Source organism: Pseudoalteromonas shioyasakiensis, assembly GCF_024518675.1.
Lineage (GTDB): Bacteria > Pseudomonadota > Gammaproteobacteria > Enterobacterales > Alteromonadaceae > Pseudoalteromonas > Pseudoalteromonas shioyasakiensis_B.
The window spans coordinates 115,343-173,013 of sequence record NZ_JANIGL010000006.1 but is presented as its reverse complement, the minus strand read 5'-3'; the positions used below and the strand labels follow the sequence as shown (position 1 = coordinate 173,013).

Here is a 57,671-nt window from a genome sequence, read left to right as displayed (position 1 = left end):
CAGAGACGATTACTCTTAAATGTTCTTTATCTTTTTCTATTAATGGTTGATCACGAGTAATACGTTGGAAGGTATTATCTGATACCTGACGAACCATTTTGTATGGGTCTTTTAAATCCACTGACTGAGCATTTACATTGGTTGCGATAAAGGTAAATGCAACTAAAGCTAAAAATTTCTTAAACATAATAATTACTCGCCACCTTGATTGAATAAAAATTGCCCGATCAACTCTTCAAGCACTAAAGCAGATTTAGTATCTGTAATAAAATCACCATCATTTAACGCCTTGCTTTCAACACCAAATAACTCGTCCAAGCCTAAGTCTTGATCATTGCTAGTTACTTCAAGACCTAAACATGCTTGTTCTGCTGATTTAGGAGCGATAACAGGATTAATACCTAGGTACTGCTCACCCAAAATGCCCGAAGTTAAAATCGAGACTGAGCTAGTATCCGAGAAACGACATTGATATTGCGCATCAATGGTCATATCAACGACTGGTAAAAACTCTTGCGGGTGGATTGAGATAGCCTCAACACGGCCAACTACAACACCACCTACTTTGATAGGAGCACGTGCTTTTAATGAGCCAATGTTTTCAAATTTAGCTTTTAATAAATACGTTTCGCCACTGCCGCTGATACCTGCATTCGCTACTTTTAATGCCAGCATAGCAAACGCTGCAATGCCAAGCGCGACAAAAAAGCCAACTAAAATTTCTAATTTCCGTGAATTCATTATCTATACCTTTTTTAGCTGGTAAACATTACCGCTGTCAAAATAAAATCAAACCCTAAAACAGCTAAAGATGAGTGTACAACTGTCTCTGTCGTTGCCTTACTGATCCCTTCTGAAGTTGGTACACAATCGTAGCCTTTATAAAGCGCTATCCAAGTTACAACGATGGCAAATACAAAGCTTTTTATCATGCCATTTAAAATATCTTGTTGGAACGATACCTGTGATTGCATGATTGACCAGAAACTACCAGTATCTACACCTAACCAGTCAACACCGACTAAATGAGCACCGATAATAGCAACCGCAGAAAAAATCAGCGCCAGTAAAGGCATACTAATAAAACCGGCCCAAAAACGAGGAGCAATAATACGCTTAAGTGGATCTATAGCCATCATTTCAAGGCTCGATAACTGCTCAGTGGCTTTCATTAAACCAATTTCAGCAGTCAATGCGCTCCCCGCCCGACCTGAAAATAATAACGCCGTAACCACAGGCCCTAACTCGCGTAATAAACTCAAGGCAACTAATGGTCCTAAACTATCCTCAGCGCCATAACCAACCAATACGGTATAGCCTTGCAGCGCGAGCACCATACCAATAAATAAGCCAGATACCATGATTATAAGCAGAGATTGCGACCCGACCATATAAAGTTGGCGGATAAGTAACGGCGTGCCTTTTCTGAAATTTGGTAAATTCCACAAAGCACCAATTAGCATTTGCGTCGAACGACCCAAAGCAGCAAAACGACCTAACGTTTTATGGCCTAGCTTTTGTAACACATCAAACATCAGCTACGCCCTCCTAGTAGTTCGTCATTATAAGACTGCGCAGGAAAATGAAATGGTACTGGCCCATCTGAAAGGCCTTTTAAAAACTGCTGTACCAATGGTGATTCATGATTAAGCATTTGCTCTGGCGAGCCACTACCAATAACACCCTGATCCGCTATGATGATGACATGATCAGCTATACTCATCACTTCTGTCACATCATGAGTAACAATAAGTGATGAAAGCCCTAACACTTGGTTCAAAGACTTAATAAGCTTAACTAACACGCCCATCGAGATAGGGTCTTGTCCGGCAAATGGCTCATCATACATGATAAGCTCAGGATCCAGTGCGATAGCACGAGCAAGCGCAGCACGACGAGCCATACCACCAGAAAGCTCTGACGGCATCAAATCTTGCGCACCGCGTAAACCAACGGCCTGTAATTTCATTAACACTACAAGGCGAATTAAGTCTTCACTCAGGCGGGTATGCTCTCGCAGCGGAAACGCGATATTGTCAAATACAGACATATCGGTAAATAATGCGCCGCTTTGAAACAACATGCTCATTTTGGTTCGCGCAGCATAAAGTTCCTTGCGCGTCATTGTCGGAATATTGTTACCTTCGAACAATATTGTGCCGCTATCGGGTTTTAATTGACCACCAATTAAACGCAGCATGGTCGTTTTACCAATCCCGCTGGGCCCCATAATGGCAGTGATTTTGCCTTGCGGAACGCTAAAGCTCATATTTTTATATATGCTTCTATCGCCCCGTGAAAAGCTCACATCCTTGACTTCTACTATTGGTTGCGACAAGTCGCTCTCCATTTCTATTTTCACTACTACCCCTATTTTAAGGCTTTTTACGCAAAGATGGAAAAAACAAATCGTAAAATTTTGTAATATTCTATGTAATAACAGCCTAAGCCTTACTAAAGCTGACTTAACCTAAGCTTAAATAGTTTTTTTTAAGCTAAAAATAACAACTTACTAAACAATAGACCTGATTCTTTTATTTATACTTTCAGGTTGGCTTTTGTTACTATTTACCGCAATCTGATATTGAATAATTGGCGTAACGTAATGGTGACTTCTTTTGTCATTTTAATTCTTGGATTTGCTGGACTAGTTTGGAGCGCAGATCGCTTTGTTTATGGTGCTGCGGCACTGGCAAAAAATTTTGGTGTCCCCACTTTAATTGTTGGTTTAACTGTTGTTGCTATGGGCTCATCGGCACCTGAAATGATGGTCTCTGCATCAGCAGCGCTTGCTGGCAAAACCGATACAGCAGTAGGTAATGCGGTAGGTTCTAATATTACTAATATCTTGTTAGTACTCGGTATCACTGCTTTATTGCGTCCACTTTCAGTCTCTTCAACCACCTTAAAGCGTGAAATGCCGCTGGTTTTATTTGTTTCTATCGCCGCCTGGTATGTATTTTCCGATAACTACTTTTCATTTGCTGAAGGTATCGCATTACTGATTGCCTTTATTGTTTTTATTGCTGGTCTTATCATTATTTCAATACGCGCAAAAAACCAAGCTGATGACCCATTTGTCAATGAGGCATGTGAAGATGTGCCAGACAACGTACCAACCAAGTCGGCACTGTTTTGGCTAGTTGTAGGCATGATAGTGCTGCCATTAAGCTCTCACTTTTTAGTCGGCTCGGCTGTAGATATCGCCAAATACTTTGGTTTAAGCGACCTTGTAATCGGCTTAACAATTATTGCTATTGGTACTAGCCTACCTGAGCTTGCAGCCTGTATTGCTGGGGTACTAAAAAACGAAGACGATTTAGCCCTCGGCAATATTGTAGGCTCTAATATCTTCAATTTATTAGCCGTTTTACCCTTAGCGGGTATTATCAATCCTTCAATTATAGACCCATCTGCGGCAAACCGTGATGCGCTTATAATGATAGGTGCAACCATTGCTTTAATTGCTATGTCTTTGAGTTTTCGTGGTGCACGACGGATTAATAGAGTTGAAGGTGGCTTATTATTAGCTGCATTTATTGCATATCAAGGTTATATTTTTAGCCAACTAGCTTAGTACCGAATAAAATGGATAACACAATGACGCAGTTAAACTTTATTGAACAAGGAAAACGAGTACTTGATATTGAACGCCAAGCATTGGTTGATATTACTCAATACCTTGATGAAAATTTTAACCTCGCTTGTCAGCTTATCTACCAATGCAAAGGCAGGACCATTGTAGTTGGAATGGGTAAATCCGGGCATATAGGCAATAAAATTGCTGCCACATTAGCCAGTACCGGTACGCCGGCATTTTTTGTTCACCCAGGCGAAGCAAGCCATGGTGACTTGGGTATGATCACCAAAGATGATGTGGTCATGCTTATTTCAAATTCTGGCGAAACCAGTGAAGTACTTAATATAATCCCAGTTATAAAACGAATTGGTGCAAAAATGATTGCTATGACAGGCAATCCTACCTCATCAATGGCCAACTGGGCAGACGCACATGTATGTATAAAAGTCTCCAAAGAAGCTTGCCCCCTTGGTTTGGCCCCTACAGCCAGTACCACGGCAACACTTGCCATGGGAGATGCGATAGCCGTAGCCCTACTTGAAACCCGAGGCTTTACCGCCGATGACTTTGCCCTTTCGCATCCAGGTGGCAGTTTAGGTAAACGCTTATTACTCTGCTTAAAAGATTTAATGCATGATGGCGGGGCAACTCCTATTATCAAAGACACGCAATGTATTAAAGATGCCTTGATTGAAATGTCTGCCAAAGGTTTAGGCATGACCGCGGTAGTCAATAACCAAGGCCAACTGAATGGTTTATTTACTGATGGTGATTTACGCCGTATCTTAGAGCAACGTATCGATATCCATAACACGCTTATCAGTGAAGTCATGACGCGCTCGTGTACCACTGCAACCGCAGATATGCTTGCTGCCGAAGCACTTAATATTATGGAACGTAAACGAATTAATGGTCTTATTGTTATTGACGAAAATCAGCACCCAATTGGGGCACTCAATATGCAAGACTTGCTAAAAGCAGGAGTGTTATAAATGCAGTTTGCCGACTTATACCAACCACTGAGTTTAGATGCGCAAAACCGAGCAAAAAAAATCAAATTACTTATTTGTGATATTGACGGGGTTTTTTCTGATGGCCGAATTTACTTAGGTAACCAAGGTGAAGAGTTAAAAGCATTTAATACCAAAGACGGCTTTGGCATTAAAGCGCTTATTAGCTGTGGTTTCGATGTTGCTGTGATCACAGGGCGTCATTCACAGATAGTTCAGCAGCGTATGACTAGCCTAACAGTGCAGCATATATATCAAGGTCAAGAAAATAAGCTACAAGCCTATCAAGAACTAAAAGATAAGCTGAGCTTCACCGATGAGCAAATCGCCTATATTGGCGATGATGGCCCCGATCTGCCAGTCATGGAGCAAGTCGGCTTTGCTGTTGCAGTGAACGATGCACACCCATTAATCAAACGGGTAGCGCATTATACTACTATGCTACCGGGTGGATTTGGCGCAGTACGTGAATTGACTGACTTACTCATGCTAGAAAATGGCAAATCGCTGACTAGCGAAGGAACGAGCTCATGAATAGTGCGCGTTTCATATTAAGCGTATTATTTATAGCTTGCATGGTGTGGCTTTGGTATCCGTATTTTAACCAAACAAACACTGAGCAAGCAGTTGTAGAAGATGTCATTGCCAAGCCAGATTACACAGCCGTTGCATTAAAACAAACGGCCTTTGACGAACAAGGGAAAATCAGCCATAAAGTGACTGCAGCGAAAATGGAACTGTACCAACAGTTAGGGTTTACTTACTTTGAAAAACCTATTTTCACTTTATACAATCAACAGCAAACGTGGCAGATAAATGCGGTTGAAGCAACCTTATATGAGAATAACCAGCTGATTTTAGAAGGCAATGTGACGGCTAAAAACCTCACTGATAATGCAATGATTAAACACATTAATGCCGACAATATTCAAGTTGATATTGAGCTACAAACCATGATCTCCGAACAACCTGTAGTGTTGAGCGGCCCAGATTTAAAAATTACCGGACGTGGCTTACAAGCCGATTTAAAAGCCGACGTAATAGAACTAATTAACCATACGCGAACCATATATTATGACCAATAAATTTGCTCACCTGCTTGTTATACCAAGCTTATTCATGGCCTTTTCAAGTTTTGCTGAGGAAACCTCACCACCGGCAGATCAGGTTTCAATCAGCGCAGAGAAACAACTAGTCCAAGTCAAAGATAATATTGGTATTTTTGAAAACAACGTTGAAATTATCCATGGCAACCGCCAAATTAGAGCTGATCGTCTCGAAGTCCATAAGCGAGAAGACCTAGGTGATAACAAACAACTACTGGTCGCTACAGGCGAGCCTGCTTACTTTGAAGAAAAGCTAACTGACGGCACGATTATGAGCGCCAGTGCGAATGAAGTTCGTTACGATGTAGAACAGCGGTTGCTAACTTTAATTGGTCATGCTCAAGTAACGCAAGATGGACAAAAAATTAATGCTAAAAGTATTACTTACGATATGGATCAACAATTAATTAGTGCCGAGAGAGGTGAAGACTCTAACGATCGTGTCCATACCATACTTGTGCCTGTCGACAGTAAAGAAACTAAATCAAAAGGTCAGCCATGAGCACATTAAAAGCTGAATTTTTAGCAAAAAGCTATAAAGGCCGTCAGGTGGTGAAAAGTGTTGGCTTAGAAGTCAGTGCGGGCAGTATCGTAGGCCTCTTAGGCCCTAATGGCGCAGGAAAAACAACCACCTTTTATATGATTGTTGGCCTAGTGCCAAGCGATAAAGGCAGGATCAGCATTGATGATCATGATATTACTTTGCTACCAATGCATAGCCGAGCGCGCTTAGGAATAGGCTATTTACCACAAGAGTCATCAATTTTTCGTAAACTGACCGTTTATCAAAACTTAATGGCAATTTTAGAAACGCGTAAAGAGCTTAATAAAACGGCTCGCGAAGAAGCACTCAATGGCTTACTCGATGAGTTTAGCATCCAGCATATTCGTGACAGCCAAGGTATGGCACTATCTGGAGGTGAGCGCCGACGTGTAGAAATTGCACGGGCTTTAGCCGCAAATCCAAAATTTATCCTGTTAGATGAGCCTTTTGCTGGTGTTGATCCCATTTCAGTGTTAGATATAAAGAAGATTATAGAGCACCTGAAAAACCGTGGTATCGGAGTACTAATAACCGATCACAATGTAAGAGAAACCCTTGATGTTTGTGAAAAAGCCTACATTGTTTCTCATGGGGAGTTAATTGCATCAGGAACACCTGAGCATGTACTTGCCAACCAAACCGTTCGCGATGTATACCTGGGTGAGCAATTTAGGCTATAAAGCAACACTCGGCTAACTATCTGCTAAACTAAATTATGACAACACAATAAAAGGATTGTTAGAGATAAATGAGGCAATCACTCCAGCTGCGCATGGGCCAGCAACTTACAATGACACCACAATTGCAGCAAGCTATTCGCTTATTGCAGTTAAGTACATTGGATCTCCAGCAAGAAATTCAAGAAGCCCTCGACAGTAACCCGTTACTCGAAGTCGAAGAGCAAGAGTTTGGTGACGAAACCGCAGGTAAAAACGAACAAAAACAAGATAATGACGAAGTAACTGTCAGCGCGTCTGCCGAAGAATCACCAAGCGAATACGAACAAGAAAGCAGTGAAGCACTCAATAAAGAAACCGTCAGTGACGAAATGGCGATGGATGTCACTTGGGATGAATACATGAGCGCAGCTCCTAGCAGCTCATCGGGTCCGATGCCTGAAGATGAATCTATTTATCAAGGCGCTTCAACCGAAACCCTGCATGAATACTTAATGTGGCAATTACAACTGACCCCATTTAGCCCAACGGACGAAGCGATTGCCATCGCCATTGTAGAGGCTATCGACGATTCAGGTATTTTAACTTTAAGCTGTGAAGACATCGCTGAGAGCCTAAATAAAGATAACAACGAAGAAGAAATTGAGCTTGATGAAGTGCAAGCCGTTTTAAAACGTATACAACTATTTGACCCTATTGGTATTGGTGCGCGTAGTCTGCAAGAATGTTTATGCATTCAGTTAAATCAATTTGATCCGACAACACCTTGGATCAGTGAAACAAAAATGATTTTAACCGAACATATCGATTTATTAGCCAGTCGCGACTACCGAACTTTAATGAAAAAGACTAAGCTTAAAGAAAATGAGCTTAAAGAAGTCATGACGCTGATCCACAGCTTAAACCCTAAGCCTGCAGACAGCATCGTACGTGAAGAATCGGAATACGTTATTCCTGATGTCTCAGTGAAGAAAATTAAAGGCCGTTGGGTGGTTGAGTTAAACCCTGACAGCATGCCTAAGATTAGGGTAAACAGCCAATATGCGGCGATGTCTCGCTCGGTAAAATCGAGTAGTGACAGCCAATTTATTCGCTCTCACTTACAAGAAGCAAAGTGGTTTATTAAAAGTTTAGAAAGCCGTAATGACACATTACTCAAAGTAACCAATTGCATAGTGCAGCAGCAGCAAGGGTTCTTCGAACACGGTCCTGAAGCAATGCGACCTATGGTATTGAACGACGTTGCAGAAATGGTCGAGATGCATGAATCGACTATCTCAAGGGTTACCACGCAAAAGTACATGCACACCCCACGCGGGATTTTTGAGTTAAAATATTTTTTCTCAAGCCATGTAAGTACTGAAAACGGTGGAGAATGTTCATCTACAGCGATACGCGCATTAATCAAAAAATTAATTAGCGCAGAAAACTCAGCGAAACCATTGAGTGATAGCAAAATTGCAGATATATTGGCAGAGCAAGGTATCAAAGTAGCTAGACGCACAATTGCAAAATACCGTGAGTCTCTGGCTATTCCACCGTCAAATCAAAGAAAGAGCTTGATTTAAGGCGTAAAAAAACAAAGAAGGAAAATGCTTATGCAACTGAATTTAACTGGTCGTCACGTAGAAATTACCGATTCACTAAGAGACTATGTACACAATAAATTTGCAAAGCTTGAGAGGCACTTTGATCATATCAACAATGTGCACGTAATTCTGGACGTAGAAAAGCTAAGCCAAAAAGCCGAAGCCACAATACATGTCAGTGGTGCTGACTTATTTGCTTCAACTGAACATCAAGATATGTACGCTGCGATTGACGCGCTAATAGATAAACTAGACCGTCAAGTTATCAAACACAAAGAGAAGCATGCACGACACTAATACTATGAAATTAAGTTCACTTACTTGTAAGGACTGCAGTAAAGCTGCGGTCCTTTTTAATAGCAAAAAACGAATTCTAGAATTTATCAGCCAGTTGGCTCATGAACAACTCCCTCACCTTTCAGAACAAGCGATTCTTAACTCATTACTTAACCGAGAAAAGCTAGGCAGTACGGGCATTGGTCGTGGTATCGCTATTCCCCATGGCAGAATGAGCGGTGTAGAAACCCCTTTAGCGCTCATTTTAGTGAGTGAATCTCCCATAAAGTTTGATGCAATCGATAATTGCCCTGTAGATATATTTGTCGCACTCATCGTACCAGATGGTGACTGTCAACTTCATTTGAAGACCTTAGCCACAATTGCTGATAAACTTAACGATAAGGAATTTTGCAAACAATTACGTAGCGCGAAAACAGATCACGATCTATATCAAGTTATTGTAGAGCAGTCTTAGAAAGTGAAGGAGATATTTCATGGAGTTAATCATTATCAGTGGGCGCTCAGGCTCTGGTAAATCCGTCGCACTGCGTGTACTCGAAGATTTGGGCTATTATTGTGTTGATAATATTCCTGTAAATTTACTCCCTTCATTAGTTAGAAGCGTATCTGATAACTACGATAAAATAGCAGTTAGTATTGATGTACGTAACCTACCAAAAGACCAAGATGAATTTAACGCTATTATCGAGTACTTACCTGGCTTTGCAAGCCCAACTTTATTTTATTTAGATAGTGATGATCAAACGCTCATCAAGCGTTTTTCAGAAACTCGTCGCTTGCACCCACTCTCTTTAGATTCTTTGCCGCTAGATTTAGCCATCAAACAAGAAAAAGTATTACTGGATGTATTGATCACTCATGCTGATTATATTCTTGATACAACCGATTTAAGTGTTCACCAATTAGCAGAGTCGATTCGTGAAAAGATATTAGGTAAAAAAGATAAAAAGCTGATTATCACGTTTGAATCATTTGGTTTTAAGCATGGTATTCCAAAAGAAGCGGATTACGTGTTTGATGCCCGGTTTTTACCTAACCCACATTGGGAGCCCGAGCTAAAGCCACTCACAGGCTTAGACCAACCCGTCAAAGATTATTTAGCTAGCCATAGCATAGTGCAAAAGTTTACTTGGCAAATTCAAACCTTTGTGCAAACTTGGTTACCCCATTTAGAGCGAAATAACCGCAGCTATCTAACAATTGCCATTGGCTGTACTGGCGGGCAACATCGCTCTGTCTACTTGGCGCAAACCATAGGTGAAAGTTTTGCTATGAGTCATAGCAATGTAAAAATTCGCCACCGAGAGCAAGACTAACACTCTATATAGGCTGTGATATGCGTTTAGAAGATACATTTTTAATTAAGAATAAACTAGGATTACACGCACGTGCAGCCAGTGTTTTGGCACAACTTGCGTTAAAATTTGACGCTACAATCACACTTTATCAAGACGATAAGCAAGCCGCTGGCGACAGTGTTTTAGCCTTAATGCTGCTAGAAAGCAGCCAAGGCAAAGAAGTTAAAGTGGTGTGTGAGGGCCCAGATGCAAAGCCGGCACTAGCCGCAATCGGCGAACTGATAGAGCAGCGCTTTCACGAACACGAATAACACGACACAATCAGTTTTTAATTACATTAAACTAAGGTAAAGATAGAGAAGTCACACAGCAGTCTAACTTACTATACCCTACCGAACTGAAATTGATAATTTAAGGACACCAATGCCTGAAGCTTTTGAACAAGATTACCCACTACAACAACTAAAACAAGTGACCAAGTCACTCAATAGTGGTCAATTTGTTCAAGTTAGGCGTATGCTGGCAAAAACAGCCCCTTGTGACACCGCGTTATTATTAGAGTCATCCCCCCATAAAATTCGTCGTTTATTATGGCAATTAGTAGACCCTGACGTACAAGGTGATGTACTCGAAGAGCTTTCTGAAGATGTACGTTTAGGGATCATCGCCCAGATGGAGCCGGAGCATATCGCTGCGGCAACAGAGGACATGAGTCACGATGACTTAGGCGAAGTACTCCGTAGCCTTCCAGATACCGTTTATCAAGACGTAGTAAGTGCAATGGACAGCCAAGATAGGGAGCGTGCCACACAAGCTCTCTCTTATCAGGAACGTTCTGCCGGTGCCCTGATGAACACCGACACAGTTACAATACGTCCTGATGTGACCATTGATGTGGTGCTTCGTTATTTACGCTTACGTGGAGAGTTGCCCGAAGGCACCGATGACTTATATGTTGTTGATAAGCACAATTGTTTTTTAGGGGCAATGTCACTGACAACCTTGCTAACCAATCCACCGGATAAAATCATTCGTGACTTAATGGACGAAGACTGCGAATCAATCTCGATTGCCATGGATGAAAGTGAAGTAGCACAATTATTTGAGCGTCACAACTGGATATCGGCTCCTGTTGTTGATGACAACGACCACTTACTTGGGCGTATCACGATCGATGATATCGTCGACGTTATTCGTGAAGATGCAGAGCATAGCTTATTAAGCTTAGCGGGTCTTGATGATGAAGAAGATACTTTCGCACCGGTATTAAAAAGTTCTAAAAAACGCTCGGTATGGTTGGGTGTAAACCTATTAACAGCCTTATTGGCTGCTATTGTTGCTAGCTTTTTTGAAAACACTTTAGCGATTTTACCTATTCTTGCCGTGCTAAACGGTATCGTGCCTTCGATGGGAGGTGTCGCTGGCAGTCAAACCCTGACTCTGGTTATTCGTGGTATTGCTGTTGGCCATATTAACCAGACTAACCAACGTTTTTTAATGTTAAAAGAGCTCGCTATCGGTGCAATTAACGGCATGGTTTGGTCTATTTTAATAGCCGGTGTTGTTGCTATTTGGCAATGGGACTTTAAATTAGGCGGAGTTTTAGCATTTGCTATGTTTATGAATTTAGTCGCCGCAGGTATTGCTGGGGCGAGTATTCCGTTAATACTCAAAAAAATGAAAATAGATCCAGCGCTAGCCGGAAGTGTAGTATTAACCACTGTGACTGATATTGTGGGAATTTTTGCCTTCTTAGGCACAGCAACTTGGCTGCTTATTTAGGCTCTTCGACGTTTAACAGAGTCGTTTTAAATAATGTTCATAAGTGCATGCACTCTTTAGAGTAGCATGCACTTATGATTTGATAGTTACCATCCTAGTAATCTCCCTATTGCTCCATGTGAAATCACATTATTGTCCACTAATCTATCCTAGCACTACAATGACAAACAACCACGTAGCACGTCCATCTTTGTCACTAATCCTAAGTGTTGCATTCATTCCTTGCCACTAATCCTTAGTGAAATACTCATTCCTTGTCACTAATCCTAAGTGAAGTATTCATTCCTTGCCACTAGTCCTAAGTGAAGTATTCTTTCCTTGTCACTAATCCTAAGTGTTGCATTCATTCCTTGCCACTAATCCTAAGTGGAGTATTCATTCCTTGCCACTAGTCCTTAGTGAAGTATTCTTTCCTTGTCACTAGTCCTTAGTGAAGTATTCTTTCCTTGTCACTAGTCCTTAGTGAAATATTCATTCCTTGCCACTAGTCCTTAGTGAAGTATTCTTTCCTTGTCGCCTTTAGGCTTATTATCATCCTTAACTTAACGCCTCATTCCCTGGTGCATCATCCATGAATTGTTTCCATTGTTGCGCTGTCCATAACGCTGGGGTACATTCAACTTGGCTTTGCTGAGTATCCTTTTGTACACCTTCCATCATTCCTCCTTGCAGGCCTAAGCCCAAAAGATCTTAATTGTTAACGTCTCGCGATAATATAAATCGCATGGATTAAGCCAGGAATATACCCTAGTAATGTTAACAAAATATTAATCCAAAACTGTGCCCCTAAACCCACCTGTAAAAAAACACCCAGCGGCGGGATCAGTACCGATAATATGATACGTATTAAATCCATAGCTCATGCTCCTTGCTAGTTTGCATAAGAAAGCCCAGCAATGCTGGGCATTTCATAACTTGCTATTATTCAGCAACAACTGTTAGTTCATCAACAACATCACGAACATCTTCAGCATTTTTAGCAATTTTCATTGCTAGCTGCTTTTCAGCTTCAGATTCAACAGTACCTTTAAGGGTTACCACCCCATTATCAGTATCTACATCAATATCTGTACCACCAACTTCTGAGTTAAATAAAAAGCGTGTCGTGATAACTGTACTGATTTTAGCGTCTGTTAAGTCACCTTCAGTGTCATCCATCTCGGAATCCATGCGATCGTGTTTAGAATCAACATTTTTCACAACCGTTAATTCGTTATCTACATCACGTACACCGTCAAGGCTTAAAACAAGCTCTTCGGCAAGCTCTTTATCTAAATCGCTTTCCACTTTACCTGTTAGTACTACTTTGCCATTTTTTACATCAGTGTTAATGTCAAAGTTGTTTAGATTAGTGTTCATTAAAAGAACAGTTTCTGCCTTACCATCAATCCAAGCATCTTTACTTTCATTTTCCCAGCTGCTTGCTTGTGCACCCATAGCTGTTGTACCAAGAACTAAAGCGGCAATCATAGATTTGTTAAATGTTTTCATAATCTTTCTCCTTTTGATTAAAGACATTTATACTAATGCGAACATCAAGCCAACTTTAAAAGCACTAACAATCAACAAGTTACACTTTAAACCCGACACTCTACAGTACACCTTTGGTAATAATTTACAGACAGTTCGGTAATTTGTTCTGAATGTTGTCATATTTACTAATTAATCGTTATTTCTATTAATCTGTCGTTAATATAACTATTCAAAAAACAACACGACTTTTTAATCTATTGATTAAAAACAAATTAATTTATGGCCTAAGCTTTGCTTTAACTTTGTTATAGTAAAAATAATTAAGATGCTTAAAAAGGAAATCACCATGACAGTAAAAATTGAAGATCGCCCCATCGAACAAGTGCGTGAACAAGTTATCGATCAATTAATCTATAATTATAGTCATGGGATTATCTCTGCCGAAGCATTTGAGCGCCGTTTAGATGAAGCAATGGCCGCTGCAGATAACCAGGTGCTCATTGATTTAGTCAGTGATTTAGATTTAACTACCGACACCCACTACCAAAGCGAGAAGCGAGCACAATTTAGTCCTAACTACAGCCAGCAAAGTGATAATGAAACTCTCCACCTTCGCAGTATCTTAGGCTCTAATGAGCGCAGTGGTCAGTGGTTCGTTCCTAAGGAGATTCACCTTACTAATCTCCTAGGCTCCATAGAGCTGGACTTCACCGACGCGATATTTCAGCACCAACATGTAACGGTTCACGTTAATGCACTATTAGGCAGTGATGAAATTTATGTTCCAGAGCATGTTAATGTGGTGTCTAAAATTTTTAGCGTCGTTGGCAGCGTTGAGAATAAATCGGTGTCACTAAATAAATTGCACGGCCCGACTATTACTATTGAAGGCAAAGTCATACTCGGCTCAGTTGAGATAAAGGTAAAGCGCACCATTAAGGAAAAGTTTGTCTCATTCGCCAACAGCTTAAAAACCAGCTGGAAAGATATGAATAAATATTAAAGCGCGCTCCTACATATAAATAACCGTAGGAACAGGCTTCAGCCTGTGATGATGTTCAGCCTCGCAATATATGTAAAATCCATTCGGCGCTAAAGCCCCCTCCTACGTGTAAATAACCGTAGGAACAGGCTTCAGCCGTGATGATGTTCAGCCTTGCAAAATATGCAAAACCCATCGGCGCTAAAGCCCCCCTCCTACATATAAATAACCGTAGGAACAGGCTTTAGCCGTGATGATGTTCAGCCTTGCAATATATGCAAAACCCATCGGCGCTAAAGCGCCATCCTACGCATAAACATAACGTAGGAACAGGCTTTAGCCGTGGTGATGTTCAGCCTTGCATATATGCAAAACCCATCGGCGCTAAAGCGCCATCCTACGTGTAAGTTAATTGTAGGAACAGGCTTCAGCCGTGATGATGTTCAACCTCGCGACATATGCAAAACCAATCGGCGCTAAAGCCCCCTCCTACGTGTAAATAACCGTAGGAACAGGCTTTAGCCGCGATGATGTTCAGCCTTGCGATATATGTAAAACAAATCGGCGCTAAAGCTCCCTCCTACGTGTAAATAACCGTAGGAACAGACTTTAGCCGTGATGATGTTCAGCCTTGCAATATATGCAAAACCCATCGGCGCTAAAGCCCCCCTCCTACATATAAATAACCGTAGGAACAGGCTTTAGCCGCGATGATGTTCAGCCTTGCGATATATGTAAAACAAATCGGCGCTAAAGCTCCCTCCTACGTGTAAATAACCGTAGGAACAGACTTTAGCCGTGATGGTTTTTAATGTTAGGGTTGTGATATGTAACATTCAATCGGCGCTAAAGCGCCATCCTACGTGTAGGTTAATTGTAGGAACAGGCTTTAGCCGTGATGATATTTAGCCTTGCGATCTATGTAAAACCCATTCGGCGCTAAAGCACTCTCCTACGTATAAATAACCGTAGGAACAGGCTTTAGCCGTGGTGATGTTCAGCCTCGCGATCTATGTAAAATCCATTCGGCGCTAAAGCGCCATCCTACGTGTAAGTTAATTGTAGGAACAGGCTTTAGCCGTGATGATGTTCAGCCTTGCAATATATGCAAAACCCATCGGCGCTAAAGCCCCCCTCCTACATATAAATAACCGTAGGAACAGGCTTTAGCCGTGATGATGTTCAGCCTCGCGATCTATGTAAAATCCATTCGGCGCTAAAGCGCCATCCTACGTGTAAATAACCGTAGGAACAGGCTTTAGCCGTGATGATGTTCAGCCTTGCGATCTATGTAAAATCCATTCGGCGCTAAAGCGCTCTCCTACGTGTAAATAACCGTAGGAACAAACTTCAGCCGTGATGATGTTCAGCCTTGCGATAAATGCAAAACCCATCGGCGCTAAAGCGCTCTCCTACATATAAATAACCGTAGGAACAGGCTTCAGCCTGTGATGATATTTAGCCTTGCAATATATGTAAAATCCATTCGGCGCTAAAGCGCTCTCCTAGGTATAAATAACCGCAGGAACAGGCTTCAGCCGTGATTAATTAGCTTTCTATCATAAGTCGTTATTTCGCTCTGCGGGGATATCACTGAGGTACTCAACAAACTCTACTTCAAAACCTGCAGGGTCAATAAAATATACGTTTTTACGAAATGGATTTTCTGCGCCAGATTTATCAATCTTGTAACCTGCTAACTCTAACCGCGCGATCACCGCTGCAATGTCATTCGTAACATATGCAAAATGCGCTAAACCGACTTGATGACCCGTTAAATCTCGGTTTTGTTGTTCACCGTTATCACTCAAAGCTAAGTAGTGATAATCATCACCAAAGTGCAGCCATTGTCGGGGCTTGCCATGCCAAGTGCTGCGTCCTTTACTTCTAATATACCAATGTGGAAATACCGCTTTATAAAAACGTAGCATCGCATCAATATCATCAACAACTAAATTAATATGCTCTAAGTACATAATAAAAAACCTTTATTTAAGTAATTAAAGCCAGCATAAAACCTAAAGTTAAGTTGAGGTAAAGTGTTTTTTAAAGGTTAGCCGCAAAGTTACTTGTTCAACAAGTAACATTCAGTAATGAGAGATTATTCACGTTCTATCACCCATATATAATCAGTTAATAAACAGCTCTTCTAAAATAAAACTAACAATACTGTCCAGCAGCAAAACCACAGCTCCAAGCATATTGAAAATTATACCCCCCGAGCCACCCTGTTACGTCAGTTACTTCACCAATAAAATACAAGCCTTGGGCTTTTTTAGCTTCAAAAGTCTTAGAGCTTAGTTCATCCGTATCAACACCACCAAGTGTAACCTCAGCCGTTCTATAACCTTCAGTACCATTGGGTTTGATTTGCCAGTTATGAATGTAATCCACCAGCTCATCTATTTGGCTATGTGTTAATTGATTAATATTACAATCAGGTATGGCTTGGCTCTCGTGTAATATTTCAATAAAACGTTTGGGCAATATTGTCGCTAGGCTATTTTTTAACGACTTTTGCGCTTGGGTTTCTCGCCATTGCTCCAATTGTTGTTTTAAATCCTGCTCAGGGAGTAAATTAATAGTTACTGCCTGCCCTGCACGCCAAAAAGAGCTAATTTGTAAAATGGCGGGGCCTGATAAACCACGGTGAGTAAACAATATGTTTTCTTTAAAGCGAGTACCATCTTCGCTGCTAACAACGCAAGGAATACTAATACCTGACAACCCTTCAAAACGCTCTTTATCATGCTCGTGCAAGGTAAATGGCACAAGTGCAGCCATTGTCGGGAGTACGTTTAAGCCAAATTGCTCCGCTATTTTATAGCCTACAGGGCTTGCTCCGAGCTTTGGCATAGTAAGGCCACCAGCAGCAACCACTAATGACTCGCAGGAATATGCCCCTTGCTCTGTTTTAACCGTGTACCCTATATCAGTTTTTTCAACACTAAGCACCTCATTACGCAGCGCAATATTCACACCGGCCCACTCGCACTCAGTGAGCAAAATATCTACGATATCTTGCGCGCTATTATCACAAAATAGTTGACCCAAGGTTTTATGGTGATAAGCCAAACCATGACGATCAACCAACTCAATAAAGTCATGTTGGGTAAATCGACTTAAGCACGATTTTACAAAGTGAGGGTTAGCACATAAATAGTTTTCTGGGCTGGCATTTTCGTTGGTAAAATTACAACGACCGCCACCACTAATAAGTATTTTACGGCCCGGTTTTTTACCCATATCAAGTACTGTAACACTACGACCACGATACCCCGCTTGTGCTGCACACATTAATCCAGCGGCGCCAGCGCCGATCACTATTACATCTACATGGGTCATTAATTTGTCTCATTGAAATTTTTTTAAATTATAACAAATTTAGAACGGCACACTTAATTGAATTTATTATTGATTTACTAGCAATAAACACCTCAAAAAACCACCTCATAAAAACAACCCTTTAGGATTGTAAAAAATAAAAATAAACACACCAAATAACTATTTAGCCATATAAACATCCATATATAACTAAAATAGAGACAACCATAATAAAACGTTATTTTAACTTACTTAACAGATCATTTACTTTTGTTCCCCTTCAAGATAATCCAACTTGAAGTAAACCATAACAATCTAGGGAAAATTATGACAACGACAACAAGTTTTAAAAAGTGTGCAATTGCACTAACGTTAGGCACGCTATTCAGTGCCACGACAACTATAGCGAATCCAAGCCAAACAATTATGCCATCAATGGCGGAAACGGCAGCAAAACTGCAGGGCCAAGACCCACTAGGTACTCGCTTTATTATCAAATACAAAAACAATAACAGCGAGATGGCAACACTTTCTACAGCCGACACTAGCCCGCAAATGATGAATAAAAAGGCAAAGGGCTTTGTTAAAAACTTCACTAGTAAGAAAGGCAAAGTGAAGGCGCAATATGTTCGTGCTATGGCTTTAAGTAACCACCATGTAATGCGTGCAGAGAAAAAACTCACTCCAGACGAAGCACAACAATATATGCAAGAAGTAATAGAGTCTGGCAATGTTGAATACATTGAAATTGACCAAATGCTAAAACCTTTCGCGACACCAAATGATCCTATGTATGCCGTTCAGTGGCATTATTATGAGCAAGCAGGCGGTTTAAACCTTCCAACAGCATGGGATACAGCCACTGGTAGCGGTGTTACAGTCGCAGTACTTGATACTGGTTACCGTCCACATATTGATTTGAACGGTAACATTTTGCCTGGCTACGACATGATCTCTGATACCTTTGTAGCCAATGATGGTGGCGCACGTGATAGCGATGCACGCGATCCCGGTGATGCTGTTAATACGGGTGAATGTGGAACCGATCAGTTTGGTCAACCCGTTCCAGCTTCTAATCAAAGCTCTAGCTGGCATGGTACTCACGTAGCTGGTACGGTTGCTGCGGTTTCGAATAATGGCGAAGGTGTTGCCGGCGTTGCATACGACGCAAAAGTTGTACCTGTACGTGTACTTGGAAAGTGTGGTGGATTAACCTCTGATATTGCCGATGGTATCATCTGGGCTTCAGGTGGTTCAGTGTCTGGTATTGCAAATAACGCAAACCCTGCAGATGTAATAAACATGAGTCTTGGCGGTAGCGGCTCTTGTAGCTCTACGACACAATCAGCAATTAACCAAGCGCGTGGAAATGGTAGTGTTATTGTTATTGCTGCGGGTAACGACAATGATAACTCAGCTAACTACAATCCAGGTAACTGTAGTGGCGTAGTAAACGTTGCATCAGTGGGTCGTAACGGTGGCCGCGCATACTACTCAAACTATGGTAGCAACATTGATGTTGCAGCCCCAGGTGGCGCGCAAAGCTTTGCTAATGATTCAGAGGGTGTACTTTCAACACATAACTCAGGTTCATCAAGCCCCTCTAGTGATAGCTATCACTACTCACAAGGTACTTCAATGGCAGCGCCACATGTTGCCGGAGTTGCCGCATTAATTAAACAAGCAAAACCCTCAGCTACGCCAGATGAAATTGAAAGTATCTTAAAATCAACAACACGCTCTTTTGCAGCCACTTGTACAAACTGTGGAACAGGCATAGTTGATGCAGCCGCAGCTGTGGCAGCAGCTTCTGGTGGTACAACACCACCTACAGGCAATAATGAACTGCTTGATGGCCAAGCTCAAACTAGTTTGAGCGGTTCAGCAAATAGTGAAGCATTTTACACAATGACAATACCAAGTGGCGCAAGTAATGTAACCTTCACAATGAGTGGTGGTAGCGGTGACGCCGATTTGTATGTACGAGCAGGTAGCGAGCCAACAACCTCAAGCTATGATTGTCGCCCTTATAACGAAGGAAATAACGAAGAGTGTTCTATCGATAATCCTACAGCAGGTACTTACCATGTCATGATACGTGGCTACTCTGCATACTCGGGTGTGAACTTGGTAGGTAACTTAACCACTAGCGGCGGAGGCTCTGGCACGCCACAAGCAGGTGGAGGCACCGTTGAAAACGTATCTGCAACTGCTGGTCAGTGGAAACACTATACATTAGATGTACCTGCAGGCATGGCAAGCTTTACTGTGACCACTTCAGGTGGCTCAGGTGACGCAGACTTATTTGTTAAGTTTGATAGTCAGCCAACAACATCAAGCTACGATTGCCGCCCATATAAAAATGGCAATGCAGAGACCTGCACCTTTAACAACCCGCAAGCAGGCACCTGGCATATGAGTCTCAATGCATATAGTGCATTCTCAGGACTAACGCTTGATGCACAATATCAGCCATAAGTAACAAAAACGCGAGTGATAAAGATATTGCACTCGCGTTTAATAGACCTGTTCCCTTGGCAATTTTTAGCCGAGTATTACTCGGCTTTTTTATTTATAAATTAACCACCTCATAAATGAAGTAAAAAAATGTTTAATTGCGATTTCATAGCAAGTAGTGATGGCCCAACACCCACAAACAGTAGCAAAAAGCGAAATTAAAATAGAATTAATCACTAAAATAATATTTTACCCCAATACTTTAGCACCACACCGTTTACAATCCTTTACAAAAGGATATATTTGCGATTGTTTTAGTTTGTAACAATTTGTAAAATGATTGAAAAATACACTATTCAAGAAAATACATTCATTTATGAATATTACTTTCTTGTTACAGAGTGTCTTCTGTTTATTTAAGAAGTAAAAACTCTCTATCTGATGCTTTCAGCCTCTCCCACTTATTCAGTATATTAATGCTAAAAAGTGAATGATTGCCATCAAAACAATGAGAGATAATATGGAAGCGCTACCATGTTATAAAAATATAAAGAAGGACAACTCGCGCTGTGCCCTCATAATCTAAGGTAAAAGGAATGGTCGTAGATAAATCGCTTTCTAATGTATTCACACAAACACTTGAACAAGCAATTGATGGTGTCGTGGCAATAGACTCAAAAAATAGGGTAATTCTATTTAATCAAGCAGCTGAAAAGCTCTGGGGCTACTGTAAAGAAGAGGTGCTTGGAAAAAATGTAAGCCTGCTTGTACCCGATCATATCAAGACGTATCATGACCACTATGTTAATCGAAACCGAGACACCGGTGAAAATAAAATAGTCGGCACAAGCCGTGACGTCCCTATCATTTGCAAAGATGGAAGCCAAAGGTGGGGGTCAATGTCCATCTCTAAGGTCGATATCGGCGGTCATATGCTATACACCGCATTCATTAAAGATGTGACAGAGCAAGTTAAGGCTAAAAAACAATTAGAGTTGCTCTCCCTTGTTACCGATAAAACTGAACATGCAATCATTATTACCGATCCTCAGTGGAAAGTGGTGTACACCAATGATGGCTTTTCAACACTCTTCAATTATACACCCGAGGAACTACTTGGCATCACGCCCATGAATGTGCTTACGCCCGAACTATCTGACACGAGGCGAGAGCAAGTCCGTGCTCAGCTGGCGAACGGAAAATCTATGCGCATTGATGAAGTTTTACAGTCAAAAGACAAGAGCAAATGTTGGTGTTCGATAATGGTCAACCCGGTCTTGGATGAGCATACTCAGCTAGCCTACTGCGTCACAATTATTAATGACATTACGCAAACCAAGCTCCATGAAATTCTTCATAAGCAGATTTTAAATGCTATTGCATATGATGAATCACATGAAATTGTTATGGAAAAAGTATGTCATGAGATCACCAAATTAGACCATTATATTACGCCTGTCATTTTAAAAGCCGAAGGTGCCCACTTACAATTACTCGCCGCGCCAAGCTTCCCAGCCTCTTACCGTCAAATTTTGAATACCCTTCCCATTGCTGAAGGTGCAGGTATATCTGGCACAGCAGCTGCCCGCGGTGAAGATGTATTAGTTACAGATATTCAAAATGATCCTATTTGTGAACTCTACAAAACACACCTTCACCCTCTGGGGTATACGGGGTGTTTTTCAGTCCCGATAAAACAAAGTAATGGTCAAGTAATTGGTGTCGTTACCCTTTATTTAAAAAATAATGTACAGCTCAATGCTTTACATAAACACATCGTCAATGTTATTACCCCACTGTGCGGCCTTGCTATTGAACGTGAAGCCCAAAAAGCTAACATACGTCACTTAGCGTATTACGATGCGCTAACTCAGTTACCTAACCGTAGTTTACTCCATGCAAATGCTGAGCAAGCAATTAAAGACGCAAAAAAGAATAACCAAAAAATGGCCCTGTTATTTTTAGATGTCGATCGCTTTAAACAGATTAATGACACTCATGGCCACCCAATTGGCGATCAATTATTAGTTGCACTTGCCTCAAGACTAAACCTCGAGCAGTCGAATGCCGATATAGTCGGTCGCTTATCGGGTGATGAGTTTGTCCTAATCAAACAAATTGAAACCCCAGAGCAGCTCCATGAATATATTGAAGAGCTCAAACTAAAAATCACCCTTCCCGTTCACTTAGAGCACTTAACGTTAGATCCGACCATGAGTATCGGTATCAGTATTTTCCCTGACGATGGCCATGATGTAGCCACACTCATCCACAGAGCGGATATGGCGATGTACCAAGCTAAGTCATCCGGTAAAGGCCGCTTCGCCTATTTTAGTCACGAATTAAACCAACTTGCGCAGGAAGTTCAAGAGCTTGAAATGGAGCTTGAAAAAGCAATCAAAGAGAACTTACTCACCCTGAAATACCAACCCCAAATATCGATGAAAGACGAGACTATTTATGGTGTCGAAGCACTTGCAAGATGGGATCACCCAACACTTGGCTCCGTTCCACCGGATAAATTTATACCGATTGCAGAAGATTGTGGGTTGATCAGCGAGCTCAGTTTGTGGGTCATTCGAACTGCTTGTAAGCAAATGGGTGAGTGGCGTAAACAAGGTATCGCGTTACCGACGATGTCAGTCAATTTGTCCCCGAGTAATTTTCATAACATACATTTATGTGATTTCATCATCAATGAACTCGCTATCAATAATTTGGTTACGTCCGATCTCATGCTAGAGCTGACGGAACATGTGTTACTCGACACCCATCCCAGCACAATGAAAGTGTTGCATGATATTCATGATAAGGGGATCGACTTTTCAATGGATGACTTTGGTACCGGCTATGCAAGTTTAAGTTACTTAAGAAAAATACCGATACGTGAGCTCAAACTCGACCGCAGTTTCGTACAAGGATTAGGCACAGACAAAACCAGCGAAGCCCTGAGCCGTTCAGTATTACAGATCGGTGAAAGCTTAAATTTAGATGTGATCGCTGAAGGCATCGAGAACGTTGAACAATACACTATTTTAAAAGAGCAAGGCTACCATGTTGCACAAGGTTATTTGTTTTCAAAGCCACTCAATGCCAATGAAACTGAAAAGTTTTTAAAAAACAAACATCAGTCTAATTAAGCGCAGCGCTTTTTCATACATTAAAACACAACTTATCATTTTTATATTTTTTCAGGAACAAAATGAACAGAATTAACCGGGTATTCACGGGTGTACTTGTTATTTTATTTATCGAGACACTGGCTGTTGCATTTATTTACAACACGTTTTATGAGGCGTTTATTATCGGCCTACCAGCTTTACTAGTCCCTTTTTGGTTGATGAAGACCTTGCCTAACGCAACACTAACAAAGCATGCTTCAGGCCTCGCTGCCATGATTTTTGCAGCCCTGCATATCCACCAGCTAAATGGATTAATTGAAGTTCATTTTGAGATATTTATTTTACTAGCCACCTTGGTGATTTTTAAAGATTGGCGTATTTTTATTTCAGCCGTTGGCTTAATTGCTGTGCACCATCTGTCATTTTACTTTATGCAAGTGGATAACGTCGGCGTATACCTTTTTGACGAAGATAGGCTCGCTTTTTCTACGGTTATATTACATGCGGTGTATGCCATTGTTGAAGGTGTGGTTGCAGGCTTTATTGCTAAAACATTATATGAAGATAGTGAGGTTGGCAAAGAGCTCGCCCGTGTTATTGAAGAACTCACTTATGATAGACACTCGCTCAATTTAAAACTGCGAGCAACTCCCCGAAAAAGTCATGTGCTGACTGGGTTCAATGAGTTATTGAGTGTATTAGAAAATGTCATTCTAGGCTTACGCAGTCAAATTAACGACTTTAAATCAAATGCTAACAACCTAATAAGCGCCAAGTCTGAGCTTGAACGCTCCGCACATGACCGGCAACAAGAAACAGAAGCAATCATGTGCTCGGTGGAGGAGATGGCCACAACCATCACATCAATCGCCCAAGATACCACGCGTTTAAAAGATCAAATGAATGACGCAAATACGACCACACAAGAAGCCAATGAGTTAATGCAAATGATCAACAATGAAAGTGATCACTTAACCCATGTTTTAAGTCTTACAAGCACAGAAATAACCGCACTGGCAAGCTTTAGTGAAGTCATAAAAAATGTGCTGTCTGAGATCTCCAGTATTGCAGAGCAAACAAATTTACTGGCGTTAAATGCGGCGATAGAAGCGGCACGTGCAGGCGAACAAGGCCGTGGTTTTGCCGTGGTTGCCGATGAAGTTCGTGCGCTTGCTAATAGAACAAAAGAAAGCACCAGCAAGGTAGAAGTCACATTAGCTAAAATGGTTGAACACTCACATTCATCAACCAATGCAATGGATAACTCTGTCAATGCTGTGCAATCGGTAATAAATAATGCAGCACAAGTCAGCACGTTATTACAACAAGCTTCGCATGTGGTGGTTGACTCAAGTGATATAGCCAACTCAGTCGCCTCAGCCATCGAAGAGCAATCCATTGTTACTACAGGGATCTCAAAAAATACTGAGGAGCTTGGTCTTTTAGGCAGAAATGATGCAGAGAAAGTGAAGTCAGTGGCACTTGAGGCAGAACATATCTCTGATGCCGTAAGATCACTTGAGGCAAGCATTGCAAACTTCTCATAAAGCGAAGTACACCCACTACATGGTATTTGCGGTATGGCTGGTGTTTACACTTATCGCTGGCGTCAGTTTTATTCAGTCACGGTTAGTTGCCTTCGATCCAACTGACAAGTTGCTGTATGCAAATGGAGAGTCGTTGATAAATGATATTAGCGCTCTCCCGCAATTAAGCGAAGAACATATAAATAATGTACTTATTCATTTCACCAGCGAAGGGTGTGAGTGTGCGCAATACAGTGACCGCCACAAAAAGGATATTACCGATGCAGCCAAGGAAGATGGTTTCACTGTATTAAATATTCATCTGCCAAAAGGCACCCAAAGTATTATTCCATCAACACCCGCTACGCTGATTGTCGGTCAATCTTCGGAGTTACTCTATTTTGGCCCATACTCTACCGGGTTAGCCTGCAGTGAATCGAATGGCTTTGTTGAACTTGTATTAAATAATTATAGAAACGGATTTAAGTCTGATCTGATTGTAGGAGACACAACAGGATGCTACTGCCAATTATGAGCCAATAGCTCCTGGTTTATAGCCGAGTATTACTCGGCTTTTTTATTAAAGCTTACCTAAAACAGCGTCTGCGCGGCTAACAACAAACTCTTTATCTTGTTCAATATATAAGCCTGTCACCACTTGCTCTTCGACTACCATTGCATAACGTTTTGAGCGCACGCCACCAAAACCGGCTGTATCTTTATCGAGCCCTAACGCTTTAGTAAAGCTTGCATCGCCATCTGCTAACATATCAATCTCTTCAGCGTTTTGCTGCTCGCCCCACGCTTTCATCACAAAAGCATCGTTTACAGATACACAATAAATAGCATCAACCCCTTTGGCTTTTATTTTATCTGCAAGGGTAATAAATTCCGGTAAATGCGCATTTGAGCATGTTGGAGTAAAAGCGCCCGGTACAGCAAATAGTACGACCTTTTTACCGGCAAACAAGGTGTCGTTGGTTAGTGTTTGCATACCGTCGTCAGTTAGTTTAGTTAAGCTTACAGCGGGTAACGTATGGCCTTGAGCAATCATGTTATTTCCTTAATATTAAATCTAAATATTAAGTGTAATAGGGTAACAGTGACAATGCGATGAATTTGCTACATTTACACGTAGGAGAGCGCTTTAGCGTCGATAGGATGTTACATATCACAACCCCAAATATTAAAACCATCACGGCTGAAGCCTGTTCCTACAATTAACCTACACGTAGGAGAGCGCTTTAGCGCCAATTGGATATTCCATATATCACAACCCCAAACATTAAACCCCAAACATTAAACCCCATCACGGCTGAAGCCTGTTCCTACGATATACCTACACGTAGGAGAGCGCTTTAGCGCCGATGGATTTTACAAATATCACAGCCCCAAATATTAAAACCATCACGGCTAAAGCCGGTTCCTACAATTAACCTACACGTAGGAGAGCGCTTTAGCGCCGATTGAATGTTACAGATATCACACCCAACATTAAAAACCATCACGGCTAAAGCCTGTTCCTACGATGTATCTAAACGTAGGAGAGCGCTTTAGCGCCGATTGAATGTTACATAAACCCCATCACGGCTGAAGCCTGTTCCTACAATTAACCTACACGTATATCTACACGTAGGAGCGCGCTTTAGCGCCGATGGATTTTACAAAAATCACAACCCCAACATTAAACCCCATCACGGCTAAAGCCTGTTCCTACAATTAACCTACACGTAGGAACGCGCTTTAGCGCCAATTGGATATTCCATATATCACAACCCCAAACATTAAACCCCATCACGGCTGAAGCCTGTTCCTACAATTAACCTACACGTAGGAGAGCGCTTTAGCGCCGATGGATTTTACAAAAATCACAACCCCAACATTAAACCCCATCACGGCTGAAGCCTGTTCCTACGATATACCTACACGTAGGAGAGCGCTTTAGCGCCGATGGATTTTACAAATATCACAACCCCTAATATTAAAACCATCACGGCTGAAGCCTGTTCCTACAATTAACCTACACGTAGGAGAGCGCTTTAGCGCCGATGGATTTTACAAATATCACAACCCCAAATATTAAAACCATCACGGCTGAAGCCTGTTCCTACAATTAACCTACACGTAGGAGAGCGCTTTAGCGCCGATCAAATAAAACCAAATAAGGGACAAAACATTTTTTAATGCTACACTTTTATCTGCAATTAAAAGGAGTTAACAATGCATATAAAACATCATGGTGCGGTAAATGGGGTTACAGGGTCTTGCCACGAGCTAATAACATCAACAGATACATCAATCTTAATCGACTGCGGCTTATTTCAAGGTGAAGATGCTGGTACTGATCTATCAATCAAATTTGATATCAGTAATGTAACTGCACTGATTGTTACTCACTGCCATATTGATCATGTAGGTCGTATCCCCTATTTATTCGCAACAGGCTTTAGCGGACCTATTTATACTTCTATTGCATCAGCAAGCTTATTACCCTTAGTCATCGAAGATGCACTAAAAGTCGGGGTTACCAGAGATGAAAAAATAATAAACGCATGTTTAAGCTTATTAAACAAACGCATTATTGCAATAGATTTTAATACTTGGTTTGAACTACCAAGTAATAACCAGCAAACTTTAAAAGCACGTTTACAGCGGGCGGGTCATATTTTAGGCTCTGCTTATGTTGAAATAGACGTGCCAAATAAAGCCACAACACACCGAGTGGTCTTTTCAGGTGATTTAGGAGCCCCCTATACACCATTATTGCCTGCCCCTAAGCCACCATATAAAGCAGACACCTTAGTGATCGAATCAACTTATGGTGATAAAAACCATCAAGGCCGTAAACAGCGTACCCAAACATTAAAAAAAGTAATTGAACAAGCCGTGAAAGATAACGGTGTGGTACTCATTCCTGCATTTAGCATAGGTAGAACCCAAGAGTTACTATATGAGCTAGAGCAGCTAATTCATAACGCCAGTCCGCATTCACCTTGGCACAACATAGAAGTCATTGTCGACTCACCAATGGCTGCAAACTTTACTCAGCAATACCGCAAGTTTAAAACCCTCTGGGATAAAGAAGCAAAGCAGCGCTTAGCAAAAGGCCGTCACCCATTAAACTTTGAAAGCTTACATACAGTCAACAGCCATAAAGAACATATGGCCGTTATTAACTACCTAAACAAACGAGAAAAACCTGCAATTATACTTGCAGCAAGCGGCATGTGCACTGGTGGCAGAATTGTCAATTACCTTGAAGCATTTTTGCCCGCTAAAACCACCGATGTTATTTTTGTTGGTTATCAAGGCAGAGGAACATTAGGGAGAGAAATTCAGAAATACGGCTCTCGCGGTGGTTATGTATTTATAAATAACGAAAAGGTCTATATCAAAGCAAAAATACACACTATCAGCGGATATAGCGCTCATGCCGACCAAAAAGGCCTCATAAGATTTGTAACAGGTATGCAAAAAAAACCAAGCCATATAAAACTAGTACACGGTGATGATAGAGCAAAGCAGCTATTAGCAGAGAAGTATCGAGAGGCACTAGGTGAAGGAGTTAAAGTTGAAATAGCAAAGTTAAGTTGACGGGCCTCGAGTAGCGGGTTGTGAGCAGATAAGAGTTAAATTTAACCTCCCTCATAGCCATTAACCTTTTCATCACCTACCCGTAAATAAACAGAAAATTGTCGAGTAAGTTTATAGTTTTGATACACTATTGCGGGAACTAACCTGTACTAGTGTCTTGACGAGATAAGGTATTCAATTTTTCTATTTTTTAGCACAAAAGCACAGACCAAACCAATCAACATTGCAGGATATAGAGTTAACATTCTAGTAGTAAGTGCAGCTATTATCGCAATATCACTTTCAGCACCAATCTGAATTAATAACCAAACCATACCAGCCTCTGTTACCCCAATACCACTGGGAATTAATGAAGCAGCACCAATTAACAAGCTAAGGCAATAAATACTTATAGCTATTGGTATAGTAGTTTCTATACCAAACCCTCGTAACATTATAAATAAAATCACACCTTGAAGTATCCACGCCAATAGTGTAAGAAAATAGCTTTTTAAAACAACTGGCAATAGCCATAAGTGACTTAAAATATTAATTGACTCATGCCACAGCCTACTTTTTTCAAAATTAAATAAAAACTTTAGTGCTGGCGATAAAACGAAAGGTAAGAGAAAAACAGTAACCAATAACAAAGAAAAATTGAAATTATCAATAAGAAAATAACTACCCAATGAAAGAACAATAATCACATCAAATAAACGCTCTGATACAAAACTCAAAAACGTATATCGAAATGGTACACCCAACTCATCTAAATGTGTTCCTCTCATTAATTCACCTACTTTACCCGGTGATGCGGTAAAAGCAAAACCAGATAAATAAATAAGAATATGATGTTTTGTTGAAGCCTTATGCTCTTTCAAGCGCATATAGCCTAACCAGCGAAGAGAGCGGCAAATGTAACTAAATACAGCAAGACTCAAACACAGTATTACTTGTTTAAAGGAAATTCTCTGTAAATACTCTATCGCAGCGACTAGATCCGATGAATGATTCCAAACAATATAAATGACAAAGCTTGAAGCAAACCATAAATACAGCCGTTTTAATCGTCTAAAATAAACGAGGCTGTTCATAAGTGGTAATAAGTTATTTTATTCAAAATTTGAAAACGTAATACACACAGCTAGCTGAAGCAACACCAGTTACGATACCCATTAATATTTCAAGGCGAGTATGTCCCATTCGCTCTCTTAAGGGTTTTATCATTTTATTTTCATTAATAATATTAATAGTTTTCGCGTGTTTACCCACTTGTTGCCTTAAACTGCTTGCATCTAATATAACTATAAATGCTAAGGCTAAAGCAACTACTAAAGCAGGCTCATGAACCCCTTCATTAAAAGCAATAATTGCTGCAGTACTACTTACAATACTACTATGATTACTTGGCATACCACCATACCCAATCAAATCAAACGCTAAACGTTTTGCTCGGATTGTATTGATGGCAAACTTTGCGCACCCAGCTACTAGCCAAGCAAAAAAAGGTGTAATAAGGTAACTAAGATCCACAACAAATTCCTTTTATACAGCAATTGAATAAAAACAAACGCCTACCCAACCTAAAATAGTCAATTGTAACCAACGATCTGCAAACAAAGCGTCTGTAGGAGACTCTCCAGAGTCTTTTGACTCTACGATGAACCAATATCTATATAAGCCAAATAAAACAAATGGGATCGAATATACCATATTTGGTTTATCTGAAATAACGAATAAGCTATAGAATAATATTGCACAAATCGCAGACATTTCAGCATACTTATTAACAAGGTCAATCGTATAGTGCTGTAATACACTTCGAGCTTTGTTACCACTATTCATCAATTCTTGTCGTCTCTTTATCGCTGCTAAGAAAAGGGCTAGAGAAAGTGTTGTAATGAACATCCAAGATGAAAGTGGTACGTTCAAAGAAACCGCACCAGCATACACTCGTAAAACAAAGCCCGTCGCTATAGTAAAAATATCTAAAACAGGTTGATGTTTAAGATAAAAAGTATACGCCACATTCAACACTAAATACGCAGCGACAACAATAACTACCTGCAAGTAAGCTAATGCCGATAGCGCAACTGTACCATATAATATCACCATCAAAATACGAGCTTGTAACTTGCTCACTTCACCCGATGCAAGAGGTCTTGTTTTTGACTTTACTGGATGTTTTCTATCATTCTCAATGTCATTGTAGTCATTTAATACGTAGGTAGCTGATGAAGCTAAACAAAAAATAATGAAGGCAATAAAAGTATCCTGCACCGACAACATATTGGTAAATAACCCAGAAAAAAGCAAAGGCGCAAAAACAAAAGCATTTTTGATCCACTGCTTTGGTCGCATTAGGCGCAGTAATGGAGGTAAACTAAACATTTTAATTCTTCTTAATATAATCTAGGCAGAATCTAGTCAAAATCTGGGCAAAATGATAGAGTGTTACTTTATGAAAATCAATGTATAAATAATGACTAAAAGTATGCTCTATGTCGCTTTTGCTATTATTGCGACTATTGTGAACCTTTTCACACAAGAAATAACATCCAACCTATTTCATCATCACCAGTATGAAATCGTTGTCAGTATGTTTATAGGCACTTTGGCTGGTTTAATTGTAAAGTACCTACTAGATAAGAGGTTTATTTTTAAGTTTGAAACTAAAAGCCAGCAACAGAGTTTCACTACGTTTTTGCTCTACAGTTTAATGGGTATAATTACTACACTTCTATTTTGGATCACTGAATATACTTTCGATATCTGGTTTGAAACCAAAACAATGCGCTATGTTGGCGCTGTAATTGGTTTGTCCCTCGGATATGTAGCTAAATATTACTTAGATAAAAAATATGTATTTATCGAGCGTTAAAATGAAAAAGATGACCAGTTGGGGGAAATACCCGCATATTGATGCAAATATTAGCGCACCTTTATCAAGTCACATGTTAGCTAATGAAAAGAGAAATATTATAGCTAGAGGCTTAGGGCGTAGTTATGGTGATAGCGCACTTTCAGAAAATATTATAATAAGCAATCGCTTAAATCATTTTATCTCATTCGATGAAAATACAGGGCAACTTCACTGTGAAGCTGGTGTTTCACTCCATGATATCCTAATGAATTTTGTGCCTAAGGGGTGGTTTTTATACGTTACTCCAGGCACTAAATTCGTAACAGTAGGTGGCGCAATTGCAAGTGATGTTCACGGAAAAAATCACCATATAGATGGATGTTTTAGTGACCATGTTACTTCTTTAACTATCTGTATACAGGGCGAAGAGATCTCTTGCTCAAGAGAAGAAAACTCAGATTTATTCCACGCAACATGTGGAGGTATGGGGCTAACTGGTATCATTACTAAAGCAACATTCAAATTAAGGCCAATAACAAGTTCCTACATCAATCAGAAAGTAATAAAAGCTAAAAACCTTGATACTGTCTTAGAGCTATTTGAGCAGTATAGAGATGCTACCTATTCTGTAGCATGGATCGACTGTCTTTCTACAGGCAGCAATCTCGGTCGCTCATTATTAATGCTTGGAGAGCACGCATGCAAAGGTGAATTAACTACGCATAAAAGCGGCGTATTAAATATGCCATGCGATATGCCTTCTTTCCTACTTAACAAATACACGATACAGGCTTTTAATTCTGCTTATTATAACAAACAAGTCAAGGAAGAACTGAACAACACAATACACTATGATTCATTTTTCTACCCCCTTGACGGAATCAGTAACTGGAACCGTATGTATGGTAAAAATGGCTTTACTCAATATCAGTTTGTTATTCCTAAAGAAGCTGGAAAAGAGGGACTTAAAGAAATTCTTGAAGCTATCGCTGAATCGAAACAAGGTTCATTCCTTGCGGTATTGAAAGTGTTTGGTAAAGGTAACATAAATTATTTATCTTTCCCTCTGGAGGGGTATACTCTAGCGCTTGATTTCAAGCTAAACAACAAATTATTTGCTTTATTAGATCGTCTCGACCTCATCGTGAGGAAATACAAAGGGCGCATATACCTCTCCAAAGACGTTAGAATGTCAGAGGAGATGTTTAAAGCAAGTTACCCTCATTGGAAAAAGTTTCAAGTATTAAGAAAAAAATATGGCGCAGATGAACGATACCTCTCGCTCCAGTCTAAAAGAATAGGATTGTAAAAATTGTGAAAAATATTATTATAATCGGGGCAACTTCAGCGATGGCAGAAGAAGTTGCGAAGCTATACGCTGCAGAGAAAGCTAATCTATACCTCATCGCAAGAAATACAACAAGGCTCGAAAGCATTATAAACGATTTAACTGTGAGAGGAGCAAACACAGTTCATACTTCGGCATTTGATGCGAACCAATTTGATTCTCACGAAGTTCTTATTGAGCAAGCTTTCGAAACTCTAGGTTATGTTGATGTAGTTCTTATTGCTCACGGTAGTCTCCCTAACCAAGAGCTGTGTCAAAATGATACTACACAAGCAATCGAGGAGCTAAATACCAATGGCATTAGTGTTATCTCCCTTCTCACTCACACAGCAAATAAAATGGAGCTACAAAAAAAAGGAAACATAACCGTTATCACCAGCGTTGCTGGAGACAGAGGACGTCAGTCAAACTATGTGTATGGTGCAGCAAAAGGTATGGTCTCAACTTTCTTGCAAGGACTGGCACAGAGACTCAATAAGTCAGGTGTTCATGTCCTCGATATTAAACCTGGTTTTGTTGATACACCTATGACAGCTGAGTTTAATAAAGGAGCTCTATGGGCAAAACCTGATAAGGTTGCTCAAATCATCAAAAAACGAATAAGTAAAAAAAGTTCTTTTTCTTATACACCCGCTTTTTGGTTTATCATTATGACTGTCATTAAGTTTATACCTAAGTTCGTTTTCACTCGGTTGAAATTATGATTTACTTCAAACAACACAGGTATATATTCATATCATTTTTAATCTCATTAATTAGTGTAGCTGTTTTTAACATAACTAAAGAGCTTACATTTAAAGATTTAACCATGGCTTGGAATGCGACTCATTATGCAATAAATTATATGGATTTTGGGTTTGTAAAAAGAGGCTTTATAGGGAGTTTTTATTATTTTTCAAATGGTTCATTTACTCAAGGTTCCCTACTTCTATTTCAGCTTTCTTTTATTATATTCTTTATTGCAACAACTCACTATTTTTTTTATAAACTTGGATTAAATAAAAGCTTTATTTATATTCTTTTTATCTTATCACCAGCAACATTTATGCAATTCGGTTCAGATCTAGGAAGATTTGACCCGATACTTGTTGCACTATTCATGTTAAGCATAATATATAGAAAGAACCCTATTTTATTTTTTACCTTTTCTATGATCGGTATATTAATTCATGAGATCTATGTATTTGCATTACTCCCAGGAGCATTCCTTCTATATTTGTCTGATAGAGTTAAATTAGGCTCATTAAAAGAAATTTTTATTGAGTCAATAAAGTGTAAAACTTTATACTTTTTAATTTTGTCGATATTAATAGTAGTCTTATTTGGCTCGTATGAATTAGGCTATGAACAAATACTAGATTCATTTTCAAAGAGCAACTTACCGATATCATATATAGAGTACCATACAACTAACTTAACTGGAGAGCCTTTAAAGGTTTGGACAAGAAGTATTTCTGACAATCTCTTTTTCACATCAAATAAATTAACTTTTAACATATCTACAATTTATATGGTGCTTGTATATTTACTTCTACTCATATACCTATATTTAATCGGTATTGAATTTAAAAAACCTCAATACTATTTAATATTAATCTCTAGCTTTCCTATGTTTTTGCTTGGCACCGATTGGGGAAGGTGGCTAGCATTCATCTATATATCTATTTTTGTTATTTTTATTACAACCGAAAGAGACAAAGCCGCAAAGATAAAAAACAAGCATTTATTGATATTTAGCTTATATGGACCTTTGGGTGTGGCTGGTTTTTTACCACCTGTACTTCTTATAATATATCGCGTCTATCAACTAATGTAATAATATTTATCAAGCGATTGCTGGCCAACAACCTTAAGGCCACGATGATATAGTATAATTATCGATAGCAATTCATCGAAATTTAATCTACACCTATAGCCATTTAGTTTTTATTATTTATTACTAATGACTTAGCAACACTTACTACAAGCTCATCTCATCATGTATATTAATCATCTAGTGTTAATATAAGAGATGAGCTTAGCTGCTAGAATAACCTATCATATAGCATCATAAACTCGCAAAGCTAGTGCTCTTCAAAGCAGCTTGTAGAACATCAACTTATTTTATCTATATGGAATATAATAATGAAACCGCTTGTATAGGACTAAGAGCAACGTCAGCTTAAGGCCTATTTGCTCTGCGTTGTAACTTTTTGAATTCAATTAGTTTACAGAAAACCAAGCCTCTTCAGACAATCTTTAAGTGGCTTGGTTTTTCTGGGTTTACTAACTCAGACAAGAACTCACTAAACTCTGCACCTAATTTTTCATCACGCATGCTGTACTCAACAATCGCTTTTAGATAGCCCTGTTTATCACCACAATCATGGGAACGGCCACTCATGTGAAATGCTTCTACAGTCTCTTGTGTTATTAGCTTATCAATCGAGTCGGTTAATTGGATTTCACCACCTGCGCCTACAGGTGTTTTCGCTAGTAAAGGCCAAATACTTTTACTAAGCACATAACGACCAACAACCGCTAAATTTGAAGGGGCTTTATCGGCATCAGGCTTTTCAACCATCGTTTTGATGATCGTACTGTTGCCAGCAGTCAGCTTCGCACCATTGATATCGGCAATACCATATTTACTTACATCATCGTAAGCTACCGGCTCAAGCATTATTTGGCTTGCTCGGGTTTCATTAAACCGCTTGATCATTGCGGCTAGGTTTTCAGTTTTTTGATCTGCCGTGTAAGCATCCAAAATAACATCTGGTAATAAAACTATAAAATCACTTTCGCCCACAATTGGCTTTGCACATAAAATTGCATGTCCCAAGCCTTTAGCTTCACCTTGACGAACACTCATAATAGTGACATCTGTAGGGCAAATTGAGCGAACTTCATCCAAAAGAGTCCGTTTAACACGTTTTTCAAGCGTGGCTTCTAGCTCATAACTTGTATCAAAATGGTTTTCGATTGCATTCTTGGAGCTATGAGTAACTAATACGATCTCTTTAACATCTGCAGCAATACATTCTGCAACAATGTATTGAATAAGTGGTTTATCAACCAAAGGGAGCATTTCTTTTGGGATAGCTTTTGTCATTGGCAACATACGCGTACCAAGGCCTGCAACAGGGATAACTGCTTTCATGATTAGTCCTTTATCTATAAGTTAATTCAATTTATATTTACGTTAGCAGCCTAAAACTTGATGGGAGATGAATTACCACCTAACGTAGTAATAGGATTACAAAGCTGTACCCAAAAATCAACCTTTATGACTATTTTCCATAGACTCTATTCATAACGAGTATGACTAACATATTCGTTTTTTATTTCTGTAGCGCAAAGTGGGTAAACGGGAGGAGGTGTAACCGCTTAATCGGTTTTAGTTACGGGCATACAAACACTTAAAATAGCTCTATTGGGCGTTAACAACGCGGCTGTCAACGCCTAACTGTGTTAGTTAACCTCTTAATAAAAGAGTAAAAAACATAAACAGGATGATTACTGGTAATATGCTTAACGGTTAATCATTGCCGAATAAATCACGTGTATACACTTTATCTGCAACATCGCTTAGCTCTTCAGACATACGGTTTGATACCACCACATCTGCAAGCTGTTTAAACTCATTTAAGTCAGTCATAACACGAGAATTAAAAAAGCGAGTATCGGTAAGGCTTGGCTCATAAATAACCACTTCAATACCTTTTGCTTTAATACGCTTCATAATGCCCTGAATAGCAGACGCTCTAAAGTTATCTGAGCCTGTTTTCATTACTAATCGGTAAACCCCCACCACTTTGGGGTTTCGATTAATAATAGCATTCGCGACAAAATCTTTGCGGGTGGTATTCGCATCAACAATGGCACCAATAATGTTATTAGGTACATTTTTATAGTTTGCCAACAGTTGTTTCGTGTCTTTAGGCAAGCAGTAGCCACCATATCCGAAAGAAGGATTATTATAATGGTTGCCAATACGTGGATCTAACCCAACTCCTTCTATTATTTGTTTTGAATCTAAGCCATGGCTTTCAGCATAACTATCAAGTTCATTAAAATAAGCCACACGCATTGCAAGGTAAGTGTTCGAAAACAGTTTAATCGCTTCCGCCTCTGTTGCATTTGTGAAAAGAATATCAATATCTGATTTAATCGCACCTTTTGCTAATAAACTTGCAAACTGCTTAGCGCGCTCGCTTTGCTCACCAACAATAATACGTGATGGGTGTAAGTTGTCGTGTAATGCTTTACCTTCACGCAAAAACTCAGGAGAAAAAATAACTTTATCTGTGTTCAACTTTTCACAGATAGACTCGGTAAAACCAACAGGTACAGTCGATTTAATAATAATGACTGCATCTGGATTTACTTTAAGTACATCTTGAATAACCGATTCAACACTGCTGGTATTAAAATAATTTGTTTGAGGGTCATAATCTGTCGGCGTAGCAATAATCACAAACTCAGCCTCTGCAAGTGCAGCTTCTTTGTTTGTCGTTGCAGTAAAATTAAGTTCGCTGCGCTTAAGGAACAAACTTATATCATCATCGATAATTGGAGAGCACTTATCTACTAACTTGGCAATTCTCTGACTATCAATATCAAATGCGACAACCTGATTATGCTGTGCCAACAATAAAGCATTTGATAAACCAACATAACCCGTGCCAACCACTGTAATTTTCATGGTAAGCGATCCCTCTATAAGCTCTATTACAAACTTTATATTGCAAAATGAATATTACAATTGTTCGCTAAATTTCTAATAAACAACCATTAGATTGAATAACTTAAAAATATAACCCCCACCAAATTACTTTAAGCGCTGGTATCAGCAAGCAATGTAACCTTGCGTAAGGGGCTATTTTTAACAATAAAATTGAGCCTACTTATTATTAACTAAACCACAACAATAATAAATATAAAGGTTGCTAACTAAGCCTTGTTAGAAGCTAATAAATTTTCAACGATTCGTTGACACGCTAACCCATCTCCATAAGGGTTATGAGCAATGCTCATTTGCTCATACACTTTACTATCATCTATCAATTCACTGACTGAATCGACAATAGTTGCAACGTGCGTTCCTACCAATTTAACCGTACCCGCAGCAACGGCTTCGGGGCGCTCAGTTGTATCACGCATCACAAGTACTGGTTTACCTAAACTGGGGGCTTCTTCTTGTACACCACCAGAATCAGTTAAAATTAGGTATGAACGATCCATCAAAAATACAAATGGTAGATAATCTTGTGGTTCAATAAGTTTTACATTGGCTTTATCTGCCAGCAAGCGATTTACTGGTTCTTGTACATTAGGGTTTAAATGTACTGGATAGACAAAGTTAAAGTTAGGGTACTTCACGGCAAGCTGTGAAATAGACTCACAAATACGCTCAAAACCACCACCAAAGCTTTCACGGCGGTGCCCTGTAATTAACACATAAGGTTTATCAAGAAATGAAGCAAATTTTTCTGTCATTTGCTGCTGTATTTGCGCATTTGGCAAAACATCATTTTTTACTTGTAACAGTGCATCAATTACCGTGTTTCCGGTGATATGAATATGCTTACTCGGCACATGCTCATGTAATAAGTTATCGGCTGATGCCTGAGTAGGGGCAAAGTGCTTAGTTGCCAGCACACCTGTTAAAGTACGGTTTGCCTCTTCCGGCCATGGGCTGTATAAATTGCCTGTTCGCAAACCTGCTTCTACATGCCCTACATTTATTTGTTTATAAAATGCAGCCATTGATGCAGCAAAGGTCGTGGTTGTATCACCATGTACTAACACCCAGTCAGGTTGAAATTCATCAAGTACATCACGTAAGCCTAAAAGAATTTTACTTGTAATGTCATAGAGATCTTGACCAGCTTTCATAATATTAAGGTCATAATCAGGAGTAATTTCAAATAGCGCTAACACTTGGTCTAGCATCTCTCTATGCTGGGCGGTCACGCACACTTTTGCTTCAATTTCAGGTGCATTTTCAAGCGCTAAAACTAAAGGTGCCATTTTAATAGCTTCTGGGCGTGTGCCAAATACAGTTAAAACTTTCATTTACTTTCCTAAAATAAAAGCCCGCCATTTTATGGCGGGCTTTATAACTTTATACGTTTACTTAAAAGATTCCGCGACTATCTACAATCACTTTTTTTGCAATTTGTTCAGGTGGAATTGCTTTAAATTCTTTATGGTCAACTAACACTGCTAACGTGTTACTGCGCTCAATAGCTTGTTCTACAGTGACCAGCTCAACCCCTAATCGAGTAAGAGACTCTGGTAGAGAGTCAATATTTGGCTCAACAACTAACACTTCAGCAATATTTAGTTCTGCAAGCATTTTAGTTATATCCAGCGCTGGGCTTTCGCGTAAATCGTCTATATCAGCTTTAAACGCCACGCCCATACAAGCAACAACGGGCTTTTTAAACTGTTCAGCAGCATCAACAATTTGTTTAAGTACATAATGCGGCTTGCTGTCGTTTACCTCGCGAGCTTGGCGAATTAACTTGGCAGTTTCTGGCGCTGAGCTCACAATAAACCACGGATCCACGGCAATACAATGCCCGCCAACACCCGGGCCTGGGTTTAATATATTTACACGCGGGTGACGGTTTGCCAGTTTTATTAATTCCCACACGTCGATACTAAGCTTATCGCATATCATAGAAAGCTCATTGGCAAAGGCAATATTCACATCTCTGAATGAGTTTTCTGTTAGCTTAGCCATTTCAGCGGTACGAGCATTGGTAAGCAAGCACTCACCTTTTACAAATATTTTGTAAAGAGCCACAGCTTTTTTAGAGCAAGCTTCAGACATCCCACCAATAACACGGTCATTCTCTACTAATTCACGTAATACATGGCCAGGTAAAACACGCTCAGGGCAATGAGCAACATTGATATCAGCTTCGCTACCATGGGTTTGCGGAAAAGTTAAATCAGGGCGTGCTTGCGCCAACCATTTTGCAAGCTCTTCTGTTGCACCAACAGGCGAAGTCGATTCAAGAATAACTAGATTGCCTTTTTCAAGCACAGGGGCAATTGCTTTAGCGGCAGACTCTATATAGGTTAAATCAGCTTCATAATTATCTTTGAAAGGAGTTGGAACAGCGACCATAAAAGCATCCGCTTTTTCAGCTATGGTAGTTGCTTTTAGATTACCAGCTTGTACAGCACTGCGTACAACCATATCAAGATCTGGCTCTACGATATGCACATTACCGGCATTAATTGTATCTACAGCATGTTGACTAACATCAAGTCCTATTACATTAACCCCACGCGAAGCGATCACCGCGGCAGTTGGCAGCCCTATATAACCAAGCCCCACTACAGATACATTTTTAAATTCCATCATAACTCCAAACCGATAAATTGCTGCGCATTATAGCCTAACTATTGATAAAAATGCTAAGAGAAAATGTATAAGAGATGTTATCAGAAGTATGCTATATGCTCTATATGCCCTTCTATTCCTTTATGTTCAGGTGTTATTTTTTCTTCATAAAACGTTACCGTCTCATATCATCGCTACCAAGGTAATATATTCAGGTTAATAAGAATATTAAGGTCAAGCTTCGATGTTTTAAAACAAGTCTCAGCATTAAGTTGAGCACTACCTTGCTATACTTCTTTTCATAATTACTGTCTCTATATTTATTAGTTTCAGGTAAGTAACTAAAAGCAATATTATGAAGCCGATTTTAAAGCGCTTTATTGTGATGATATAGGGTGACTGCCTAATAAGGCGTACTCCCCGTCTTGCTAGGCAGATTAATTATCAGCTTCAATAAAAAATGCTTATGTATACTTGTCTAAATATAGTAACAGGAAACACTAGACCTTAAGAGACATCTATTGAGCATTTATATCAATAACACAATATAAATATCTGACTTTAGTCAAGTATGTTATTGGTTGTGCTCACTAGCTATAAGCTTATTATGCTGTACGGGCTCTTTTATCGTTTTCTTTACAGGTAAGTATGCCGCCACAGCGATTAAGCTTAGCCAAAACGCAGGGTATGTGTTCATAAATATTGGCGTTGCAATCGAGTAGCCTAATATAAGCAAGAAAAAAACAAACTTAAACTCACTCGACAATTTAGCTACACCTAGACGCTCAGGAAGTGTAATTACCTTGTAGAATAAAATTAAGTAGATAAGTAGCCCTAAATAACCAAACTCTCCTAGCAAGCTAGCAAAATTACTGTCATATATACCATCCTTTTCTATAAAAAACCGACTATCTTGAAGGCCTATCTCAGTGTAAATTGGACTGTCATCTGACATAACGGTCCCATACATTGCAGCACCTGCTCCTAAGGGAAAATGTGTATTTGCCACTTCAAATGAAAAGAAAATCATTATGCCACGGATATAGGCTGACTCAACGGGATTTTCAACAGTCCACTCAACATTTTGTACAGTGATCTCTACAAGCTCATCAACATAATTTGATGACTTAAAAGAGAAGGCTGCAACGACCAAAAAAAACGTCGCAAGTAGAAATGTTTTAAATGAATCCTTAAACCACCACAAGAAGATTAAGGGGAGAACGATGAGTGCGGTTCTTACGCTTGATAACAAAATTAATACGGTAAATAAGAACATCAAAAGTAGCTTAGCTTTAATTTGAATATTTTCTTTGTGACATATGTAAAAACTCGCGGCAATTGCAAGTGTAGTACCTAAGCTGGCGGTATCTCCTTGAATTCCAATAGGGCGTGCAAACCCTCCTCTTAATTGTAGTGGCTTATCAAAGAAAGCATTAAACAAAGAGCCTGTAAATATATTCAAAAACATAAAAACAAGTGACACTACAAGAAAAAATAACACAAGACTTTTTGCTCTTTCACCTTGGAAAAACACAAATAGGAATGAGAAAAAGACTATAAACTTCAGGTGGATAAAAATTTGAAACAATATCGAAAAATAACTTCTAACGCCAATAGAGTTAATGCTTAATACTATTAGCAAAAAAAAGCTCAAAATATATATTTTGAAAAAAGCTTTAGCTGTTTTATCTGTCCATGATTTCACTGCAAGGCAGGCTAATGCATTTACCATTAGCAACTCGTCTAAATATACAGGTAAGCCAGCAGAACTTAGTGCCGTTTGCAAAAAAAGAGATAAGACTATTAATAATAATAACAGCCTAGTATAAAAACCAACCAAGACCGTTGAGAAGTTAGTTTTATTCAAAACTAACTCCGTTTTAAAATGCGATACGTTAAGCAAACCACAATGGATAAAAACAATCCAATAAACGTGATAAGAATACAAATAACAGCTCTTTTAGGTTCACTTTTTTTATACGCTACAAGTGGCTCTTCTATAACTTTAAAAGCATAGTCATCTCTTGTTTCGGCAAGTGCTAGTTTTTTATATTGCTCTTCTAATAGAGTCTGCATAGTTACTCTAACTTCAACTAAACCAACTCCTCCAAGTTCATTCTTTAAATATTCGATTGTTTTTAAGGCTTTAGTACGCTCTTCATTTTTAATATATAAATTAAACTGATTTACTAAATCAGTTAATATGCTTTTACTAAAATAAGGTGAGTATGAACTATATGATATTGAAATTAACTTAGTTTTCCTATCATAATTAGCTGATAAATTTTCTTTAACCTTTACAGCCAGCTCAGTTGTATTAGGTTCAAGTGTTTGCGGGTAAGTATGCTTTCTTACCCATATTCTATTTTTTTCATCGTATATTTTTTCATCAAAGTGAAATTTCTCTAACGCCGGATCATACGACTGAGCAGCCATAATTATAGGAGCTATATTTTTTTCAACAACAAAGTTTCCTAGAAATGAGTTACTCATCAAAATCTCTTTCAATACTTCTGGCGACATAGTACTACCACCTAAGGATAAACCGGCCATTGATGCGATCCCCCCAAGACCACCAAGGGAGCCACCTATTGATTTTGAGTCTTCTATATTAGAAATAACAGTCACTTTCGAACTAAACTTATTTTCAATAGATAAAGCATAAATAACAGATACAGCTGCAAAAATAAGAGTAAAGGCTGTTATCACATATTTATCTTTCCATAACCACTTAAAAATATCATATAAATCAATATTAAATAGGTGATCATCATTTTTTAACTCATCAGTCATTATTCTTCCAAGGTGTGTATATTATTATCGTCAATTATCATTTTCTTAGCTTGGATATTCCTACCTATAAATGTAATACAAATAAAAGGCAGCAATAAACCAACCATATTAATATTCAAAATATTAAAAACTAGCAAACTCAATGAAGCAAGAGTAACTATTAGTACCATCAAGTTTAATCTAGCCACAATGGCATCTTTGCCACGTAAACTTAATGTTGTTAAATAGATAAAGCCAGACTGTGAGCATAAAAATAAAGCCATAATAGCTGCAGGTATTGCGAATGCTAAGTTCCAAGGAACTGTGAGTAAATTTAAGTAGCAGGCTGTTACTAGCAAGCTTACAAAGCAGCTCACCCAAATTAGTTTACTATAACTCTTGTTAATACTTATTAAAATATTTGCTGACAAATTATCTAAACCCAACCTAGGTAGTGATTTATTAGCTTGAGTACGAGGTATCAACATTGCAATTGAAAAGCATGAAATAGTAAGCGCCACGTATGAAGCAACCTCTGGCTCTAAGATCAACTTAGCTGTATATGGGAAACAAAATAAAGCAAAAACACTTGCTACGGTAGAAATTGCAATATTGATGACTTTTTGTACCGGCACTTTATTATTTTTAGAACCATTAATTTGCTTCTCATTAAAGGTTAGCACGACCAATAAACCTAAAAATGATGCAGCCACATAAACAATGTATGGGGCATTAGGCTGTTCAATCTGCAACTGACTCAAAACAATAGGGGCAATAAGGCAAGTTAGAGAAATAAAACACTCTGCTATCGCTAAAATAAAAAAGCCATGTTTTGCAATTCGCTTAAAACGAAATAAATAATAAAAGTGCAAAATGATCAATAATGGAAGCAAAAAAATTAAATTAGAAATTATTCCCAATATAAACAAGCAACATAAAATCACTATTGCGACTAACAACCCAGTTAAAGACTGCCTACTAATTGCAGAAAATGAGTTTCTATAATCTTGTTTAAGAACAAAAAAGCCATAACTTTGACTAAACATGGTATTCAAAAGCATTAAAATGAAAAAGTCACTACCAAAAGAAGCCGTGTTACTCGCGCCTAAAAAGAAAATACACGACGACAATAATATAACCCTAGAAGCTCCTGGACCTCCGGTAGCAATTAAAGGTATCAATACCTTTAAAAACCAGTTTACAACAGGTTGGTCAACGCTACCTGTGTGCATGTAATCTAATCGATACTTTGCTATTTGGTTTAAGTTTTGTGCCAAGGCATGCCTGACTTTTAGAGAAAATAAACCATGCTGGCTTGAACTCAAGAGTTCTAGAAAAGAAACTTTTTCGCCTTTAATTTTTTTGCGATAAAATGCAAAGTTTTCTTTATTTCTTTGACTCATAATTGAAAAGTGTTTCTTTTCAAACAAATCAATCGCATTAAGTTTATTTCTTACCGATGAGATACGCTCTAATTCTTGATCATCATTAACAATATAAAGCTCTTCGCCTAAACGATAAGCATCTCCATATTTTGCTATTAACCTAACCCATAAATCATGATCTTGTAATGCAGGTAGTTCGGGATCAAAACCACCCACTTCTAACACTCTATTACGATCAACAAGTATTTGATTTGAACATTGATTAAGATCCAGCGCAGCAGAAATAGAAATCACTTTATTACTAGAAAACAAAGATTTCTTATGAGCACCGTAGTCCCAAAAGTAACCACTACATACAAACGCAAAACGAGGATCGTAAACACTTATTAGACGTTCCAAACGCCCAGGTAAAAATACATCATCGTCATCTAGGCCAGTAACAAGTTCTGTATCAAGCGCTTTTATGGCTCTATTTCTTGCATTGCATGCTCGTTCAGATTGTTCATTCCTAATAAATGAAACGCGAGGATCTGTTATTGATTTTAGGTATTCAGGTGTTGAATCTGTAGAGCCATCATCAACAATTAACAGTTTAAAATTGCTATATGTTTGTGCTAAAACCGAGTCCACAGCCTTTTTTAACAACTCAACTCTATTTTTTGTCGGGAGATAAATGCCGATTGTCTTATTCTGCATCAGAATTCATTCCTAGCTGATTAGCATATTGGTCAAGCGTTTTTTTAGCAATATACGTGAGTGAGAACTCTGCAGTTTCATTAATCACTACGCTCGATAACTGTGCATAATCACTATCATTTTTAGAACTGACGTTGCGTATGACTGACTCTAAACTATTTAAAACCGCTTGTTCTGTCATATCTACTTGAGAAACTAATCTAGGTTCATCATTAATTTGGGCTAATGAGCCATCTGTTACAGTGGCAATACAAGGAACACCACATGCATGAGCTTCAGTGATAGTTAATCCAAAAGACTCATTTCTTGATAAAGAAAGTAAAAATTTTGATTCATGAATATAGTTAGCTAAATGAACTGGTGGCTGTTTCGCCATATAAACTAAATTACTATAACGTTCTGATGCTGTAATAATGGTACTTTTTAAGGGCCCTTCACCAATTAATAAAAATTGTTTATTAGGAAACTTATCAACCAAATATAAAAACCTATCAATCCCTTTATTATAATTAAGCGTTCCTATTTGAATAAAATCATACTTTTTTTCTTCACGTATTTGTCGCGGCATAAAAATACGATCATCATACCCAGCACACAAAACACTTGAGGGTTCAACATGCTTAAAAAAACGCTCTCTGAGCTGCTCAGATGTAAAAACCCAATGATCAACCCAATTAGACAATTTACGATAAATAACGTTAGGCGATGAATAGAGGTACACATCACTACCATGGCATGTCACAGTGATTTTAACACTTGAGTTTCGGAACACTTTATAACACGCAGCCAAAATAATAGTTGGGTAATAAAAGTGTACGTGTATCAATGCATATTCTTTACGACTAAATATAATATCGATAAAGAATTGTAAGAAAAAAACAGGGTACTTAAACAACTTACATAGGAGACTATCTGAATTCCATTTCATTTTATAGTAGTCAATTTCCTTATCAACTTCTTGTAAACGCTGAACTTGATTATCAACAAAAAGTCCTTGTAAGGGTGCAGATATTTTTGGTGACATATTTGACAGTACAAGTACTTTCATTACAACCTCTTGAACAAGTACAGCTGTAAGAACTTAAGTAGTTTCAGTTGTCTAAAAAACCTCTTTGGTTCTTTTATAAGTCGATAAAACCATTCAAGGTTCATCTTTTGCCACATTTCTGGGGCTCTTTTAACATTGCCTGCGAGCACATCAAAACTACCGCCAACACCCATATACAAAGCGTCGCTATGAGTTTCTCGTAATTTTGCAATAAGCTTTTCTTGTTTTGGTGAACCTAAAGCAACAATGACAATATCAGGGGTCGTTTGCTGTATTAAATCAAATATAACGGCTTCATCGTTAAAGTAACCATCTTGATAAGCAACAACATTTACTTTTTTATCAGTTAAAATACCATTGCACTGAGCAATGACTTCTGGTTTTGCACCAATTAATACAACTTTTGATTGGTGTGTAATCGAATGCTGTAAAATATCCAGCCACAGCTCGCAGCCAGCAATACGTACACACTTTTTACCTGTTTTTTGTTGTAATGCTTTTACCACCCCGATACCATCAGCAAAAGGGATAGTTGCTTGCGCTAAAATATCATGGGTTTGCGGGTCGCTTTGTGCTTTCAGCACTTTTTCTGGGTTAATAGCGATTGCCATACCTGGTACCACTTTACCACTTGGGTCAATGACATCAGCTAATAGCTGCTCTAAGCTCTCGTATGGATTTACGGCAACACCACCAATAAGTACAGGGGAAGTTTTTGGGTTAGACATTATAAACCTAGTCAGAAGACTTGTTACGCTTGCGATTAATTCCAAAAATCTGTCGCACACGCACACTTATACGCCATATTCTTTGCATACACACAAAATATACAGCAGTAACAATTAAAAATATTATTAGTGAAATGTAATCTGGAATATTCACAACTTCAACTAATATTCCAAAGCCGGCAAATAAAAGTGCAAAAATACAAATTACCACCAACGCTTGTCTTGTCGATAAGCCTAAACGAAGAAGAATATGATGTAGATGTTCTCTATCTGGCTTGAAAGGCGACTGACCTTTTTTGACTCGTCGTGAAATGGTCGATACGGCATCAATAATTGGTACCCCAGCTAACCATAACGCAGTAATTGGGCTAAACGATGGGTTAAGTTGTGTTTGTGAGCCTTCAAGCAGTAGCCAAACAACAGTAAAGCCAATAACAGTGCTGCCTGCGTCACCCATAAATATTTTAAAACGCTGCCCTAACGGAATGCCTAAATTCAATAATATGTAAGGCACTGTAGCAAATACAATAACTGCACAAAACGCTGCTAACTCTTGTTGGCCATTAAAATAAAATAAAAGCCCCATCGAACTAAACGTGATAGTCGCCAGTGCCCCTAACAGACCGTCAATACCATCAACCATGTTGAACGCATTTATTGCACCAACAACAACAATAACAGTAACTAGGTAGCCAAAATAAGAAAGCTCGGTGGCCGAATCACCAAACAAATAGCCTATATGAGAAAGGATCAACCCACCAACCCCCATCATCAATGCAGAGATCAACACTTGTAATGCAAGTCTAAAGCGAAAGCTTATATCGTACAGGTCATCTAGTACGCCCACGAATAAAAGCGTACTAGCGCAGCCAAGATATAAAAATGAAGATGTGATTGTATCGGGAAAAATAAGTAAGTAAGAAAACACCACTACAAATACAGCAAGTCCGCCAACTAAAGGAACTGAACCGTGATGATGCTTACGGGCATTAGGTTGGTCGACAAGATTGATGTAAATTGCAAATTTTCTAAAAACAAAAAGGCTCAAAAACGAGCACATAAACAATGCAATAGTTGTTAATAGCACTAAAAACCAACCTTAGTTAACATAGCTCATCCTAATGGCTCTTTATAATCGCCTTAAGTATAATTTAATACGAATAAATATATAAGTTTTATTGGATTAAAGAAAACACGATTACTAAACAAAATCTGCCCCATAACAGAGCGCATAATTAAGTTTGCGCCTCTTTGCCTAGCATAGCATTGAGATGCACCGACCTTGTTTTATTATGTAAATGGCAAAACAAAGGCAGGGATTTTACAAGATTCCCCTAAACCATACAAGCTAACACCTAGCGAAACTGTAAAACTTCGTAACTAAATTGTGATTTTACATAACAACAATGAATCAGAACTGACTTAAAAAGCACACTTAAGACAGAGCACAGCTAACTTAAAACATACTTTATCTAAGCACAGATAATACAAATTGCCACATTTTTTCACTTTGTTGCTGATATTTAAAAGCATCTTTTATCAATTTCTCTTTTCTATCACTGTGCTTTTCTAGGCATTCAGTGAATAATGCATTTAGCCTCTGCTCAGTTATTTTTTCTGGTAACAACAAATCATCAGACGAATACTCTTTAAACAATGTTTGGTATTTATGACTCCACCCTGTTGCAATACATGGAATACCTTGCGAAAGCGCGCTAACACAACCATGAAAACGCGAACTAATAACAATTTTCCCACGAGCAATTAATGCCTTCACAGCGACTGCGTTATCTGGCTCTACTATTTCGCACGGAGACACTAGCAAAGCTTTTAATTCTCGGCATAGAGAATCATCTTCTCTACCACTATGATTTAAAATAATGACTTTTTCGCCAAGCCTTAGTGCACTGTTAGCTAAGCTAGCTAATGTACTTATGTAGTTTTCCCGCCACCAAGTGTTACTATTTTTTTCACTTAACATTTTAGAGTTTGGGATCACAATAATATGATCTTGATACTTTACATACTCAGCGTTTTCGGCGGGTTTTAGCAGGTTTGTAAAATCAGGCGCTTGCTTTACCTGTATTGGATCAGCAACCAACTCCGTAACATGTTGATAAGAGAGCTCTTCACGGGCAAACACTAAACTTGCATTACTAAAGGCTTTGTTTGCATATTTTTTATTATTATCTAAAGAAAACGGGCCTAAAGACTGTGGCATGAATATGTAGTGCTTTTTGTGATGTTTAAATCGTTTCACTATCGTGGCAACCTGCCGCAAAATTAAATTCGACCATTGATCGCCATAACTAAAGCCTGACGCATCTAACACAACATCAATATCGGCTTCGGTTACTATACCAAAACGGTTTTTAAAGTAACGACGTAGTGAAGCTGGAATAAAATAGGTTAAACCATTTAAATCTACAATGTTCTTACACAGATTCACTTTTTGAAAAGCCCCAACTTCTGCGCGTTTTAAATAAGGTGAATTTTTGGTATGTTGTAAACAAATTTCGGCATGTGGCAGTTCATCATTCAACTTTTCAATTATGGCTCTAAGCATTAACTCAGCACCTTTATTTACAAACTGAACGCCTCTAATTTCAATTAACACTTTATGCCCTTTTCTAGTGTTTACAAACCACGAAGCTTATACAGGGCAGCTGAACCATTCAAGCTTTAAGTGCCAATTTTGACTGATTTATGTATAATATCTTTTTTCCAAATAAAACTTATAACCCAAATGGCTTCAAGCGTTACAAATAGCCTGCTATTAATCTTTGAAAAAGTTATTTTACTGGGCCTTAGCTTTATAAACAGTATCTTACTGGCTCGCCTAGCTGGGCCAACTATATTTGGTGAATTTTCTTATATCCTCTCTTTTGCTAGTTTTTTTGCTCCATTGGCCGTAATGGGTCTCAACAACATCATCACTAAATACATAGCTAAACATCCAAGAAATAGTCATTATTATATTTCTAGCGCCTTAAAGATCCGCTTGACCGGTGCCATACTTGCCATTGTATTAGCTGCCATTATTACTTTTAACTTCGCTCATAAAAACTCTAGCCCTGAATTAATAGTTATGCTGGTTGCTATGCAAGGCTTTAGTTTATTTTATGTTATTGAATATTACTATTTAGCCAAAAGACAAGTAGGTATTTTATTAACCCTAAGATTAACAGCCCTGCTTTTAACCAACACGCTAAAGCTTATTGCAATTCTTAACAACGCCACATTAACAACACTCGTTATATTACAAGGTTTAGAATACGTAATCATAGGGTGTAGTTATTACTTTACTTATTTATACCAGCAACATCATAAAGTGCTAAAAAAGCGACCAACTAGAAGCACTTACCTAGCACTTTTCCATAAAGGAAAGTGGCTTTTATCATCTGGTATAGCAGCTATTTTATATTTGAAAATAGATCAAATAATGATAGCCCAGTTAATAAACAGCGAAGCTGTTGCATATTACGCAGCAGCAGCTAAATTATCTGAATTTTGGTATGTATTTCCAGTATTAATTGCTAACGTTTTCACAGCACAACTCAGCCGTTACAAATTCAAAAATCAAGACCGATATACTCAGTTACTCTGTCAGCTAATTAGCCTAATAACCCTGGCTGCTCTCATCTTGAGTGCTATCATATGGTTAATCTCTGAGCCTTTAGTTCTACTTTTATACGGTGAGGTATATCAACAAAGTGCAGCAATATTAAGTGTGCACATATTTGCCTGTATATTCATATTTCAACGCGCTATCTTGTCAAAATGGCTTATCATCGAGAAGCTATATAAGTTTAGTCTTTTATCAAGCTTGCTTGGAGCTATGGCTAACATCTTACTAAACCTAATTCTTATCCCAAAATATCAGGGGCTTGGGGCAGCATGGGCAACCGTTATCTCTTATATGCTCGCAAGCTATGGCTTTCTGTTTTTTAACACAAAGACCAAACAATATGCGCAGCTATTGCATCAAGCTATATTGCACACCCCAAGCATTGTTATATCATCGATTAAACAGCTAATATCTCACCGTTAATTAAGCTCTTGAAGTTAAAAAATATCACGACTGCATCTTAGCTTTGAAACCGGTATAACCTAAATTATAAGCCTGTATCGTTTTTTCATAATTCGGCTCTAGTCTTTCTTGTTTTTGCTTTTCTTGCAGTTGTTTGCTGTTTCGTTTAGTTGAAAATGTACCCACTTGGTATGAATCCTGGCTGGAAAGCGACTCTTCAATATATTGTTGTACTTGAGCCGTATTACCATAATTTAGAAACGCTGTAATTTTTGCCACCTCTACTTTTGGGTTTGCAATTATATCTTCATAACTAACACGTAAAATATTATTACTACTAAAGTGAGGCTCATTAATGGCTAAAATAACCCCTTGTAAAAAGCCCATCTGAAAATAAAAATCTTGGGTGAGAAGATCCGCTTTAACTGAAAGTATTTTTTCCAATGTAATGGGGTCAAAGCGCTCACTAAATAAATCATCACCTTTCCAGCCTAGTGCCATAAAGCTTTTAGCAGTAGCATAAACACAACGCTCTAAATAAATAACTTTAGGCTTAAAGCGACACATAAAATCGTGCAAAAAAAGCGGGTTCACTTCTTTAATTAGTAACTTTTTTTTATTTTTTAAGTCATACCAATCTGAGCCTTTATACACAACACTGTTAGGGTAGTTTAATTTAGCATTAAATGCGTTATCAGCAGCCGTTTGGTAAAGCGCATGATATTTACAACTATTAGGCATAAAAAAAGAAACGCCTTTACTTAATATAGTCATATAAACACTGGTTATTGGCTCTCTTAGGTAACGAACATCGTCTTGCTGCGCAAGCACCTCGCCTAGCCAACTTGATCCACTTCGGGGTAAAGAAAGTAGTAAAATGGGCTCTTCTGCAATTGCAAAAGAACGATTCCAATAACGCAGTAATAAAGGGTGTTTTAAAATAAGTTTCAATTTGAAAACACCAAGCCGTAAAGGGGGTGTTAAAAGACGAACAAATAACTTTTTAAACATCAAACTTCCGAACTTCGTAAAAACCTATAATTATCAAATTTTACTACAGATATAATAAAGGTTGGTTATAAATATGAGTTCTGGCTATATGGCCTACACCCTATTTAGAAAGTTAGTTTTTACATTGCATGAAAACTATAAAATAGCTCCCTTCCAAAAAAGCAACTTACTAACCTAGTGCAAAGGCCCTGATCACCATAGCAAAACATAAAAACAAAACATAGTTGATTAGCCAAAATCACCGTCAATAGACTATTAAAATAATCCGCCTATTATCTGCTAGTGCTATAAGCCACGTTATGCACACATAGCCAACTATGTTAGAATCCACCTCATATTAACACCTTTGTTAAATCAACACTTAGTACATAATTCATGATAAAACTATTAAAACAAACCACACACAAGGTATTTAATCGCTTAGGCTACGAAGTTAAATTGCATCGTATTGCAGAGCACTGTTCAAACAACACTCACCTTGCTTTTGTTCACATACCTAAATCAGGTGGAATTTCTATAGATTTAGCCATGAGAAAGCAATTTGCTATTGCAGGCCAGCCTAAGCTAAAGCGCACAAATACAATAGCCATGAGCTTAGCAACATTTCCTCAATCAATAAGTAACCTAGATGATGTCAGCAGTTTTAGCGATCATCATGCAACTCAACTACCAGGCATATTTGCTTACCATTTAGCACAAAATTGGTCGTATATAAGTGGGCATTTAACAACAAATACGCAGCTGCTGAATCAGTTCGCAGAGCGATATCACTTTATTACGGTATTACGTGAGCCCGTTAGCCGCTTTAAGTCTAATTATATTTTTAATAAATTAACTAATACATTGCCGATAATGGCACCTAATAACCTAAACAGCGATAATTTAACAGACGAAGTTGATAAAATACTGGCGCATCGACGTGGCTGGCAAATGGCAAATGTCACAAGCATGTGCATTACAGGCCGCTTCGCAAAAGACCAGCACGACGCACAATTAATGCAACAAGAATTCAGTCAAAATTTAAGCCGCTATAACGTTGTTGGCTTTTTAGATGACTTACCAAGCTTTACCTCACAAATAAAACAGCTGACCAATAAGCAAATAAACATTGGCAGCCATAACGTAACCGCCAGCCACCTAGAGCCAAACCAACAAGACGTTAAAGACACTCTACAATCGTATTTAAACGAACCACATATCAAAAAACAAATTGAGCACTTATGCCGATTTGAATCAGAAAATTACCTCCGAGCAAAAGACAAATACACGTAGGCGTAGAGCTTGCTCACGCGTCAGGTTGTCACGCGATAGGTTGAGATTGAGCACGCGTATTTCACGCACAAGCTTTCACGCCCAATAAATTTCCACGTATGCAAATTTCCACGCTTTCACTCCAACAAGCTTCCACTCCAACAAGCTTCCACGCCAGCAAGCTTCCACGCCAACAAGCTTCCACGCCAGCAAGCTGGGCGTCTACGGGGATATTTACCGTAGGCGTTGAGCTTGCTCACGCGACGGGTTGTCACGCGATAGGTTGAGCTTGCTCACGCGTATTTCACGCACAAGCTTTCACGCAAGCAAGCTTTGCGTCTACGTTGTTTTTTGCTTTATGTTATCTATACTAAAAAAATATGTACCTGAAATGGATTGTCATGTATTCGTCAAAGAAATTATTAAAAGGCCGTCATTCCATAAAAGGTCACTTTTACGCAATTACAATTTGTTGCCAAAACAACAGGCCACTATTTTATAACTTTCAAACCGCTTGTATTGCGGCACAAGCAATACAACGCTTTCAAGATAGTGGAGCTGTAAATACTATTTGTTATAGCTTAATGCCTGACCACTTACATTGGTTATTGCAATTACAAGATAAGACTCTCAGCGAAGTCATGCGCCAATTTAAAAGCATGACCACAGTAAAAATCAATAAACATACCGGTGCTCAAAACCAAGTTTGGCAACGCAACTACTATGAACACCGGATCAGAAATGAAAGTGACTTAATACATCAGGCTCGTTATATCGTAGCCAACCCATTGCGAGCCGGCATAGTATCGCGCGTTGAAGATTACCCTTTTTGGAATTGCATTTATTTAAAAAACCCGTAGGCGTAGAGCTTGCTCACGCGTATACGTAGAGCTTGCTCACGCGATACGTAGAGCTTGCTCACGCGATACGTAGAGCTTGCTCACGCGATAGGTAGAGCTTGAGCACGCGTATACGTAGAGCTTGAGCACGCGACAAGTTGAGATTCAGCACGCGTATTTCACGCACAAGCTTTCACTCCAACAAGCTTCCACTCCAATAAACTTCCACTTCCACGCTTCAACGCCAACCAGCTTTCACGCCAGCAAGCTGGGCGTCTACGGGGATATTTACCGTAGGCGTAGAGCTTGCTCACGCGTCAGGTTGTCACGCGCATAAGTAGAGCTTGCTCACGCGTATTTCACGTACAAGCTTTCACTCCTGCAGCCTTCTACGCACAAGCTTTCACTCCAGCAACCTTCTACGCACAAGCTTTCACGCAAGCAAGCTTTGCGTCTACGGTGTGAATGAGTTTACGAGGTTTTGGTATTCGGTTTTGATTTCGTTGGCGACTTTTTCATTGCCGCTGACTGAAATGGTGATTACCTGATTGTTGCTTTTATCAAGCACGGCTAGGTTATGAATAATTTGTTTGTTGCCGTCGTTGTCGCCGGTAAATATGTATTCCATATTTGCCAAGTCGCCTTTATACGTCGCATCATCTGTGCCGACTCTGGTAAATTGTAAATCTTTGAAGCCTGCATTTAATAAGCCTTTAACACCATTATCAATGAAGTTGGCCCATTCTTGTTTAGAACCCGTATATGCGTGGCCGGTTAAGTTTTGGCACATGACGTTTGAGGCAATTTTTGCATTGTCTTTTACTTGAGTAGTAACAAATTGTTCAATTTGCATGGTTACCGTTGGCGACAGGTTTACTGTTTGGCTTTTTTGTTGTGGCTCAGATGAAAACTTTATATCAAACTGACAGATATTTTTATCCGCGCCAGCAAGCTTAGCGTCTACGTCGGGGTTTGCGAATGCAGTTTGGGTACATAAAAGAGATAAAAAGAGTAAGGTAGATTTATATGTCATTGCATTATCCTTAAGGTAATTACTTAATTCAAAATAAGTATTTAAATTATGGCAATCATACAAACATGGTTTGATACGGGCAAGTTTAATTTATGAAGTGTTGGGGAGCTTTATGTTTTATTGTAATGGGAGTTCAAGGGGCCAATATTTAGAAATAATAACTACAGCATGGTGAATCTATCACAAGGGTTGGGGTTGGTTCTATTGTTTAATTTAAAAATAAAAAACCCGGCTTATGCCGGGTTTTTAACAGTTAGTAATTAAAAATTACTCACCTGAATGTACAGCAAGAGAGTGACGGCTGCCTTCAGCTTTATCACGGCTATATGCATACGCTTTAACTGTACCACCTGTGGCATCAATGTTAAATGTAACACTTAGCTTAACTGAATCATCAGCAGCAATACCCAATGCTTCTTTGATCTTACCTTGGCTGAACTTAGTTACTTGCTCGCCAGCTAAATCACCCATATCAACAGCTTCGTACTCAGTGCCTGATTCGTCATCAAACGCAGTCATAATTACGTTAACGTCAGCTGAATTTTCATTAGAGAAATGTACTGATGTATCAAGCTGGTCGTAACCTACTGGGAAGTAAGGAACTTTAATTAAAGTTGCATCGACTTTCCATTGACCTGCGTCAGCATCAACTAATGCATCAAAAGCAGCTGTTCCACCAAACTCTATTTCAGCATCAGCTGTGAAAGTTGACGCTGCAAATGTATCATCTGTAGAGTTATCAGATAGCACTAACTGGAAATCACCAAACGTGTTACCTGTAAAGCTATCTGCATAAAGAGTAACTAAGATTTCAGAATCTGATACTTTTTCAATACTGTTAGTACCCGCAGCTGCGCTAGTAAGCGCAAGTGGAGTAGTAGCAGTGTCTAATAGGAAAGCTTCACCATTAGCTAATAAGTCAGCAGAATAATCTTCAAAGTTACCATTAACAGTTAACTCAATAGTATTAGCGGCTGTTGCAACAGGAGATAGAAGATTTTGGTTATCCGTTACTTTAAGTACTAAAGTATCATCTAATTCCTCATCATTTGTAGCATTTGTTAACTCTGTACCACCACTTTTAAGCGTTGCCTGTCCATTACGAACAATTACACCATCAAGTTTAGTAGAAACAGATACAGCGTACTGATCAGCTAATACATAAAAAGCACCAACGTTATCACCAGTAGTGTCTTTCGCATTACCAGTTAAGCCTGATTTAGCAGAGTAAGTTACTGTTGCTTTATCAGCTTTTGCTGAATCTACAAGAGCAATATCTGTAAGCTCAATTTCAAAAGATGAATCAAGTGTTACTGGGTCGCCTGTATTAACTTCTAAAGCAAGAATGTTATTAGCTAGGTCTGATTCAGCAGTATTTGTTGATAAAGTGTAAGTACCTGAACCATATTTGATTGTAATTGAAGTATCAATTACAAGCGGAGTAGTTGCAGCAGTATCGTCAAGTGTAAGACCTGATATATCAACACCGTCACCAAACTCTAAATATACAATATCACCTGCTTCTAATTGCTCACGCACGATAACACGAACAGAGCTTGCTTCTAAAGCAACTGAAGCAGCAATACCTTGCTTAGATGTTTTAGTAACTGCGTCAGTAACATCAGCAGCTTGTGCACCCATTGCACCAAAGATAGCCGTAGCTAGTAGTGCTTTTTTGAATAGTTTCATTATTTCCATTCTCCTAGTTTCATGAAACTGGCATGTTGTTAATGAAGTCAACACACCAAGATTTTTTTATTGTTCCGGCTGGAGGTTTGCCAGATCAATGCAAATTTAAGGGCTAATTATACGCATGTCAAGCAATTAACTGTTAATTCGCCTATAAAGGTCAATAAAACAGCTAAAAACATTAAATACATGTAAATAGTTAATATTGGCATTATTACACAACACTAACATTCACCCAAATTAAAAATTGTAATCAACCTGTGCAAGTTATTTTAGGTTAACAAAAGTCTGTAGTCTTTAAGCAGATATTTTACTATGCTTAAAAGACTATTTTATTACAATTTATATTTTACCTTTATTTAAAGTACGTACAGTTTTAGTTAGTTTAGCACTTTTTTAAATACGTAACCTCACTTTTACTGACATGCCTAAATTAGCGCTTTGACTCTAACTTTTCAAGTAAATAATTACACTTAGCGGTTAAAAAAGTACATTTTTGCGTTAAAAAGTAATGTTTTCGAGCCCTTTAATAAAGCTTTCTTTCACCCGTTGCCAATCCTCAGTGTTTTGTACTATTTTTGGCGTAACAAGTATAACCAGTTCTGTTTTATCAGTGCTGCTGCTGTCGGTTCTAAATAAGTGGCCAAAAACGGGTAAATCACCAAAAAATGGGATGGATGATGCGCCATTAGATTTATTTTCACTAATTAACCCGCCGAGCATTACGGTTTGGCCGTTACCGGCGACAACCTCGGTATTTAAAGTACGCTCAAAAATAGCGGGAGTATCTGAAACACCGGAGCCATCAGCTGATACATTCGAAATACTTTGTTGTATGGTCATAATTACCGTACCTTGAGCGTTAATGGTTGGTGTCACTGTTAAATCAACCCCGGTTTTACGGTATTGCACGGTAGTGGTTTGGCGATCACCACTGATTGGGTCTGTAGTGGTGCTGCCTATTGTGGGTATATCATCACCCACACTAATATTAGCAGCCACACCATCGCGCACTAATAAGGTTGGGCGCGAAAGTACATTCACTAAGCCATCAGTTTGCGATAAATTAACATTAATATTACCCGGCAATCCCACTATGGAGTAATTAAAGCCGCTTTCACTGTCAAAGCTAAAGGTTTCTTGTCGTGTTCCTGCAGAGCCACTTTCAATGGCATACTGCACCCCTTTAGCAAAACTACCGGTGAGTTTTACTTCGGCAATTACTACCTCCATCATCACTTGTTTTGGCATAATATCGAGCTGGCGAATTATGGGCTGTAGCTCTTGATAATACTG

At 38.9% G+C, this 57,671-nt stretch carries 53 protein-coding genes (2 of these 53 running past the window's edge); 25 read left to right on the top strand and 28 right to left on the bottom strand.

All coding sequences use genetic code 11. The features are described from left to right. The 4 genes in view from NQT69_RS16040 to NQT69_RS16025 are tightly spaced (at most 14 nt apart) and all read right to left on the bottom strand, a layout consistent with a single transcriptional unit that may run on beyond the window. Positions 1 to 187 carry the 5' end (the start) of an MlaC/ttg2D family ABC transporter substrate-binding protein gene (locus tag NQT69_RS16040; RefSeq protein ID WP_256828687.1) on the bottom strand. 488 nt of this gene lie to the left of the window's left edge, so 187 of the gene's 675 nt are visible here — the first part of the coding sequence; its start codon is at positions 185 to 187; its stop codon lies off the left edge, out of view. A gap of 5 nt (positions 188 to 192) precedes the next feature. Next, positions 193 to 741 carry an outer membrane lipid asymmetry maintenance protein MlaD gene (gene mlaD / locus NQT69_RS16035; protein WP_087533121.1) on the bottom strand — a complete coding sequence of 183 codons (549 nt, stop codon included), beginning with the start codon at positions 739 to 741 and terminating at the stop codon, positions 193 to 195. Between the two features lie 14 nt (positions 742 to 755). Continuing rightward, the gene (gene mlaE, locus NQT69_RS16030; protein ID WP_256828686.1) at positions 756 to 1,535 is read right to left on the bottom strand and encodes a lipid asymmetry maintenance ABC transporter permease subunit MlaE; all 780 of its coding nucleotides are present in this window, start codon (positions 1,533 to 1,535) and stop codon (positions 756 to 758) included. Beyond that, complete coding sequence (locus NQT69_RS16025) at positions 1,535 to 2,350, bottom strand: ATP-binding cassette domain-containing protein (protein ID WP_256828757.1); 816 nt, start codon at positions 2,348 to 2,350, stop codon at positions 1,535 to 1,537. Before NQT69_RS16025 ends, mlaE begins: the two co-directional genes overlap by 1 nt. 255 nt (positions 2,351 to 2,605) lie before the next feature. Between NQT69_RS16025 and NQT69_RS16020 the strand changes: the two genes are divergently transcribed. The 12 genes from NQT69_RS16020 (at position 2,606) to mgtE (ending at position 11,886) form a co-directional block, all read left to right on the top strand. Further along, on the top strand, positions 2,606 to 3,577 hold the full coding sequence (locus NQT69_RS16020) for a calcium/sodium antiporter (protein WP_256828685.1): 972 nt from the start codon (positions 2,606 to 2,608) through the stop codon (positions 3,575 to 3,577). Positions 3,578 to 3,600: 23 nt separating this feature from the next. Continuing rightward, positions 3,601 to 4,572 (top strand): KpsF/GutQ family sugar-phosphate isomerase, encoded by a 972-nt coding sequence (locus NQT69_RS16015; RefSeq protein ID WP_256828684.1) that lies wholly within the window; start codon positions 3,601 to 3,603, stop codon positions 4,570 to 4,572. Next, entirely contained in the window at positions 4,573 to 5,124 is a 552-nt protein-coding gene (kdsC, locus tag NQT69_RS16010) for a 3-deoxy-manno-octulosonate-8-phosphatase KdsC (protein WP_256828683.1), read from the top strand. It abuts the gene before it with no gap. After that, complete coding sequence (gene lptC / locus NQT69_RS16005; RefSeq protein WP_256828682.1) at positions 5,121 to 5,675, top strand: LPS export ABC transporter periplasmic protein LptC; 555 nt, start codon at positions 5,121 to 5,123, stop codon at positions 5,673 to 5,675. The genes kdsC and lptC overlap by 4 nt, the downstream gene beginning before the upstream one ends. Next, positions 5,665 to 6,198, top strand: a complete 534-nt coding sequence (gene lptA / locus NQT69_RS16000; protein ID WP_256828681.1) for a lipopolysaccharide transport periplasmic protein LptA — start codon at positions 5,665 to 5,667, stop codon at positions 6,196 to 6,198. The genes lptC and lptA overlap by 11 nt, the downstream gene beginning before the upstream one ends. After that, positions 6,195 to 6,920 carry an LPS export ABC transporter ATP-binding protein gene (gene lptB / locus NQT69_RS15995; RefSeq protein ID WP_256828680.1) on the top strand — a complete coding sequence of 242 codons (726 nt, stop codon included), beginning with the start codon at positions 6,195 to 6,197 and terminating at the stop codon, positions 6,918 to 6,920. The genes lptA and lptB overlap by 4 nt, the downstream gene beginning before the upstream one ends. Before the next feature lie 68 nt (positions 6,921 to 6,988). Next, positions 6,989 to 8,485 (top strand): RNA polymerase factor sigma-54, encoded by a 1,497-nt coding sequence (locus NQT69_RS15990; protein ID WP_256828679.1) that lies wholly within the window; start codon positions 6,989 to 6,991, stop codon positions 8,483 to 8,485. A gap of 30 nt (positions 8,486 to 8,515) precedes the next feature. Beyond that, entirely contained in the window at positions 8,516 to 8,803 is a 288-nt protein-coding gene (gene hpf, locus NQT69_RS15985) for a ribosome hibernation promoting factor (RefSeq protein WP_256828678.1), read from the top strand. 4 nt (positions 8,804 to 8,807) lie between these two features. Continuing rightward, the gene (gene ptsN / locus NQT69_RS15980; protein WP_256828756.1) at positions 8,808 to 9,260 is read left to right on the top strand and encodes a PTS IIA-like nitrogen regulatory protein PtsN; all 453 of its coding nucleotides are present in this window, start codon (positions 8,808 to 8,810) and stop codon (positions 9,258 to 9,260) included. Between the two features lie 19 nt (positions 9,261 to 9,279). Beyond that, a complete protein-coding gene (gene rapZ / locus NQT69_RS15975; RefSeq protein ID WP_256828677.1) occupies positions 9,280 to 10,122 on the top strand; it encodes an RNase adapter RapZ in 843 nt (280 codons plus the stop codon). Between the two features lie 20 nt (positions 10,123 to 10,142). Further along, positions 10,143 to 10,415 carry an HPr family phosphocarrier protein gene (locus NQT69_RS15970; RefSeq protein WP_256828676.1) on the top strand — a complete coding sequence of 91 codons (273 nt, stop codon included), beginning with the start codon at positions 10,143 to 10,145 and terminating at the stop codon, positions 10,413 to 10,415. Positions 10,416 to 10,527: 112 nt separating this feature from the next. Then, on the top strand, positions 10,528 to 11,886 hold the full coding sequence (gene mgtE, locus NQT69_RS15965; protein WP_256828675.1) for a magnesium transporter: 1,359 nt from the start codon (positions 10,528 to 10,530) through the stop codon (positions 11,884 to 11,886). A gap of 537 nt (positions 11,887 to 12,423) precedes the next feature. On the opposite strand, the gene NQT69_RS15960 is transcribed toward mgtE, so the two are convergent. The 3 genes from NQT69_RS15960 to NQT69_RS15950 all read right to left on the bottom strand — a co-directional run bounded on the left by NQT69_RS15960 (position 12,424) and on the right by NQT69_RS15950 (position 13,377). Further along, positions 12,424 to 12,546 carry a hypothetical protein gene (locus NQT69_RS15960; RefSeq protein ID WP_256828674.1) on the bottom strand — a complete coding sequence of 41 codons (123 nt, stop codon included), beginning with the start codon at positions 12,544 to 12,546 and terminating at the stop codon, positions 12,424 to 12,426. 37 nt (positions 12,547 to 12,583) lie between these two features. Further along, positions 12,584 to 12,742: a YqaE/Pmp3 family membrane protein gene (locus NQT69_RS15955; RefSeq protein WP_087533135.1), complete on the bottom strand. Its 159-nt coding sequence runs from the start codon at positions 12,740 to 12,742 to the stop codon at positions 12,584 to 12,586. A 65-nt stretch (positions 12,743 to 12,807) separates the two neighbouring features. After that, on the bottom strand, positions 12,808 to 13,377 hold the full coding sequence (locus NQT69_RS15950) for a BON domain-containing protein (RefSeq protein ID WP_256828673.1): 570 nt from the start codon (positions 13,375 to 13,377) through the stop codon (positions 12,808 to 12,810). Positions 13,378 to 13,705: 328 nt separating this feature from the next. Between NQT69_RS15950 and NQT69_RS15945 the strand changes: the two genes are divergently transcribed. Further along, complete coding sequence (locus NQT69_RS15945; protein ID WP_256828672.1) at positions 13,706 to 14,362, top strand: LiaF domain-containing protein; 657 nt, start codon at positions 13,706 to 13,708, stop codon at positions 14,360 to 14,362. 1,538 nt (positions 14,363 to 15,900) lie between these two features. Here the strand turns inward: NQT69_RS15945 and NQT69_RS15940 are convergent. After that, positions 15,901 to 16,317, bottom strand: coding sequence for a VOC family protein (locus NQT69_RS15940; RefSeq protein ID WP_256828671.1), 417 nt, complete (start codon positions 16,315 to 16,317; stop codon positions 15,901 to 15,903). A 184-nt stretch (positions 16,318 to 16,501) separates the two neighbouring features. Then, positions 16,502 to 17,686 carry an NAD(P)/FAD-dependent oxidoreductase gene (locus tag NQT69_RS15935; RefSeq protein ID WP_256828670.1) on the bottom strand — a complete coding sequence of 395 codons (1,185 nt, stop codon included), beginning with the start codon at positions 17,684 to 17,686 and terminating at the stop codon, positions 16,502 to 16,504. A gap of 306 nt (positions 17,687 to 17,992) precedes the next feature. Here NQT69_RS15935 and NQT69_RS15930 point away from each other — a divergent pair, with 306 nt between their 5' ends. The 4 genes from NQT69_RS15930 to NQT69_RS15915 all read left to right on the top strand — a co-directional run bounded on the left by NQT69_RS15930 (position 17,993) and on the right by NQT69_RS15915 (position 25,305). Beyond that, complete coding sequence (locus tag NQT69_RS15930; protein WP_256828669.1) at positions 17,993 to 20,143, top strand: S8 family peptidase; 2,151 nt, start codon at positions 17,993 to 17,995, stop codon at positions 20,141 to 20,143. 575 nt (positions 20,144 to 20,718) lie between these two features. Beyond that, a complete protein-coding gene (locus tag NQT69_RS15925; RefSeq protein ID WP_256828668.1) occupies positions 20,719 to 23,262 on the top strand; it encodes an EAL domain-containing protein in 2,544 nt (847 codons plus the stop codon). 62 nt (positions 23,263 to 23,324) lie between these two features. Continuing rightward, a complete protein-coding gene (locus tag NQT69_RS15920; protein ID WP_256828667.1) occupies positions 23,325 to 24,791 on the top strand; it encodes a methyl-accepting chemotaxis protein in 1,467 nt (488 codons plus the stop codon). Continuing rightward, complete coding sequence (locus NQT69_RS15915; RefSeq protein ID WP_256828666.1) at positions 24,775 to 25,305, top strand: DUF6436 domain-containing protein; 531 nt, start codon at positions 24,775 to 24,777, stop codon at positions 25,303 to 25,305. The genes NQT69_RS15920 and NQT69_RS15915 overlap by 17 nt, the downstream gene beginning before the upstream one ends. Before the next feature lie 45 nt (positions 25,306 to 25,350). On the opposite strand, the gene NQT69_RS15910 is transcribed toward NQT69_RS15915, so the two are convergent. After that, entirely contained in the window at positions 25,351 to 25,824 is a 474-nt protein-coding gene (locus NQT69_RS15910) for a peroxiredoxin (RefSeq protein ID WP_256828665.1), read from the bottom strand. A gap of 1,166 nt (positions 25,825 to 26,990) precedes the next feature. On the opposite strand from NQT69_RS15910, the gene NQT69_RS15905 reads away from it, so the two are divergent. Continuing rightward, positions 26,991 to 28,364: an MBL fold metallo-hydrolase RNA specificity domain-containing protein gene (locus tag NQT69_RS15905; protein WP_256828664.1), complete on the top strand. Its 1,374-nt coding sequence runs from the start codon at positions 26,991 to 26,993 to the stop codon at positions 28,362 to 28,364. Between the two features lie 149 nt (positions 28,365 to 28,513). On the opposite strand, the gene NQT69_RS15900 is transcribed toward NQT69_RS15905, so the two are convergent. Genes NQT69_RS15900 through NQT69_RS15890 form a run of 3 tightly spaced genes read right to left on the bottom strand, consistent with a single transcriptional unit; the run spans position 28,514 to position 30,734 of the window. Then, positions 28,514 to 29,437 (bottom strand): lysylphosphatidylglycerol synthase transmembrane domain-containing protein, encoded by a 924-nt coding sequence (locus tag NQT69_RS15900; protein WP_256828663.1) that lies wholly within the window; start codon positions 29,435 to 29,437, stop codon positions 28,514 to 28,516. Between the two features lie 22 nt (positions 29,438 to 29,459). Continuing rightward, positions 29,460 to 29,876 (bottom strand): divergent PAP2 family protein, encoded by a 417-nt coding sequence (locus NQT69_RS15895; protein ID WP_256828662.1) that lies wholly within the window; start codon positions 29,874 to 29,876, stop codon positions 29,460 to 29,462. Between the two features lie 12 nt (positions 29,877 to 29,888). Then, entirely contained in the window at positions 29,889 to 30,734 is an 846-nt protein-coding gene (locus NQT69_RS15890; protein ID WP_256828661.1) for a decaprenyl-phosphate phosphoribosyltransferase, read from the bottom strand. 91 nt (positions 30,735 to 30,825) lie between these two features. On the opposite strand from NQT69_RS15890, the gene NQT69_RS15885 reads away from it, so the two are divergent. The 4 genes from NQT69_RS15885 to NQT69_RS15870 all read left to right on the top strand — a co-directional run bounded on the left by NQT69_RS15885 (position 30,826) and on the right by NQT69_RS15870 (position 34,370). Further along, positions 30,826 to 31,224, top strand: coding sequence for a GtrA family protein (locus tag NQT69_RS15885; RefSeq protein WP_256828660.1), 399 nt, complete (start codon positions 30,826 to 30,828; stop codon positions 31,222 to 31,224). A gap of 1 nt (position 31,225) precedes the next feature. Continuing rightward, the gene (locus NQT69_RS15880; RefSeq protein WP_256828659.1) at positions 31,226 to 32,515 is read left to right on the top strand and encodes an FAD-binding oxidoreductase; all 1,290 of its coding nucleotides are present in this window, start codon (positions 31,226 to 31,228) and stop codon (positions 32,513 to 32,515) included. A 5-nt stretch (positions 32,516 to 32,520) separates the two neighbouring features. Then, positions 32,521 to 33,258, top strand: coding sequence for an SDR family oxidoreductase (locus tag NQT69_RS15875; RefSeq protein WP_256828658.1), 738 nt, complete (start codon positions 32,521 to 32,523; stop codon positions 33,256 to 33,258). Positions 33,259 to 33,362: 104 nt separating this feature from the next. Next, positions 33,363 to 34,370 (top strand): hypothetical protein, encoded by a 1,008-nt coding sequence (locus NQT69_RS15870; RefSeq protein WP_256828657.1) that lies wholly within the window; start codon positions 33,363 to 33,365, stop codon positions 34,368 to 34,370. A 411-nt stretch (positions 34,371 to 34,781) separates the two neighbouring features. Here NQT69_RS15870 and galU read toward each other — a convergent pair whose 3' ends face one another. The 11 genes from galU to NQT69_RS15815 all read right to left on the bottom strand — a co-directional run bounded on the left by galU (position 34,782) and on the right by NQT69_RS15815 (position 49,139). Further along, positions 34,782 to 35,693: a UTP--glucose-1-phosphate uridylyltransferase GalU gene (gene galU, locus NQT69_RS15865; protein WP_256828656.1), complete on the bottom strand. Its 912-nt coding sequence runs from the start codon at positions 35,691 to 35,693 to the stop codon at positions 34,782 to 34,784. 378 nt (positions 35,694 to 36,071) lie between these two features. Beyond that, positions 36,072 to 37,238, bottom strand: coding sequence for a nucleotide sugar dehydrogenase (locus tag NQT69_RS15860; protein ID WP_256828655.1), 1,167 nt, complete (start codon positions 37,236 to 37,238; stop codon positions 36,072 to 36,074). A gap of 248 nt (positions 37,239 to 37,486) precedes the next feature. Beyond that, a complete protein-coding gene (gene wecB / locus NQT69_RS15855; protein WP_256828654.1) occupies positions 37,487 to 38,611 on the bottom strand; it encodes a non-hydrolyzing UDP-N-acetylglucosamine 2-epimerase in 1,125 nt (374 codons plus the stop codon). Between the two features lie 61 nt (positions 38,612 to 38,672). Continuing rightward, positions 38,673 to 39,911 carry a UDP-N-acetyl-D-mannosamine dehydrogenase gene (gene wecC, locus NQT69_RS15850; protein WP_256828755.1) on the bottom strand — a complete coding sequence of 413 codons (1,239 nt, stop codon included), beginning with the start codon at positions 39,909 to 39,911 and terminating at the stop codon, positions 38,673 to 38,675. Positions 39,912 to 40,467: 556 nt separating this feature from the next. Further along, a complete protein-coding gene (locus NQT69_RS15845) occupies positions 40,468 to 41,760 on the bottom strand; it encodes a hypothetical protein (RefSeq protein ID WP_256828653.1) in 1,293 nt (430 codons plus the stop codon). 2 nt (positions 41,761 to 41,762) lie between these two features. Then, complete coding sequence (locus tag NQT69_RS15840) at positions 41,763 to 42,686, bottom strand: Wzz/FepE/Etk N-terminal domain-containing protein (protein ID WP_256828652.1); 924 nt, start codon at positions 42,684 to 42,686, stop codon at positions 41,763 to 41,765. Further along, complete coding sequence (locus tag NQT69_RS15835; protein ID WP_256828651.1) at positions 42,686 to 44,746, bottom strand: glycosyltransferase; 2,061 nt, start codon at positions 44,744 to 44,746, stop codon at positions 42,686 to 42,688. The genes NQT69_RS15840 and NQT69_RS15835 overlap by 1 nt, the downstream gene beginning before the upstream one ends. Next, positions 44,736 to 45,794: a glycosyltransferase family 4 protein gene (locus tag NQT69_RS15830; protein WP_256828650.1), complete on the bottom strand. Its 1,059-nt coding sequence runs from the start codon at positions 45,792 to 45,794 to the stop codon at positions 44,736 to 44,738. The genes NQT69_RS15835 and NQT69_RS15830 overlap by 11 nt, the downstream gene beginning before the upstream one ends. Further along, positions 45,794 to 46,522 carry a WecB/TagA/CpsF family glycosyltransferase gene (locus NQT69_RS15825; protein ID WP_256828649.1) on the bottom strand — a complete coding sequence of 243 codons (729 nt, stop codon included), beginning with the start codon at positions 46,520 to 46,522 and terminating at the stop codon, positions 45,794 to 45,796. The genes NQT69_RS15830 and NQT69_RS15825 overlap by 1 nt, the downstream gene beginning before the upstream one ends. Positions 46,523 to 46,529: 7 nt before the next feature. Further along, positions 46,530 to 47,609, bottom strand: coding sequence for a UDP-N-acetylglucosamine--undecaprenyl-phosphate N-acetylglucosaminephosphotransferase (wecA, locus tag NQT69_RS15820; protein WP_256828648.1), 1,080 nt, complete (start codon positions 47,607 to 47,609; stop codon positions 46,530 to 46,532). 381 nt (positions 47,610 to 47,990) lie between these two features. Then, on the bottom strand, positions 47,991 to 49,139 hold the full coding sequence (locus NQT69_RS15815) for a polysaccharide pyruvyl transferase family protein (RefSeq protein ID WP_256828647.1): 1,149 nt from the start codon (positions 49,137 to 49,139) through the stop codon (positions 47,991 to 47,993). Positions 49,140 to 49,268: 129 nt separating this feature from the next. On the opposite strand from NQT69_RS15815, the gene NQT69_RS15810 reads away from it, so the two are divergent. Next, on the top strand, positions 49,269 to 50,573 hold the full coding sequence (locus NQT69_RS15810; protein WP_256828646.1) for a flippase: 1,305 nt from the start codon (positions 49,269 to 49,271) through the stop codon (positions 50,571 to 50,573). A 24-nt stretch (positions 50,574 to 50,597) separates the two neighbouring features. Here the strand turns inward: NQT69_RS15810 and NQT69_RS15805 are convergent, their stop codons facing one another. Further along, positions 50,598 to 51,503 (bottom strand): sulfotransferase domain-containing protein, encoded by a 906-nt coding sequence (locus NQT69_RS15805; protein ID WP_256828645.1) that lies wholly within the window; start codon positions 51,501 to 51,503, stop codon positions 50,598 to 50,600. A 435-nt stretch (positions 51,504 to 51,938) separates the two neighbouring features. Between NQT69_RS15805 and NQT69_RS15800 the strand changes: the two genes are divergently transcribed. Beyond that, positions 51,939 to 52,835 carry a sulfotransferase family 2 domain-containing protein gene (locus NQT69_RS15800; RefSeq protein WP_256828644.1) on the top strand — a complete coding sequence of 299 codons (897 nt, stop codon included), beginning with the start codon at positions 51,939 to 51,941 and terminating at the stop codon, positions 52,833 to 52,835. Positions 52,836 to 53,215: 380 nt separating this feature from the next. After that, a complete protein-coding gene (locus NQT69_RS15795; RefSeq protein ID WP_256828643.1) occupies positions 53,216 to 53,674 on the top strand; it encodes an REP-associated tyrosine transposase in 459 nt (152 codons plus the stop codon). Between the two features lie 433 nt (positions 53,675 to 54,107). On the opposite strand, the gene NQT69_RS15790 is transcribed toward NQT69_RS15795, so the two are convergent. The 3 genes from NQT69_RS15790 to NQT69_RS15780 all read right to left on the bottom strand — a co-directional run. Beyond that, positions 54,108 to 54,686, bottom strand: coding sequence for a hypothetical protein (locus tag NQT69_RS15790; protein WP_256828642.1), 579 nt, complete (start codon positions 54,684 to 54,686; stop codon positions 54,108 to 54,110). Between the two features lie 267 nt (positions 54,687 to 54,953). Continuing rightward, positions 54,954 to 56,375 carry a hypothetical protein gene (locus NQT69_RS15785; protein ID WP_256828641.1) on the bottom strand — a complete coding sequence of 474 codons (1,422 nt, stop codon included), beginning with the start codon at positions 56,373 to 56,375 and terminating at the stop codon, positions 54,954 to 54,956. A 501-nt stretch (positions 56,376 to 56,876) separates the two neighbouring features. Further along, positions 56,877 to 57,671, bottom strand: partial view of a secretin N-terminal domain-containing protein gene (locus NQT69_RS15780; protein WP_256828640.1) — the 3' end only. The gene runs 1,278 nt beyond the window's last position; 795 of the gene's 2,073 nt are visible here — the last part of the coding sequence; its start codon lies beyond the right edge, outside the window; its stop codon occupies positions 56,877 to 56,879.

What these genes read in the sequence shown, in the direction of transcription:
- mlaD (WP_087533121.1), bottom strand. Translation starts at nt 741, where the DNA reads ATGAATTCACGGAAATTAGAAATTTTAGTTGGCTTTTTTGTCGCGCTT.
- mlaE (WP_256828686.1), bottom strand. Translation starts at nt 1,535, where the DNA reads ATGTTTGATGTGTTACAAAAGCTAGGCCATAAAACGTTAGGTCGTTTT.
- NQT69_RS16025 (WP_256828757.1), bottom strand. Translation starts at nt 2,350, where the DNA reads ATGGAGAGCGACTTGTCGCAACCAATAGTAGAAGTCAAGGATGTGAGC.
- NQT69_RS16020 (WP_256828685.1), top strand. Translation starts at nt 2,606, where the DNA reads ATGGTGACTTCTTTTGTCATTTTAATTCTTGGATTTGCTGGACTAGTT.
- NQT69_RS16015 (WP_256828684.1), top strand. Translation starts at nt 3,601, where the DNA reads ATGACGCAGTTAAACTTTATTGAACAAGGAAAACGAGTACTTGATATT.
- kdsC (WP_256828683.1), top strand. Translation starts at nt 4,573, where the DNA reads ATGCAGTTTGCCGACTTATACCAACCACTGAGTTTAGATGCGCAAAAC.
- lptC (WP_256828682.1), top strand. Translation starts at nt 5,121, where the DNA reads ATGAATAGTGCGCGTTTCATATTAAGCGTATTATTTATAGCTTGCATG.
- lptA (WP_256828681.1), top strand. Translation starts at nt 5,665, where the DNA reads ATGACCAATAAATTTGCTCACCTGCTTGTTATACCAAGCTTATTCATG.
- lptB (WP_256828680.1), top strand. Translation starts at nt 6,195, where the DNA reads ATGAGCACATTAAAAGCTGAATTTTTAGCAAAAAGCTATAAAGGCCGT.
- NQT69_RS15990 (WP_256828679.1), top strand. Translation starts at nt 6,989, where the DNA reads ATGAGGCAATCACTCCAGCTGCGCATGGGCCAGCAACTTACAATGACA.
- hpf (WP_256828678.1), top strand. Translation starts at nt 8,516, where the DNA reads ATGCAACTGAATTTAACTGGTCGTCACGTAGAAATTACCGATTCACTA.
- ptsN (WP_256828756.1), top strand. Translation starts at nt 8,808, where the DNA reads ATGAAATTAAGTTCACTTACTTGTAAGGACTGCAGTAAAGCTGCGGTC.
- rapZ (WP_256828677.1), top strand. Translation starts at nt 9,280, where the DNA reads ATGGAGTTAATCATTATCAGTGGGCGCTCAGGCTCTGGTAAATCCGTC.
- NQT69_RS15970 (WP_256828676.1), top strand. Translation starts at nt 10,143, where the DNA reads ATGCGTTTAGAAGATACATTTTTAATTAAGAATAAACTAGGATTACAC.
- mgtE (WP_256828675.1), top strand. Translation starts at nt 10,528, where the DNA reads ATGCCTGAAGCTTTTGAACAAGATTACCCACTACAACAACTAAAACAA.
- NQT69_RS15960 (WP_256828674.1), bottom strand. Translation starts at nt 12,546, where the DNA reads ATGATGGAAGGTGTACAAAAGGATACTCAGCAAAGCCAAGTTGAATGT.
- NQT69_RS15955 (WP_087533135.1), bottom strand. Translation starts at nt 12,742, where the DNA reads ATGGATTTAATACGTATCATATTATCGGTACTGATCCCGCCGCTGGGT.
- NQT69_RS15950 (WP_256828673.1), bottom strand. Translation starts at nt 13,377, where the DNA reads ATGAAAACATTTAACAAATCTATGATTGCCGCTTTAGTTCTTGGTACA.
- NQT69_RS15945 (WP_256828672.1), top strand. Translation starts at nt 13,706, where the DNA reads ATGACAGTAAAAATTGAAGATCGCCCCATCGAACAAGTGCGTGAACAA.
- NQT69_RS15940 (WP_256828671.1), bottom strand. Translation starts at nt 16,317, where the DNA reads ATGTACTTAGAGCATATTAATTTAGTTGTTGATGATATTGATGCGATG.
- NQT69_RS15935 (WP_256828670.1), bottom strand. Translation starts at nt 17,686, where the DNA reads ATGACCCATGTAGATGTAATAGTGATCGGCGCTGGCGCCGCTGGATTA.
- NQT69_RS15930 (WP_256828669.1), top strand. Translation starts at nt 17,993, where the DNA reads ATGACAACGACAACAAGTTTTAAAAAGTGTGCAATTGCACTAACGTTA.
- NQT69_RS15925 (WP_256828668.1), top strand. Translation starts at nt 20,719, where the DNA reads ATGGTCGTAGATAAATCGCTTTCTAATGTATTCACACAAACACTTGAA.
- NQT69_RS15920 (WP_256828667.1), top strand. Translation starts at nt 23,325, where the DNA reads ATGAACAGAATTAACCGGGTATTCACGGGTGTACTTGTTATTTTATTT.
- NQT69_RS15910 (WP_256828665.1), bottom strand. Translation starts at nt 25,824, where the DNA reads ATGATTGCTCAAGGCCATACGTTACCCGCTGTAAGCTTAACTAAACTA.
- NQT69_RS15905 (WP_256828664.1), top strand. Translation starts at nt 26,991, where the DNA reads ATGCATATAAAACATCATGGTGCGGTAAATGGGGTTACAGGGTCTTGC.
- NQT69_RS15900 (WP_256828663.1), bottom strand. Translation starts at nt 29,437, where the DNA reads ATGAACAGCCTCGTTTATTTTAGACGATTAAAACGGCTGTATTTATGG.
- NQT69_RS15890 (WP_256828661.1), bottom strand. Translation starts at nt 30,734, where the DNA reads ATGTTTAGTTTACCTCCATTACTGCGCCTAATGCGACCAAAGCAGTGG.
- NQT69_RS15885 (WP_256828660.1), top strand. Translation starts at nt 30,826, where the DNA reads ATGACTAAAAGTATGCTCTATGTCGCTTTTGCTATTATTGCGACTATT.
- NQT69_RS15880 (WP_256828659.1), top strand. Translation starts at nt 31,226, where the DNA reads ATGAAAAAGATGACCAGTTGGGGGAAATACCCGCATATTGATGCAAAT.
- NQT69_RS15870 (WP_256828657.1), top strand. Translation starts at nt 33,363, where the DNA reads ATGGCTTGGAATGCGACTCATTATGCAATAAATTATATGGATTTTGGG.
- galU (WP_256828656.1), bottom strand. Translation starts at nt 35,693, where the DNA reads ATGAAAGCAGTTATCCCTGTTGCAGGCCTTGGTACGCGTATGTTGCCA.
- NQT69_RS15860 (WP_256828655.1), bottom strand. Translation starts at nt 37,238, where the DNA reads ATGAAAATTACAGTGGTTGGCACGGGTTATGTTGGTTTATCAAATGCT.
- wecB (WP_256828654.1), bottom strand. Translation starts at nt 38,611, where the DNA reads ATGAAAGTTTTAACTGTATTTGGCACACGCCCAGAAGCTATTAAAATG.
- wecC (WP_256828755.1), bottom strand. Translation starts at nt 39,911, where the DNA reads ATGGAATTTAAAAATGTATCTGTAGTGGGGCTTGGTTATATAGGGCTG.
- NQT69_RS15840 (WP_256828652.1), bottom strand. Translation starts at nt 42,686, where the DNA reads ATGACTGATGAGTTAAAAAATGATGATCACCTATTTAATATTGATTTA.
- NQT69_RS15835 (WP_256828651.1), bottom strand. Translation starts at nt 44,746, where the DNA reads ATGCAGAATAAGACAATCGGCATTTATCTCCCGACAAAAAATAGAGTT.
- NQT69_RS15830 (WP_256828650.1), bottom strand. Translation starts at nt 45,794, where the DNA reads ATGAAAGTACTTGTACTGTCAAATATGTCACCAAAAATATCTGCACCC.
- NQT69_RS15825 (WP_256828649.1), bottom strand. Translation starts at nt 46,522, where the DNA reads ATGTCTAACCCAAAAACTTCCCCTGTACTTATTGGTGGTGTTGCCGTA.
- NQT69_RS15810 (WP_256828646.1), top strand. Translation starts at nt 49,269, where the DNA reads ATGGCTTCAAGCGTTACAAATAGCCTGCTATTAATCTTTGAAAAAGTT.
- NQT69_RS15800 (WP_256828644.1), top strand. Translation starts at nt 51,939, where the DNA reads ATGATAAAACTATTAAAACAAACCACACACAAGGTATTTAATCGCTTA.
- NQT69_RS15795 (WP_256828643.1), top strand. Translation starts at nt 53,216, where the DNA reads ATGTATTCGTCAAAGAAATTATTAAAAGGCCGTCATTCCATAAAAGGT.
- NQT69_RS15790 (WP_256828642.1), bottom strand. Translation starts at nt 54,686, where the DNA reads ATGACATATAAATCTACCTTACTCTTTTTATCTCTTTTATGTACCCAA.
- NQT69_RS15785 (WP_256828641.1), bottom strand. Translation starts at nt 56,375, where the DNA reads ATGAAACTATTCAAAAAAGCACTACTAGCTACGGCTATCTTTGGTGCA.